At 62.5% G+C, this 57011-nt stretch carries 54 protein-coding genes and 1 riboswitch (1 of these 55 running past the window's edge); of the genes, 38 read left to right on the top strand and 16 right to left on the bottom strand.

What is annotated here, in order from left to right; translation table 11 throughout:
• Positions 1 to 118 precede the first annotated feature (118 nt).
• The 13 genes from HKX24_RS01440 (at position 119) to HKX24_RS01380 (ending at position 13452) form a co-directional block, all read left to right on the top strand.
• Positions 119 to 1606 carry an ABC transporter substrate-binding protein gene (locus HKX24_RS01440; protein WP_271692602.1) on the top strand — a complete coding sequence of 496 codons (1488 nt, stop codon included), beginning with the start codon at positions 119 to 121 and terminating at the stop codon, positions 1604 to 1606.
• A gap of 50 nt (positions 1607 to 1656) precedes the next feature.
• Positions 1657 to 2601: an ABC transporter permease gene (locus HKX24_RS01435; protein WP_271692601.1), complete on the top strand. Its 945-nt coding sequence runs from the start codon at positions 1657 to 1659 to the stop codon at positions 2599 to 2601.
• On the top strand, positions 2598 to 3416 hold the full coding sequence (locus HKX24_RS01430; protein WP_271692600.1) for an ABC transporter permease: 819 nt from the start codon (positions 2598 to 2600) through the stop codon (positions 3414 to 3416). The genes HKX24_RS01435 and HKX24_RS01430 overlap by 4 nt, the downstream gene beginning before the upstream one ends.
• Positions 3413 to 4387 carry an ABC transporter ATP-binding protein gene (locus tag HKX24_RS01425; RefSeq protein WP_271692599.1) on the top strand — a complete coding sequence of 325 codons (975 nt, stop codon included), beginning with the start codon at positions 3413 to 3415 and terminating at the stop codon, positions 4385 to 4387. The genes HKX24_RS01430 and HKX24_RS01425 overlap by 4 nt, the downstream gene beginning before the upstream one ends.
• A complete protein-coding gene (locus HKX24_RS01420) occupies positions 4380 to 5168 on the top strand; it encodes an ATP-binding cassette domain-containing protein (RefSeq protein ID WP_271692598.1) in 789 nt (262 codons plus the stop codon). Before HKX24_RS01425 ends, HKX24_RS01420 begins: the two co-directional genes overlap by 8 nt.
• Positions 5165 to 5971, top strand: a complete 807-nt coding sequence (locus HKX24_RS01415; RefSeq protein WP_271692597.1) for a metallophosphoesterase — start codon at positions 5165 to 5167, stop codon at positions 5969 to 5971. The genes HKX24_RS01420 and HKX24_RS01415 overlap by 4 nt, the downstream gene beginning before the upstream one ends.
• A gap of 151 nt (positions 5972 to 6122) precedes the next feature.
• Entirely contained in the window at positions 6123 to 6764 is a 642-nt protein-coding gene (locus tag HKX24_RS01410; RefSeq protein WP_346428972.1) for an XRE family transcriptional regulator, read from the top strand.
• Positions 6765 to 6828: 64 nt separating this feature from the next.
• The gene (locus tag HKX24_RS01405) at positions 6829 to 8421 is read left to right on the top strand and encodes an ABC transporter substrate-binding protein (protein ID WP_067262570.1); all 1593 of its coding nucleotides are present in this window, start codon (positions 6829 to 6831) and stop codon (positions 8419 to 8421) included.
• Positions 8422 to 8499: 78 nt separating this feature from the next.
• Positions 8500 to 9609, top strand: coding sequence for a Xaa-Pro peptidase family protein (locus HKX24_RS01400; RefSeq protein WP_168612860.1), 1110 nt, complete (start codon positions 8500 to 8502; stop codon positions 9607 to 9609).
• Positions 9603 to 10610: an ABC transporter permease subunit gene (locus tag HKX24_RS01395; protein ID WP_271692596.1), complete on the top strand. Its 1008-nt coding sequence runs from the start codon at positions 9603 to 9605 to the stop codon at positions 10608 to 10610. The genes HKX24_RS01400 and HKX24_RS01395 overlap by 7 nt, the downstream gene beginning before the upstream one ends.
• Complete coding sequence (locus HKX24_RS01390) at positions 10610 to 11515, top strand: ABC transporter permease subunit (protein WP_271692595.1); 906 nt, start codon at positions 10610 to 10612, stop codon at positions 11513 to 11515. The genes HKX24_RS01395 and HKX24_RS01390 overlap by 1 nt, the downstream gene beginning before the upstream one ends.
• Before the next feature lie 3 nt (positions 11516 to 11518).
• Positions 11519 to 12496: an ABC transporter ATP-binding protein gene (locus tag HKX24_RS01385; protein WP_067262560.1), complete on the top strand. Its 978-nt coding sequence runs from the start codon at positions 11519 to 11521 to the stop codon at positions 12494 to 12496.
• The gene (locus HKX24_RS01380; RefSeq protein ID WP_271692594.1) at positions 12493 to 13452 is read left to right on the top strand and encodes a dipeptide ABC transporter ATP-binding protein; all 960 of its coding nucleotides are present in this window, start codon (positions 12493 to 12495) and stop codon (positions 13450 to 13452) included. Before HKX24_RS01385 ends, HKX24_RS01380 begins: the two co-directional genes overlap by 4 nt.
• Before the next feature lie 16 nt (positions 13453 to 13468).
• On the opposite strand, the gene doeB is transcribed toward HKX24_RS01380, so the two are convergent.
• The 8 genes from doeB to HKX24_RS01340 all read right to left on the bottom strand — a co-directional run bounded on the left by doeB (position 13469) and on the right by HKX24_RS01340 (position 21530).
• Complete coding sequence (doeB, locus tag HKX24_RS01375; protein WP_271692593.1) at positions 13469 to 14458, bottom strand: N(2)-acetyl-L-2,4-diaminobutanoate deacetylase DoeB; 990 nt, start codon at positions 14456 to 14458, stop codon at positions 13469 to 13471.
• Positions 14455 to 15636, bottom strand: coding sequence for an ectoine hydrolase DoeA (gene doeA, locus HKX24_RS01370; protein WP_271692592.1), 1182 nt, complete (start codon positions 15634 to 15636; stop codon positions 14455 to 14457). Before doeA ends, doeB begins: the two co-directional genes overlap by 4 nt.
• Positions 15637 to 15696: 60 nt before the next feature.
• Positions 15697 to 16488, bottom strand: a complete 792-nt coding sequence (locus HKX24_RS01365; protein WP_276153762.1) for an aspartate/glutamate racemase family protein — start codon at positions 16486 to 16488, stop codon at positions 15697 to 15699.
• Positions 16489 to 16505: 17 nt separating this feature from the next.
• Positions 16506 to 16946: a universal stress protein gene (locus HKX24_RS01360; protein ID WP_067262549.1), complete on the bottom strand. Its 441-nt coding sequence runs from the start codon at positions 16944 to 16946 to the stop codon at positions 16506 to 16508.
• A 12-nt stretch (positions 16947 to 16958) separates the two neighbouring features.
• On the bottom strand, positions 16959 to 18245 hold the full coding sequence (locus HKX24_RS01355; protein ID WP_067262546.1) for a TRAP transporter large permease: 1287 nt from the start codon (positions 18243 to 18245) through the stop codon (positions 16959 to 16961).
• A 3-nt stretch (positions 18246 to 18248) separates the two neighbouring features.
• Complete coding sequence (locus HKX24_RS01350) at positions 18249 to 18887, bottom strand: TRAP transporter small permease (protein WP_271692590.1); 639 nt, start codon at positions 18885 to 18887, stop codon at positions 18249 to 18251.
• Positions 18888 to 18960: 73 nt separating this feature from the next.
• On the bottom strand, positions 18961 to 19971 hold the full coding sequence (gene dctP / locus HKX24_RS01345) for a TRAP transporter substrate-binding protein DctP (RefSeq protein ID WP_271692589.1): 1011 nt from the start codon (positions 19969 to 19971) through the stop codon (positions 18961 to 18963).
• 137 nt (positions 19972 to 20108) lie between these two features.
• A complete protein-coding gene (locus HKX24_RS01340) occupies positions 20109 to 21530 on the bottom strand; it encodes a PLP-dependent aminotransferase family protein (protein ID WP_276153761.1) in 1422 nt (473 codons plus the stop codon).
• 19 nt (positions 21531 to 21549) lie between these two features.
• Here HKX24_RS01340 and HKX24_RS01335 point away from each other — a divergent pair, with 19 nt between their 5' ends.
• The 5 genes from HKX24_RS01335 (at position 21550) to HKX24_RS01315 (ending at position 26690) form a co-directional block, all read left to right on the top strand.
• Positions 21550 to 22041 (top strand): Lrp/AsnC family transcriptional regulator, encoded by a 492-nt coding sequence (locus HKX24_RS01335; protein WP_067262584.1) that lies wholly within the window; start codon positions 21550 to 21552, stop codon positions 22039 to 22041.
• Between the two features lie 128 nt (positions 22042 to 22169).
• A complete protein-coding gene (locus HKX24_RS01330) occupies positions 22170 to 23654 on the top strand; it encodes an NAD-dependent succinate-semialdehyde dehydrogenase (protein WP_271692587.1) in 1485 nt (494 codons plus the stop codon).
• 48 nt (positions 23655 to 23702) lie between these two features.
• Entirely contained in the window at positions 23703 to 25073 is a 1371-nt protein-coding gene (locus HKX24_RS01325) for an aspartate aminotransferase family protein (protein WP_271692586.1), read from the top strand.
• A 289-nt stretch (positions 25074 to 25362) separates the two neighbouring features.
• Positions 25363 to 26334: a response regulator gene (locus HKX24_RS01320; RefSeq protein ID WP_168612990.1), complete on the top strand. Its 972-nt coding sequence runs from the start codon at positions 25363 to 25365 to the stop codon at positions 26332 to 26334.
• Positions 26331 to 26690 (top strand): Hpt domain-containing protein, encoded by a 360-nt coding sequence (locus HKX24_RS01315; protein WP_271692585.1) that lies wholly within the window; start codon positions 26331 to 26333, stop codon positions 26688 to 26690. Before HKX24_RS01320 ends, HKX24_RS01315 begins: the two co-directional genes overlap by 4 nt.
• 89 nt (positions 26691 to 26779) lie before the next feature.
• Here HKX24_RS01315 and HKX24_RS01310 read toward each other — a convergent pair whose 3' ends face one another.
• The 3 genes from HKX24_RS01310 to HKX24_RS01300 all read right to left on the bottom strand — a co-directional run bounded on the left by HKX24_RS01310 (position 26780) and on the right by HKX24_RS01300 (position 32170).
• The gene (locus tag HKX24_RS01310) at positions 26780 to 27151 is read right to left on the bottom strand and encodes a response regulator (protein ID WP_067261066.1); all 372 of its coding nucleotides are present in this window, start codon (positions 27149 to 27151) and stop codon (positions 26780 to 26782) included.
• 12 nt (positions 27152 to 27163) lie between these two features.
• Complete coding sequence (locus tag HKX24_RS01305) at positions 27164 to 28816, bottom strand: PAS domain-containing sensor histidine kinase (RefSeq protein WP_276153760.1); 1653 nt, start codon at positions 28814 to 28816, stop codon at positions 27164 to 27166.
• Positions 28817 to 28969: 153 nt separating this feature from the next.
• The gene (locus tag HKX24_RS01300) at positions 28970 to 32170 is read right to left on the bottom strand and encodes a CHASE domain-containing protein (protein WP_276153759.1); all 3201 of its coding nucleotides are present in this window, start codon (positions 32168 to 32170) and stop codon (positions 28970 to 28972) included.
• A gap of 280 nt (positions 32171 to 32450) precedes the next feature.
• On the opposite strand from HKX24_RS01300, the gene HKX24_RS01295 reads away from it, so the two are divergent.
• Both HKX24_RS01295 and HKX24_RS01290 read left to right on the top strand, forming a co-directional pair.
• Positions 32451 to 34064 (top strand): GMC family oxidoreductase N-terminal domain-containing protein, encoded by a 1614-nt coding sequence (locus HKX24_RS01295; protein ID WP_276153758.1) that lies wholly within the window; start codon positions 32451 to 32453, stop codon positions 34062 to 34064.
• A gap of 6 nt (positions 34065 to 34070) precedes the next feature.
• Positions 34071 to 35033, top strand: a complete 963-nt coding sequence (locus tag HKX24_RS01290) for a nitronate monooxygenase (protein WP_276153829.1) — start codon at positions 34071 to 34073, stop codon at positions 35031 to 35033.
• 24 nt (positions 35034 to 35057) lie between these two features.
• Here the strand turns inward: HKX24_RS01290 and HKX24_RS01285 are convergent, their stop codons facing one another.
• Positions 35058 to 35921 (bottom strand): LOG family protein, encoded by an 864-nt coding sequence (locus HKX24_RS01285; protein ID WP_271688521.1) that lies wholly within the window; start codon positions 35919 to 35921, stop codon positions 35058 to 35060.
• 173 nt (positions 35922 to 36094) lie between these two features.
• Between HKX24_RS01285 and dapD the strand changes: the two genes are divergently transcribed.
• The 7 genes from dapD to HKX24_RS01250 all read left to right on the top strand — a co-directional run bounded on the left by dapD (position 36095) and on the right by HKX24_RS01250 (position 43163).
• A complete protein-coding gene (dapD, locus tag HKX24_RS01280; RefSeq protein WP_067261075.1) occupies positions 36095 to 36922 on the top strand; it encodes a 2,3,4,5-tetrahydropyridine-2,6-dicarboxylate N-succinyltransferase in 828 nt (275 codons plus the stop codon).
• Positions 36923 to 36979: 57 nt separating this feature from the next.
• Positions 36980 to 37234 carry a GlsB/YeaQ/YmgE family stress response membrane protein gene (locus HKX24_RS01275; protein WP_067261077.1) on the top strand — a complete coding sequence of 85 codons (255 nt, stop codon included), beginning with the start codon at positions 36980 to 36982 and terminating at the stop codon, positions 37232 to 37234.
• Positions 37235 to 37308: 74 nt separating this feature from the next.
• The gene (locus HKX24_RS01270) at positions 37309 to 37647 is read left to right on the top strand and encodes a hypothetical protein (RefSeq protein WP_067261079.1); all 339 of its coding nucleotides are present in this window, start codon (positions 37309 to 37311) and stop codon (positions 37645 to 37647) included.
• Positions 37648 to 37748: 101 nt separating this feature from the next.
• Positions 37749 to 38894 (top strand): succinyl-diaminopimelate desuccinylase, encoded by a 1146-nt coding sequence (dapE, locus tag HKX24_RS01265; RefSeq protein ID WP_271692580.1) that lies wholly within the window; start codon positions 37749 to 37751, stop codon positions 38892 to 38894.
• A complete protein-coding gene (locus tag HKX24_RS01260; RefSeq protein WP_271692579.1) occupies positions 38891 to 39460 on the top strand; it encodes a TIGR04282 family arsenosugar biosynthesis glycosyltransferase in 570 nt (189 codons plus the stop codon). The genes dapE and HKX24_RS01260 overlap by 4 nt, the downstream gene beginning before the upstream one ends.
• A gap of 32 nt (positions 39461 to 39492) precedes the next feature.
• A complete protein-coding gene (rnr, locus tag HKX24_RS01255; protein ID WP_271692578.1) occupies positions 39493 to 41763 on the top strand; it encodes a ribonuclease R in 2271 nt (756 codons plus the stop codon).
• Between the two features lie 101 nt (positions 41764 to 41864).
• Positions 41865 to 43163, top strand: a complete 1299-nt coding sequence (locus HKX24_RS01250; protein WP_271692577.1) for a lytic murein transglycosylase — start codon at positions 41865 to 41867, stop codon at positions 43161 to 43163.
• A gap of 32 nt (positions 43164 to 43195) precedes the next feature.
• Here the strand turns inward: HKX24_RS01250 and HKX24_RS01245 are convergent, their stop codons facing one another.
• Positions 43196 to 44590: an aspartate aminotransferase family protein gene (locus tag HKX24_RS01245; protein ID WP_271692576.1), complete on the bottom strand. Its 1395-nt coding sequence runs from the start codon at positions 44588 to 44590 to the stop codon at positions 43196 to 43198.
• Between the two features lie 75 nt (positions 44591 to 44665).
• Positions 44666 to 45367 (bottom strand): GntR family transcriptional regulator, encoded by a 702-nt coding sequence (locus HKX24_RS01240; protein ID WP_209216764.1) that lies wholly within the window; start codon positions 45365 to 45367, stop codon positions 44666 to 44668.
• A gap of 145 nt (positions 45368 to 45512) precedes the next feature.
• On the opposite strand from HKX24_RS01240, the gene HKX24_RS01235 reads away from it, so the two are divergent.
• The 5 genes from HKX24_RS01235 to HKX24_RS01215 all read left to right on the top strand — a co-directional run bounded on the left by HKX24_RS01235 (position 45513) and on the right by HKX24_RS01215 (position 50847).
• Positions 45513 to 46598, top strand: coding sequence for a polyamine ABC transporter substrate-binding protein (locus HKX24_RS01235; protein ID WP_271692575.1), 1086 nt, complete (start codon positions 45513 to 45515; stop codon positions 46596 to 46598).
• Between the two features lie 100 nt (positions 46599 to 46698).
• Positions 46699 to 47826, top strand: a complete 1128-nt coding sequence (locus HKX24_RS01230; protein WP_271692574.1) for an ABC transporter ATP-binding protein — start codon at positions 46699 to 46701, stop codon at positions 47824 to 47826.
• 2 nt (positions 47827 to 47828) lie between these two features.
• Entirely contained in the window at positions 47829 to 48704 is an 876-nt protein-coding gene (locus HKX24_RS01225) for an ABC transporter permease subunit (RefSeq protein WP_067265718.1), read from the top strand.
• Positions 48701 to 49522, top strand: coding sequence for an ABC transporter permease subunit (locus HKX24_RS01220; RefSeq protein ID WP_271692573.1), 822 nt, complete (start codon positions 48701 to 48703; stop codon positions 49520 to 49522). Before HKX24_RS01225 ends, HKX24_RS01220 begins: the two co-directional genes overlap by 4 nt.
• The gene (locus tag HKX24_RS01215) at positions 49519 to 50847 is read left to right on the top strand and encodes an FAD-binding oxidoreductase (protein WP_271692572.1); all 1329 of its coding nucleotides are present in this window, start codon (positions 49519 to 49521) and stop codon (positions 50845 to 50847) included. The genes HKX24_RS01220 and HKX24_RS01215 overlap by 4 nt, the downstream gene beginning before the upstream one ends.
• Positions 50848 to 50856: 9 nt before the next feature.
• Here the strand turns inward: HKX24_RS01215 and HKX24_RS01210 are convergent, their stop codons facing one another.
• Positions 50857 to 51756: a rhodanese-related sulfurtransferase gene (locus HKX24_RS01210; RefSeq protein WP_271692571.1), complete on the bottom strand. Its 900-nt coding sequence runs from the start codon at positions 51754 to 51756 to the stop codon at positions 50857 to 50859.
• A 98-nt stretch (positions 51757 to 51854) separates the two neighbouring features.
• Between HKX24_RS01210 and pncA the strand changes: the two genes are divergently transcribed.
• Both pncA and pncB read left to right on the top strand, forming a co-directional pair.
• A complete protein-coding gene (pncA, locus tag HKX24_RS01205) occupies positions 51855 to 52451 on the top strand; it encodes a bifunctional nicotinamidase/pyrazinamidase (RefSeq protein ID WP_271692570.1) in 597 nt (198 codons plus the stop codon).
• A 69-nt stretch (positions 52452 to 52520) separates the two neighbouring features.
• Positions 52521 to 53813, top strand: coding sequence for a nicotinate phosphoribosyltransferase (gene pncB / locus HKX24_RS01200; protein WP_067265706.1), 1293 nt, complete (start codon positions 52521 to 52523; stop codon positions 53811 to 53813).
• Positions 53814 to 53816: 3 nt separating this feature from the next.
• On the opposite strand, the gene HKX24_RS01195 is transcribed toward pncB, so the two are convergent.
• Positions 53817 to 54827 carry a PAS domain-containing protein gene (locus HKX24_RS01195; protein WP_271692569.1) on the bottom strand — a complete coding sequence of 337 codons (1011 nt, stop codon included), beginning with the start codon at positions 54825 to 54827 and terminating at the stop codon, positions 53817 to 53819.
• Positions 54828 to 54992: 165 nt separating this feature from the next.
• A riboswitch (cobalamin riboswitch) is annotated at positions 54993 to 55210 on the top strand.
• Between the two features lie 33 nt (positions 55211 to 55243).
• Here HKX24_RS01195 and HKX24_RS01190 point away from each other — a divergent pair.
• The 4 genes from HKX24_RS01190 to HKX24_RS01175 form a co-directional block, all read left to right on the top strand.
• Positions 55244 to 55414, top strand: a complete 171-nt coding sequence (locus HKX24_RS01190; protein ID WP_082849519.1) for a CbtB-domain containing protein — start codon at positions 55244 to 55246, stop codon at positions 55412 to 55414.
• Between the two features lie 213 nt (positions 55415 to 55627).
• Positions 55628 to 56311, top strand: a complete 684-nt coding sequence (locus HKX24_RS01185; RefSeq protein ID WP_271692568.1) for a CbtA family protein — start codon at positions 55628 to 55630, stop codon at positions 56309 to 56311.
• An 11-nt stretch (positions 56312 to 56322) separates the two neighbouring features.
• Positions 56323 to 56835 carry a hypothetical protein gene (locus tag HKX24_RS01180; protein WP_271692567.1) on the top strand — a complete coding sequence of 171 codons (513 nt, stop codon included), beginning with the start codon at positions 56323 to 56325 and terminating at the stop codon, positions 56833 to 56835.
• A 72-nt stretch (positions 56836 to 56907) separates the two neighbouring features.
• A protein-coding gene (locus HKX24_RS01175; RefSeq protein ID WP_271692566.1) for a DUF1636 domain-containing protein crosses the window boundary here: on the top strand, positions 56908 to 57011 show its beginning. The gene runs 271 nt beyond the window's last position; only the first 104 of its 375 coding nucleotides appear in the window; the start codon lies at positions 56908 to 56910; its stop codon lies off the right edge, out of view.

The raw sequence follows: 57011 nt of genomic DNA, 5'->3' as shown, positions 1-57011 counted from the left end.
ATGAAATTTTCGCCCGGCGCGGCAAAGCCGTTGACCGAACGCCCCGCCCGGCGCAGTCTGTCACAAAGGGCGCATGCGGTGATGCCGAACGCGCCCCGACCCACAGGAGTGCTGCCCCATGTCCGAACCGACCCTTTCCAGAACCCTTCCCGCGCTGACGCTGGCCTTTGGCCTGATGGCCTCGGCTTCCGCCGCTGCCGAGCTTGTTCTCGGCATGCAGCAGGAGCCCACGTCGCTCGATCCCACGGCGGATGCCACCGCCTCCATCGACAGCATGATGACGCAGAACGTCTTCGAATCGCTGACCATCGTGGCCGAGAACGGGGAAGTGCAACCCAATCTCGCGACGTCTTGGGAGGTGTCGGAAGACGGGCTGACCTATACCTTCACACTGGCCGAAGGCGTGACCTTCCACGACGGCAGCACGCTCGACGCCGACGATGTAGTCTATTCCTTCGACCGCGCCATGGGTGAAGACAGCGTGAACCCGTCGAAGGACATTTTCGAGCCGATCGAAAGCGTCAAGGCCGTGGATCCCCAAACGGTCGAGATCACGCTCACGAACAAGGATGCCTTCTTCCTGTTCAACATGGGGCAGGGTGACAGCGCCATCGTGGCTTCGGAAAGCGTGGAGACCAACAACGCCAATCCGGTGGGCTCCGGCCCCTTCAAGTTCGACAGTTGGACTCGCGGCGACCGGCTGACGCTGGTCAAGAACCCCGATCACCGCGATGCGGATGACGTGGCGCTCGACAAGGTGGTCTTCCGCTTTATCTCCGACCCCGCAGCCGCCACTGCGGCGATGATGGCCGAAGAGCTCGACGCTTTCCCCGGCTTCCCCGCGCCGGAACTGCTGCCGCAGTTCGAGGCCGACCCGCGCTTCCGCGTCAACGTCGGCTCGACTGAGGGCGAAGTGATCCTCGCCATGAACAACGCCAAGCCGCCCTTTGACAACGTCGAGGTGCGCCGCGCCGTGGCCACCGCCATCGACCGTGACGAGATCATCGAGGGCGCGATGTATGGCCAGGCCGTGCCGATCGGTAGCTTCTACCCGCCGCATGGCACCGCCTATGTCGACCTGACGGACGCCTATCCGCATGACAGCGCCAAGGCCGAGGAGATGTTCGAGGCGGCGGGGGTCGCGGGGGCCACCATGACCCTGCGCGTGCCGCCGTTCCCTTACGCCACTCGCTCGGCCGAAATCATCCAGAACCAGCTGTCGGAGGCCGGGATCGACGCTAAGGTCGAGAATGTCGAATGGGGCTTCTGGATCGATGAGGTCTACAAGAAGAAGAACTACGACATGACCATCATCGCCCACACGAGCCCCAACGACATGGGCAACTTCGCCCGCGGCCCGGACTACTTCTACGGCTACGACAATGCCGAGATGACCGCGCTTTGGGAGAAGATCCAAACTGAGGTCGACGCCGAGGCGCGCAATGAACTGCTCAAGCAGGGCCAGCAGATGCTGTCCGACCAGTCGGTGCATGGCTTCCTGTTCCAGCTGCCTCTTTTGGGCGTCTTCCGTCAGGAGGTCGAAGGCTACTGGTCCTCCTCGCCCGTGCTCTACATGCCGCTGAAGAACGTGCGCATCGCCGACTGACCTGAAACGGCCGCGGTGCCCCCGGCACCGCGGCTCTTGGACCTGACTTCGTGGCCTATTTCCTCTTCCGCCGCACGCTCGGTTTCGTGCTGACCCTGCTCGCCGTCTCGCTCGTCGTCTTTGCCGTGATGAACGTGCTGCCGGGCGATCCGGCGCTGACCATCCTTGGCATGGACGCGAGCGAGGATGCCATCGCGGCACTGCGCGAACAGCTGGGGCTGAACGAGCCGCTGGTGACCCGCTATGTTTCGTGGGTCTGGAACGCGGTGCAGGGGGACTTTGGCCTCAGCCATTCCTTCCGCGTACCGGTCTCGGAGCTCATTGCCGAACGACTGCCGATGACGATCTCTCTCGCCGTGGCGGGGATGCTTGTAACGCTGGTGCTGGCGCTGGGCCTTGGCATCACGGCGGCGGCGCAGCATGGGCGCGCGGGCGACTGGGGGGTGATGTTTCTGAGCCAGCTCGGCATCGCGGTGCCCGCCTTCTGGCTGTCGATCCTGCTGGTGATGCTCTTTGCCGTGAAGCTGCGCTGGCTGCCGCCCGGGGGCTTTGCGGGCTGGGACGATCCGGGCGCGGCGCTGCGGTCGCTCATCCTGCCCACGGTGGCGCTGGCGCTGGTGCAATCGGCGGTGCTGGCGCGGGTCACGCGCTCCTCGGCGCTGGAGGTCATGCGGCAGGACTTCGTGCGCACCGCGCGGGCCAGTGGGTTGTCGCGGCGGCGGGTGCTTTGGCGGCATGTGCTGCCCAATGCGCTGGTGCCGATCGTGACCATCGTGGGCATGCAATTCGCCGCGTTGGTCACCGGCACCATCGTGATTGAGAACGTCTTTTACCTGCCGGGGCTGGGGCGGCTGATTTTTCAGTCCATCGCCAACCGTGACCTGCCCACGGTGCAGGCGCTGGTGATGCTTTTCGCCGCCATCGTGGTGACGGCGAATTTCGTGGTCGACCTGCTTTACGTGGTCATCGACCCCCGGCTGAAGGCGCGGGCATGAAGCGGCTTCCGGCGAATTTCCTGCTGGGGGCACTGCTGGTCAGCCTCGTCGTCGGGGTGGCGGCGCTGTCGCTCGTCTGGGCCCCGCATGACCCGCAGGCGATGTCGATCGGCACCAAGTTCGCCCCACCGTCTACGGAGCATTGGCTGGGCACCGATCAACTGGGCCGCGACGTGGTGGCGCAATTGATGGCGGCGGCGCGCAACTCAATGACCGTGGCGCTGGTGGCGGTGCTCTTGGGCGGCAGCATCGGCGTGGGGCTGGGGCTTCTGGCCTCCGCGCTTGGCGGCTGGGTCGAGGATGCGGTGATGCGGCTCGCCGACTTGGGCTTTGCCTTTCCGGCGCTGTTGTTCGCGATCATGCTGGCGGCAGTCTTCGGGCCGTCGCTGACCAATGCGGTGTTGGCGATCTCCTTCATCAACATTCCCATTTTCGCCCGCGTCACCCGCGCCTCGGCGAACCAGATATGGACGCGCGATTATGTCGCCGCTGCGCGGGCCGCCGGGCGCGGGCGCTTCGCGATCAGCCGCGACCACATCCTGCCCAACGTCGCCGCGGCGGTGATCGTGCAGGCCACCATCGAGTTCGCCGTGGCGATCCTCGCCGAAGCAGCGCTGAGCTATCTCGGCCTCGGGGCGCAGCCGCCCGCCTCGAGCTGGGGGCGGATGCTGTCGGAGGCTCAGACGCTGATGTACCTCGCCCCGCAACTGGCGATCTATCCGGGGCTGTGCATCGTCGTGGCCGTGCTGGGCTTTGGCCTGCTGGGCGACGGGCTGCGCGACATCACCGATCCCCGACTGGTGCGCGCGCGATGATAGAGCTTAGCAATCTTTCGATCCATTTCGGCACTGCCGTCGCCCTGCGCGACGCCAATCTGGTGATCGAGCGCGGCGACCGTTTGGGGGTCGTCGGCGAAAGCGGTTCGGGCAAGACGCTGCTGGCGCTCTGTCTGATGGGCATGGCCCCCGAAAGCGCGCGGTTGACCGGACAGCTACGCATCGACGGGCAGGACATGGCCGACGCATCTGAGCGCGATTGGCAGAGGCTGCGCAGCCGCCGCGTGGCGATGGTGTTTCAAGAACCGATGGCGGCGCTCAATCCGCTGCGTCGGGTGGGCGACACGGTGATGGAGCCGATGTTGCTGCATGACGGGCTGACACGCAGCGCTGCCCGTGCCCGCGCCCTGAGCCTGTTCGAAGAGGTGGGCATTCCCGATCCCGACCGTCGCCTGCGGCAGTTCCCGCATGAGATGTCCGGCGGCCAGCGCCAGCGGGTGCTGATTGCGCTGGCGCTGGCCTGCAACCCGATGCTGCTGATCGCGGATGAGCCGACAACCGCGCTCGACGCCAATGTGGCGCTGCGGATCACCGACCTGCTGCAACGGCTCGCGCGGGAGCGGCAGATGGCGCTGGTTTTCATCAGCCATGACCTCGCCGCTGTGGCGCGGGCGACCGAGGACATCGTGGTGATGTATGCGGGCGATATGGTCGAGCAGGGCCGCACGGCAGAGGTGCTGGGCACACCTGCGCATCCCTATGCCAAGGGGCTCTTGGGCGCGCGGCCCGATCCGGGCGTGGCGGGGCGGGATGCCCAAGGAAAACGGCGCAGGCTGCCGACCATTCCGGGCGCGGTCCCGCCGCTGCAGGGGCTGCCGCAGGGCTGCCGTTTTGCGGGGCGCTGCCCGGTGGAGCTGCCTCATTGCGCCGCGCAGCGCCCAGACTTTGTGCAGACCGACGCGGGGCGTGCCGCCGCCTGTCACCTGCTGACGGAGGGGCGCCATGACTGACGCGCCGCTTTTAGAGGTCCGCAACCTGACCCGCCGGTACAAACTGCCGCGCCAAAGTCTGCTGCGGGGCCCGCCGGTGCTGACGGCTTTGGAAAACGCCTCCTTCTTGCTGCACGCAGGTGAGACCTTGGGCGTGGTCGGGGAAAGCGGTTCGGGCAAATCCACATTGGCGCGGCTGATCATGGCGTTTGAGCGTCCGGACGCGGGCGCGGTGCTGTTTAGGGGGCGCGATCTGCATGGGCTCGGGGGGCAAGAACTACGCAGCCTGCGGCGCGATTTTCAGATGGTGTTCCAAGACCCTTTCGGCTCGCTCAACCCGCGCCGCCGTGTCGGCTGGTCCATCTCCGAGCCGCTGCGCGCCAATGGTGAGACCGAGGATATCCCTCGCCGCATCGCCGAAGCCTTGGAGCAGGTCGGGCTGCATGCCGCCGATGCGGGCAAATATCCGCATGAGTTCTCGGGCGGGCAGCGCCAGCGCATCGCCATCGCGCGGGCCATCGTCACCCGCCCCGCGCTTCTGGTCGCGGATGAGGCGGTCTCGGCCCTTGATGTCTCGGTTCAGGCGCAAATTCTCAACCTTCTGATGGACCTGCAGGATGATCTGGGCCTCGGCATGGTCTTTATCAGCCACGACCTTGCGGTGGTCGGATCGATCTGCGACCGGGTGCTGGTGCTGCAGCATGGCAAGACCTTGGAAAGCGGTGCGGCGGCAGATGTGTTGCGCAGCCCCGAGCACCCTTATACGAAAACCCTGCTGACAGCCGCAGGAGTACGCCCATGACCCGTTTCGTCCACCTGACCGACCTGCATATCTCGCATCCCGATCTGAACGACCCGCATCTGCACAGCGACACGCCCGCCACCCTGCGCCGCGCGGTGGATGTGATCAACGCGATGGAACCTCAGCCCGATTTCGTGGTGGCCAGTGGCGATCTGACCAACCATGGCGACCAGCAAAGCTATGAGCTTGTGCGCGAGATCATGGAACCGCTGAAAGCGCCGCTGGTCATGGCCCTCGGCAACCATGACAAACGCGATGGGTTCAACGCGGTCTTTGCGCCGGGGCTGGCCGATGCGCCCTATTTCCACGACGCGCCGCAGGGCGATCTGCATGTCATCACGTTGGACAGCAGCGTGCCGGGCAAGGTGGCCGGGGCGCTGGACGACGCGCAGTTCGAGTTTCTGGAAGCCGCGCTTGAGCGTCATGGCGATCTGGCGAAACTCTTGGTGATCCACCACCCGCCGCGCATTGATCCCGCGGCCCTCGCATGGGGCAGTCTGGACGCAGCGAGCAGTGCGCGTTTGGCCGAGGTGTTGAAGGGGCAGCGCGTGGCGGGCATCCTCTCGGGCCATGTGCATGTGAACCGGGTGAGCCATTGGCACGGCATTCCGGTGGTGATTTCCAACGGGCTGCACTCCACTGTCGATCTGACCGAAACCCGCGATCTGCGTATCATGGAGGGAACCGGATTCGGCATTTGCGAATGGCATCCCAGCGGGCTGAGTGTTTCCTTTGCCCCGCTTGACCCGACGGCGTCTGAACTGGCGCGGATCGACCGCGCGCAGCTAAAATCCTTTGAGTAGAATGACATCCACCCCCGCTGGCCGCAGCCTCGCGCCCTGCGCCGCGGTGCAGTAAAAAAATTATTGTTGACCCTCAACCTTTTTAATTTCACACAGCGAGACATGAAAAGGCTATACCCGGCATGAGATCGGGCCGCTGTTCACGGGGAGGGTGAATTTGCTGACTGCCAATGGCGACAGTGTATCGACGCTTGGCGCGCGTATGCGCAAGCAACGTCATCGTTTGTCCCTGACTTTACAGCAGTTGGGCGAAGCCTCTGGCGTGTCGGTCGGGTATCTGAGCCAGGTGGAGCGGGGCCGGGCCACGCCTTCGCTGGGCACCCTGTCGCAGATCGCGGTGGCGCTTCAGGTCGATGTCAGTTTTTTCATCCATACGCCCAAGACCCAAGACAGCCTGACCCGCGCGGCTGAGCGTCCGCGCTTTGCCGTTTCGGGCTCATCCATCGAATATGAAAAGATCGGTGCGGATTTCCCGGGCCATGAGCTGTCCTCCTACATCATGAACGTGCCGCCGGGCTATGCCTCGGAAGAGGTCGTACATGAGGGCGAAGAGGTGATCTATATCCTTGAGGGAGAGATCGCGCAGGTCGTCGATGGGGGGGAGCATATTATGCGGCCCGGCGACAGCCTGCATTACCTCGGCAGCAGCCCGCATTCGTGGTCCAACAAGACCGACAAGCCCGCCCGCGTGCTTTGGGTCGGGCGGATGCAATATGAACAGGCTACTGGCGCCAATAGAATACGTCCGAATGAAGGGGCAGTCGCCACCGCATTCGCGTCGTCTCGCCCGTAAGGGCGTATCACCTGCGGCGGATACCCCGTTGCCAAGAAACAAACCAACCAGGAGAGAGAATATTATGTCTTTTACAACGAAATTGGCCACCGGTGCCATGCTGGCGGCCCTTGGAGCCTCGGCGGTATCGGCCCAATCGCTGGTCTATTGCTCCGAAGGCTCGCCCGAGGGTTTTGACCCCGCGCTGTACACAGCCGGCACCACATTCGACGCCTCCAGCCACCCGATCTACAACCGTCTGGCTGAGTTCAAAGTCGGCACGACCGAAGTCGTGCCCGCGCTGGCCGAAAGCTGGGAAGTTAGCGAAGACGGCATGACCGTGACCTTCAAGCTGCGCAAAGGTGTGAAATTCCACTCCAACGACCAGTTCACGCCGACACGCGATTTCAACGCCGACGACGTGATCTTCAGCTTTGACCGTCAGGGCAACGAAGAAAACCCCTATCACACCGTCTCGGGCGGCACATGGGAATACTACGGCGGCATGTCCATGCCCGATCTGATCGAAAGCATCGAGAAGGTCGACGACTACACCGTGGCCTTCAACCTGACCCGTCCCGAAGCGCCCTTCATCGCGAATATGGCGATGGACTTCGCTTCGATCGTGTCCAAGGAATATGCTGACGCGATGATGGAAGCGGGCACACCTGAAATGGTGAACCAAGCGCCCATCGGCACTGGCCCGTTCAAATTCCAAGCTTATCAGAAAGACGCGGTCATCCGTTACCTGCGTAACGACGACTACTGGGGCGATGCGGCCAAGGTTGAAAGCCTGATCTTCGCGATCACGCCTGACGCCTCCGTGCGCTACCAGAAGGTGCAGGCGGGTGAGTGCCACGTGATGGCATATCCGAACCCGGCTGATGTTCAGGCGATGAAAGACGCCGAAGACATCGTCGTGATGGAGCAAGAAGGTCTGAACGTGGGCTATCTGGCCTATAACACGCAGGTCGCGCCCTTCGACAACGCCAAGGTCCGCAAGGCCCTGAACATGGCGATCGACAAGCAGGCGATCATCGACGTGGTGTTCCAAGGCTCCGGCGAAATCGCCAAGAACCCGCTGCCGCCGACCATGTGGTCCTACAACGACGCCATCGAAGACGACAACTATGACCCCGAGGCCGCCAAGGCGATGCTCGAGGAAGAGGGCGTCAGCGATCTGTCAATGAAGATCTGGGCGATGCCGGTTCAGCGTCCCTACAACCCCAATGCCCGCCGTATGGCCGAGCTGATGCAGGAAGACTTCTCCAAGGTTGGCGTCGATGTCGAAATCGTCTCCTACGAATGGGGTGAGTATCTGGAGCGTTCCAAGTCCAAGGACCGTGATGGCGCGGTGCTGCTGGGTTGGACCGGTGACAACGGCGACCCAGACAACTTCCTCGCGGTTCTGCTGGGCTGTGACGGTGTCGAGAAATCCAACCGCGCCCAGTGGTGCAACGAGGAATTCGACGCGCTGATCCAGAAAGCCAAGGTTCTGCCGACCCAAGAAGAGCGTGCGCCGCTTTACGAAGAAGCGCAGGAAATCTTCAAGGACCAAGCGCCTTGGGCCACCATCGCGCATTCGGTCGTCTACATGACCATGCGCCCTGAGGTTGAGAACTATGTCGTGCACCCGCTGGGTGGCCACATCTTCAACCAAGTTGGCCTGAAGCAGTAACACTGCCGCTTTGACCAAAGGGGGCGGCATCCTGTGCCGTCCCCATTTTATTAACCTCGCCAGCCCGAAAGCCAGCCCATGTCCCCTTCGCTGAATGATCGCCTGTCGGCCTATGCCGATATCGCCGCCGACCTATCGGTCGATGCCGTGGCGCTGGTGCCCGGCCCGAATTTCACCCGCGCCGTCGACCATGCCTTCATGAGCCACGAACGCCCCTTTGTTCTGGTGATCCCCGCCCGCGGCCCCGCCGCCGCCTTGGTGCCGAACCTTGAACTGGGCAGTTGGGAGTTGGTCGGTTTCGACGGGGCCGTTTTCGATTGGCGCGACCAGACGGGCTATGACGATGCCTTCGCCGCGCTGATGCAACATTTGAACATCACCTCGCTCGCCGTTGAAGGCCAAGTGATGCGCGTCTTCGTGCATCACGCGCTGAAGAAAGCGCAGCCCGATCTGCGGATCATCGACGCCGAGCGTGAGATCTCCGCCCCCCGCATGATCAAGACCGAGGCCGAGGTCGCAGCCCTGCAAAAAGCCATCGACATTTCCGAACGCGCCCTGCGCGCCACGCTGGATAGCGTGAAGCTCGGCCAGACCGAGAAAGAGATCGAGCAGAAACTGGTGCAGATGGTCTTTGCCGAAGGGGCCGACGATCTGTCCTTCGCCCCGATCGTCGCCGCCGGTGACGGCTCGGCCCGCCCGCATGCCAAGGCGCGTGAGGATTACCGCGTCAAAGCAGGCGATGCGCTGCTGATCGACTTCGGCGCGCGGAAGGACGGCTTTGCCGCCGACATCACCCGCACCGTTTTCCTTACCCATGTCAGCGACGAGGGGCGCGCCGTGTACGACACCGTGCTGCGCGCCAACCTTGCCGGGCTGGAGGCCACCCGCGCAGGCGTCACCGCGCATGAGATCGACGATGTGGTGACCGGGGTGCTCGAAGCCTCTCCTTTTGCCGACCGCATCCGCACCAAGACCGGCCACGGTCTGGGCCGCGATGTGCATGAAGCGCCTTATATCATGCGCGGCAACCACATGACTTTACCCGCCGGAACGGTGTACACCAACGAACCCGGTCTCTATGAGATCGGCAACTTTGGGGTGCGCATCGAAGATGACGTGCTGATTACCGAAGATGGCTACAAATCCCTGACCAACTTTCCGAAGGAACTGATGGTGCTCCCGTGCTGAAATATGTCTTGTCGCGCCTTGCGACCTTCATCCCCACCTTTATCGGCGTCACGCTGATATCATTCGCCTTCATCCGCTTGCTGCCCGGCGACCCGATCGTCGTCATGGCCGGTGAGCGCGGCATTTCCGAAGAACGCTATCTGGAGCTACAACAGCAGTTTGGCTTTGACCGGCCGATCTATGTGCAGTTCTGGGATTACTTCACCGGCGTGATACAGGGGGATTTGGGCACGTCCTTCGTGACCAAACGCCCGGTCTGGGATGAGTTCTTCTCGCTTTTCCCCGCCACGCTGGAGCTGTCGCTCTGCGCGATGATCTTCGCCGTGGCCTTGGGCCTGCCCGCAGGGGTGATCGCGGCGGTGAACCGGGGCAAGTTCTTTGACCGGGCGCTGATGTCGACCGCGCTGGTGGGCTATTCGATGCCGATTTTCTGGTGGGCGCTGCTGCTGATCATCGTCTTTTCCGGTAACTTGGGTTGGACGCCAGTCTCGGGTCGGATCGACCTGCTCTATTACTTCCCCAATGCCACCGGCTTCATGTTGATCGACAGTCTCGCCTCCGGGCAGGACGGGGCGTTCCTCTCGGCACTGCGGCACCTATTGCTGCCGACCATCGTGCTGGGCACCATCCCGCTGGCAGTGATCGCGCGGCAGACCCGCTCGGCCATGCTCGAAGTGCTGGGCGAAGACTACATCCGCACCGCACGGGCCAAGGGCATGTCCTCGGGCCGGATCAACGGCATCCACGCCCTGCGCAACGCGCTTATCCCCGTCATCACCGTGATCGGCCTCTCGGTCGGCACGCTTCTCGCGGGCGCCATCCTGACCGAGACGATCTTTAGCTGGCCGGGCATCGGCAAGTGGATGGTCGACAGCATTTTCCGCCGTGACTACCCGGTGGTTCAGGGTGGCCTTCTGCTCATCGCCGTCATGGTCATGGTCGTGAACCTTACCGTCGACATGCTTTACGGCATCATCAACCCCAAGATCAGGAAACGCTAATGGACGACGCACTCTCTGCCGAAGCCGAAATGGTGCACGCGCGCCCCGGTCGCCTGCGCGAATTCTGGTTCTATTTCCGTGAAAACCGCGGGGCCGTGATTGGCCTGTGGATCTTTGCCGTCTTCGCCTTTCTGGCGCTCTTCGGCCCATGGATCGCCCCGCATGACGCGACCGAGCAGTTCCGCTCGGCCACCCTGCAACCGCCCGCGTGGCAAGAGGGGGGGACGTGGAACCACATCCTCGGGACCGATCCTCTGGGCCGGGACATGCTCTCGCGGCTGATCGTCGGCGCGCGCTATTCCTTCTTCGTGGGCATCGTGGTGGTGACCATCGCCGCCTCGGGCGGGATCATCATCGGCCTCATTTCGGGCTTTGCGCCCAAGTGGGTCGACACGATCATCATGCGGATCATGGACATCATCTTGGCCTTCCCGTCGCTCTTGCTGGCTTTGGTGCTGGTGGCGATCCTCGGGCCATCGCTGACCAACGCGATGATCGCCATCGCCATCGTGCTTCAGCCGCATTACGTGCGCCTGACCCGGGCGAGCGTGATCTCTGAGCGCCAGAAGGACTACGTCACATCGGCCCGCGTCGTGGGGGCAGGCACGCTGCGGCTTATGGTCGTGACCGTGCTGCCGAACTGCCTTGCGCCGATCATCGTGCAGGCCGCGTTGTCGTTTTCGACCGCGATCCTCGATGCCGCCGCCTTGGGCTTTCTCGGCATGGGCGCACAGCCGCCGACCCCCGAATGGGGCACCATGCTGGCCGAAGCGCGCGAGTTCATCCTGCGCGCATGGTGGGTCGTGACCTTCCCGGGTCTTGCGATCCTCGTCACCGTGCTGGCGATCAACCTCATGGGCGACGGTCTGCGCGACGCCCTCGATCCGAAACTGAAGCGGAGCTGATTGATGTCTCTATTGCGTATCCGCAACCTCTCGGTCGATTTCGCCACCGCCTCGGGCAAGTTCCGCGCGGTCGACAGTGTCGATCAGGATGTCGACACGGGCGAGATCCTCGCCATCGTGGGCGAAAGTGGCTCGGGCAAGTCGGTCTCCATGCTGGCGCTGATGGGGCTTCTGCCCTGGACCGCCACCGTGACCGCCGATGAGCTGACCTTCGACGGCCACGACCTGCTGACAATGGACAAACGCGCCCGGCGCAAGATTGTTGGCAATGATCTGGCGATGATCTTTCAAGAGCCGATGTCCTCGCTCAACCCCTGTTTCCCGGTGGGCTGGCAGATCAAGGAATCGCTCCGCGTGCACCTTGGCCTGAACCGGGCCGAGCGGCACAAGCGGGCGATTGAACTGTTCGAACAGGTCGGCATTCCGGACCCGGAAAAGCGCCTCTCGGTCTTTCCGCACCAGATGTCGGGCGGGATGAACCAGCGCGTGATGATCGCCATGGCGATTGCCTGCAAACCGAAGCTTCTGATCGCGGACGAGCCGACGACCGCGCTCGACGTGACCATTCAGGCGCAGATCCTCGACCTGCTGACCTCGCTGCGCGACGAGACGGGTATGGGGCTGGTGCTGATCACCCATGACATGGGCGTGGTGGCCGAAACCGCCGAGCGCGTGAGCGTGCAATATGCCGGTCAGAAGATCGAAGAGCAGCAGGTGCTGCCGCTCTTCCGCGAACCGCACCATCCCTATACGGCGGCGCTGCTGGACGCGCTGCCAGAACGCGCCACGGAGAAACGTCTGCCGACGATCCCCGGCGTGGTGCCCGGTCAGTTCGACCGGCCCGCGGGGTGCCTCTTCTCTCCGCGCTGCAAGTTCGCCAACGACAAATGTCGCGCCGAGAACCCGCCGCCCTTGGGCGAAGACCTCGGAAAGGCGCGTTGCTTCTATCCGCTCAACACCAATGAAAGGGCCGCGTCATGACTGCCCCCGTAATGACCGCCGACGCGCTGCAGCGTCACTATCAGGTTGGTGGCGGCTTCCTGCGCAAGACCCAGACATTGAAGGCCGTCGCGGGTCTCGATTTCGAACTGCACCCCGGCAAGACGCTGGCCGTGGTGGGTGAAAGCGGCTGCGGCAAGTCGACGCTGGCGCGCATGGTCACGATGATCGAGGAGCCGACCGCAGGCTCGCTGACACTCGATGGCAAGCCGGTGCGCCCCGAGGATTGGGCCGACCTGCGCCAGCATGTGCAGATCGTGTTCCAAGACCCCTACGGCTCGCTCAACCCGCGCCAGCAGATCGGGACGATCCTGCAAGAGCCGTTGGTCATCAACCGCAAGGACATGTCCAAGAAGCAGCGCGAGGAGAAGGCACGCGAAATGCTGCGCCTCGTCGGTCTGCGGCCCGAGCATTACGACCGCTACCCGCATATGTTCTCGGGCGGTCAGCGACAGCGCATCGCGGTGGCCCGGGCGCTGATGCTCGACCCAAAGGTGCTGGTGCTGGACGAGCCTGTCTCCGCGCTCGACCTGTCGATCCAATCGGCGATCCTGAACCTGCTGGTGGATCTGCAGGAGAAGATGGATCTGGCCTATCTGTTCATCAGCCACGACCTGTCGGTCGTGCGTCACGTCGCTGATGACGTGATCGTCATGTACCTCGGCCGCGCGGTCGAGAAGGGGCCGAAGGACGAGGTTTTCGACAACCCGCGCCATCCCTATACAGCGGCGCTGCTCTCTGCCACACCGCGCGCGGACCCCGAAGGCGGCAAGGAGCGCATCAAGCTGCAGGGCGAATTGCCCTCGCCGCTGGCGATCCCCGACGGTTGCCCCTTCGCGCCGCGCTGTTGGAAAGTGCAGGATGTCTGCCGGAAAGAGCGCCCCCCGTTGGAGGGCGCACCGCATCCGGCGGCTTGCTACTTCCCCGTCGACGAATGAGGCGGGCGCGGGTGGCTCAGACCACCTGCGCCACCACCCCGATGCAATCGCCCATCTTGACCAGCCCCGGCACATGCCGGGCGGTCAGGATGCCGCTGAGTTGTGCATAGGCCATGATCGCTGGCTGACCGCTGCGGTCACTGGGCCAGAGCCGGGCGATGGGCTGACCCTCGGTCACCGCGTCACCCAGATCGACCAGCGGCTCCAACAGGGCCGTGGTCTCGCTAAAGGTGAAGCAGCGCCCGTCGGGCATGTCGAGCATCACGCTTTCGGCCACCTCCGGCTCCCCTTGCAGAATGCCCGCATGGATCAGCAGATTGCGCGCGCCTTTGCGCGCCACGGCGATGCTCTTGGCCGTCGATGTGCCCGCGCCCCCCAACTCGGTGGTGACAAAGACCTTGCCCTGCTCCTCGACCTCGGTGTCGAACATGCCGCGGCTGTCGATCTCTAGCATTTTCATGGAGTAGGGCGCGTTGAACGCCTCCATCGCGGCCATGCAAGCGGCCTCCTGCCGCTTGTCGGGCAGGATATGCGCAGCGGCGAAGGGCAGGAAATCCAGCGTCCGCCCGCCAGAGTGGTAATCCAGCACAATATCGGCCAGCGGCACCAGTTCGGTGGCGATGTAATGCGCGATCTTCTGGGTCACCGTGCCGCCCGGGCTGCCCGGAAAGCTGCGGTTCATATTGCCGCCGTCGATGGGCGAGCAGCGGCGGCCTGCGGCGAAGGCGGGTTGGTTCATCATCGGCAGGATGATGACGCGACCGGTGACCTGCGCCGGGTCCAGTGTGGCGGCCAGTTCCTGCAAGGCAATCGGGCCTTCGTATTCATCGCCGTGGTTGCCGCCGGTCAGCAGCGCCGTGGGGCCGTCGCCGCCATTGATGACGGTGATGGGGATCATCACAGACCCCCAAGCGCTGTCGTCGCGGCTGTAGGGCAGGCGCAGGAAACCGTGATGCGCGCCGGGTTGGTCAAGCGGGATGGTCGGGGTGATCGGATTGCTGGTCATGCGGAAACAAACAACTTTCGCGGTGTGGTGCAGAAACATTCGTGGCCGGTCTCGGTGATGCGGATCGGCTCGGTGATCTCAAGCCCGCCATCGTCAAGCCAAAGCGCGGGCATGAAATGGAAGGTCATGCCGGGCTCTAGGATCGTCTTGTCGCCACGGCGGAAAGAGATGGTGCGCTCCCCCCAGTCCGGCGGGTAGCTGATGCCGATGGCATAGCCGCAGCGGCTGTCCTTCTCGAATCCCGCCTTGTTCAGCGTGGCGTTAAAGGCATTGGCGATATCCTCGGCCCGGTTGCCGGGTTTGGCCTGTTCGAGACCTGCGTCAATCGCATCCAGCACGGCGCTTTCCGCGTCGCGGTATTTCTGCGGCACATCGCCAAAGAACAGCGTGCGCGACTGGGGGCATTGATAGCGCCGATGCGCGCCTGCGATCTCAAAGAACGTCGCCTCGTTGGGCTGCATGGGCCGGTCGTCCCATGTCAGATGCGGGGCTGTGGCGTCCATGCCCGAGGGGGCCATGGGCACGATAGCCGGGTAATCCCCCCAGAACCCCTGTGCGCCGCGAATGCCGGTGGCATAGATCTCGGCCACCAGATCGTTTTTGCGCATGCCGGGCACGGCCACTTCGAGAATGCGGACGTGCATTTCCTCTACGATGCGGGCGGCGCGTTCCATGTACTCGATCTCGCGCTCGGATTTCACGGCGCGTTCCCAGTTCACCAGCGCGGTGGCATCCATGAAGGTCACCTTGGGCAGCTTGGCCTTCAGCGTGTCATGGGCGCGGGCGGAGTAATAGTAATTGTCCATCTCGACGCCGATGCGGGCCTGCTCCAACCCCATTTCGCTCAAGAGAGCCGAGAGGTCTTCCATCGGGTGTTTCTCGGGGTTCTGGACGTAGCTGTCGTCATAGCCGCGAATGCAGTCGTCCTCCATGAAGACCGTTCGCCGGGCGCCAAGCGCATCCATGCCGCGGCCCCACCAGACCGGCTCCCCCTCATGGGTCAGGATCACCGCTTGGTAAACATAGAACGACCAACCGTCATAACCCGAGAGCCAAGACATGTTCGACGGATCGCTGACGACGATGGCATCGAGATTACGCGCGGCCATGGTCTTGCGCGTTCGGTCGACCCGGCGCTGGTACTCGCTGTTTGTAAAATTCGCCTCATAAGTGGTCATAGGCCAGCCCCTTTCATGTCTGGTTACCCGAATAATGCGATCCGGCCAGAGGGGCCGGGATCACGGAATGATGCCTTGTGCATGGGCGCTTGGCATGTCGCAGTCGAACAGACGGCCATAGCCATCGGGGCGGCCCGAAAGCCCGCCCATCCGTTGCAACGCCCAGCACAGCGCTTGGTTAGAGGTCACGACGGGCTTGCCCAGCCGTGCTTCGATCCGGTCGATCACGTCAACGCCGCGCAGGGAGGTGCAGGAGAGGAAAAATGCCTCTACTTCCGCGCCATCAAGCGCAGCGGCGCCGTTTATGATGCTTTCGTCGTCGATCCGCGCCATGTCGCGGTCGTCTTCCAATGCGAAGGCCCCGTTGCGCATGACCTCTAGCCCCTGATCGTTGAAATAGGTGGCCAGCGGCGCGGCGGTTTCGGGCAAATAGGGGGTCAGCATCGCCACCCGCGTCACGCCAAGCGCGGCAAAGCCCGCGATGGCGGCGGAGGCGGGGGTGATGACGGGCACGCCGGGCAGCCCCTCGCCAATCGCCTCGCGCACTGCCGGGTTGCCGATGGCGACCGAGGCCGAGGTGCAGCAAAAGGCGATGGCCGACAACTGGATGCCCGGCACCAAAAGCGCGGCGGTGCGGGCCATATCGGGGGTCATGGCGCGCAGCCGTTCGGGGGTGGTGGGGTTCTCAAAGGCGATCCGCGCCACATGCAGCGCCGCCTGCGCCGGGTCGATCAGCCGCGCGGCGTCGCGTTCAAAGGTCATGTCGGTCGACAGCAGCATCGCCCCCAGCCGCACGGGGTCATCATCACGCAAACGGCAACCAAGCGTCTCGCTTTGCACAGGGGGTGTCACCTGAATATTCCTTTGACCTAGACGACAAGCACGGGGCATTTCGCGAGCCCCGTAACCTTGTGAGAGACCGAGCCCAAGAGATAGCTGTCGCCCGTGGCCCCAAGGCCGCGCGAGCCAATGACGATCAGGTCAACCTCATGTTTCTTGGCAAATTCCGTTACCGCCCGCGCGGGGCGGCCAGAGCGAACGAAGGCGCGGACATTCTCGACGCCCGCGTCTTTCATCAGTTGCTTGCCGTGGGTGATAATCTCGGTCGCATGGGCCTGCATGGCATCGTCGATATTGCCCGGATCGTTCACCCGCACCATCGAGAGCGAGGCCTCCAGCATCGAATGATGCCGGTAGATCGTCAAAAGCGTCACTTTCGCCCCGGTCAGCTTGGCCATCTCTGCCGCCTTCATCAGCGCGCGGTCGGCATTCACCGAGCCGTCATAGGGGGCGAGGATATGGGTGAACATGACGCTCTCCTCTTATTTCGCAAAGGCCAGATCGCGCAGGAACAGGGCGATCTGCGGGAAAAAGATCAGGGCAACCGAGACGCTCAGCAGCATGATGATGAAGGGCGGGGTGCCGCGGATGACCTCCATATAGGGCCGTTTGAAGACCGCGATGGCGGTGAAGATGTCACAGCCAAAGGGCGGCGTGGCCGAGCCGATGGCGACTTGCAACGTGATGACCGTACCGACCAGCACCGGGTCGAGGCCAACCGAGTCCACGACCGGGGCGAAGATCGGCACGAAGACGAGGATCACGACGATGGGGTCCACGAACATACAGCCGATGAAGAAGGCCGCCGAGATCACGAAGAGCACGCCAATCGGCCCCATGCTGTCGATCCCGATGCCGGTTAGCACCGCTTGAGGAATTTGCGCGAAGGAGATCACCCAAGAGAATGCCGCACCCGCCGCGACGAGGATGAAAACCACGGCGGTAATCAGCCCGGTCGATTTCGCGGTTTCATAGATGCCGGCAAAGTCGATTTCCCGAAAGACGATCATCTCAAGGAAAATGGCATAGAGCACGCAGGCCGCCGCCGCCTCGGTTGGGGAGAAGACGCCGCCGTAGATGCCGCCGATGATGATCGCCGGGAAGCCCAGTGGCCAGAGCGCTTGGCGCACCGCGCGGAAACGCTCGCCCCATGTCGCTTTCTCTTCGGTGGGGACGTTATGGCGGTAGGCGTAGATCACGGAATAGACCGAGAAGAGCGCGAGGATCAGCAGCCCCGGCCCGATGCCCGCGATGAAGAGTTCGGCAATCGACGTGTTGGAGACGACGCCGTAGATGATCATCCCGATGGAGGGCGGGATCAGGAAGGCGATGTCGGAGGAGTTCACGATCAGCGCCAGCACGAAACTGTCTTTGTACCCGGCCTTGAGCATCCGGGGCCGCAGCGGCGAGCCAACGGCGACGACCGTCGCCTGTGTGGAGCCCGAGACCGCGCCGAACATGGTGCAAGCCGCAGCGGTGGCGACCGCGAGACCGCCCTTCATATGGCCGACGAAGGACATCACCATATCGATCAGCCGCCCGGCGGATTGGCCGCGCGTCATGATGTCGGCGGCAAAGATAAACATCGGCACGGCAATCAGTGAGGCGGGTCTGACCCCTGCCATCATCTGCTGCACCATCGTCTCAAGCTGGCCGAAACCGCCGAAGAGCGAATAGAAACCGACGAAAGCCCCCACGATCAGCGGGATCATCATGGGAAAGCCGAGCAGCAGCAGAACGACCATGACAGAGAAAATGGTGACGGCCATGGCTCAGACCTCCCGCTCGTTGTCGTCGTAGCCTTCAAGAACGCTGGTCGACAGGTAAATATCTGGTTCAATGATGTTTTTGATCGCGGTCAGCAGGTATTGCAGCCCGGTCATGAAAAAGCCGAAAGGCACCCAGACCAGCGTCCACCAGACCGGCACTTGCAGCGCGGGCAGCAGGCGACCGCGTCCGGCTTGGGTCATGATGTATTGCAGCGCGTACCACGCGAGGCCGAACATGAAGACGGCGGTGACAAAGGCGATGAAGATCATCAGCATTTTGCGCGGGCGCGGGGGGAGGGCGTCGAAAATCGCCGACATGCGGATATGCCGCCCATGCCGCGCGGCATAGGAGATGCCCGCGAAAGTGATGAGAATGATCAGAACGCTGTTCAGCTCTTCGGAAAAGAAGATCGAGCTTTGAAAGACGAAACGGCCCACCACGTTGGCAATCGTATTGGCGGCCATCAGCAACACCCCAGCGGCGAGCATTACGGACTCAAGCCAGCTGATTGCGTTGTCGATCGTGCCCAGAGGGCCGGGGAGGGTGGATTTATAGGTGCCCACGGGGGCGTCATCGGTGCCGGTGGTATCTGTCTGAGATTGCAGTTGCGAACTGTGGTTGTCTTCCGTCACCGGCGTCATCCCGTAGATGGTTCAAATGGATCGCGTCAAAATAAGGTCACCCCCCGGCGATGCCGGAGGGTGAGAAAGTCGTTTACTTGACGGCTTCGAGGTCGGCCTTGAATTGGTCAAGGATTTCCTTGCCGCTGTCGCCAGTCATTTCGATGAAGGCTTCTTCGACCGATGCGGCCTTGTCTTTGAAGGGCTGACGCTCTTCTTCGGACAGGATGTTGATCTGCATGTCGGGCTTCGCCTTGGCGATGTTATCCAGCGACTTTTCCTGCAGGCCGGACTGGTATTCGAGGATGTATTCGAATGCCGCGTCAGAAGCGTTCTGCACAATCTCTTTGTCCTCATCGGACAGGCCATCATAGAAATCCTTGTTGGCCATCACAGCGGTGGTGAAGTTGTTGTGGCCGATGCAGGTGATGACCTCGGTCACCTCATACATCTTGGTGGATTCCAGATAGAAGCCCGGGTTTTCCTGACCTTGGATGATGCCGGTCTGCATCGCGCCATAGACTTCGCCCCATGGCAGCGGTGTCGGGGTCGCGCCGAAGGCTTTGTAGCTTTCGACCAAGAGCGGGTTGGTCATGACGCGGAACTTGACCTCGTTGAGGTCTTCGGGCGTTTTGACCGGCTCTTGTGTGGTCATGCAAACGTCACCCTCGGGGAACATCTTGAGCAGTTCCAGACCTTGCTCTGCATAAAGCTCGGGGAACATTTCGTTGATGGCCTTGGAGGTGCGGAAGAACTCGAACAGTTCCTCGTCGTCCTGCGGCAGCAGGTAGGGCACGAAGAAGACCTGCGCCTCGGGGATCAGCGCGCCAGTGAAGCCGGGGGATTGGTCCACGAACTGAAGGATACCGGCCTGCGCCTGTTCCATCGTGTCAACGGATTCACCCAAGGTGCCATAGGGGAAAAGCTGCACTTCGTGGTCGGAGTTCGCTTCGACTTCTTCCTTGAATTTCTGGGCGTATTTGCCCTGCACCTCGTCCAGTGCCTCTTCAAATGCATAGCGCCATGTGTCGGCGGAGGCCGCGCCTGCGACGCTTGTCACGGCTGCGAGGATACCCCCGGTGATAACGGTCTTGAAATTAGCCATCTGTCTCCCTTTCATTTATTGCCCGCGCAGCACAAAGGCCGCAGCGAAACTAATGTCCTGACTGCTAGATCATTTAAACCGATCCCAATCATGTCAATGTGAATATTGATCCATGACAATTTGAGACGCTCTCACAGTCATTCCGCCCCACCCCTGTTGCGTAATCTTGCATCGATCATGCGAATCCCCCGGGCGAATTCGGGAAAGGATTGCCCCCCGATCGAGACGCGAAGCCCCGGGTGGCGGTCTGGTGGGCCGATGGCGAAACTGGCCCCATTGGCCACGGCGACCCCGCTTTCGCGGATGGATTTGACCAGTTCGGCCTCTTCGTAAATATCATGACAAGGCAGCCAGAGGTGCAGCCCGTTCGAACTGGTCCGCATGTCGAGGCCGCGAAACACATTGGCGGCGAAATCGGCGCGGTCGCGCAGGGCCAATTGCTGACGGTTGAGCAGGGTTTCGGCGGTGCCTTCTTCGATCCAGCGGCCGGCGATCTCGGTCATCATATTGGTGGCCATCCAACTGGTCACCATATGCCGGTTGGCCGCCGAGGCTCCAAGGTGATCCGGCACCACCAGATAGCCGACCCGCAGCCCCGGCAGCAGGCATTTCGTGAGGCTGGTGAAATAGAGCACCCGTTCCGGGGCCAAGGCCGCCATCGGTGGCGGCGGCGCGTCTTGCAACGGCCCCCATGACTGGTTTTCGATGATCAGCAGGTCATGGCGTCGTGCCACCTCGATCACCGCGGCGCGGCGGCTTTCCGTCATGGTAAAGGCCAGCGGATTGGCGCCATTGGGGATCAGATAGACGGCCTTCACCGGCTCTTTCGCGCAGATCCGCTCCAGCGCTTCTGGGCAGATGCCGCCCGCGTCGACGGTCACCCCTTGCAGGCGGATGCCCAAAAAACGGGCGAGGGGGCGCAGGGTGTGGTGGCCGATGTCTTCGCTGACGATCAGATCGCCCGGTTGGGCCGCCGTCATCATCGCCACGGTCATGGCGCTGGTGCTGCCGTTGGTGGGGATCACCGCCATCCCCTCCAGATCCAGACCGCAGAGTGAAAGCCAGCGCCGCACCGCGCTGCTGCTGTCACCGGCGCGGAGGTCTTGGCGAAACCCGCCCATCATCGCGCGGGGCAGGGAGCGGGCCATGGCGCGGAGCGTCTTTTGCATCGCCTCTTCATGGGCGTGATCCAGCACAGGTTTCAGGATCGACATATCCAACAGCCGCCCGGCGGCCTTGCGGCTGACGAAGGGCATGGAGATCTCATCGCTCGCCGCGCGCACGAAAGTGCCGCGCCCCACCTCACCGACGATCTTGCCCGCCTCAACCAGCTTGTCATAGGCGCGGCTGACGGTCTGCACGCTGAGCGACAGGTCAAAGGCCATCTGGCGCTGCGTCGGCAGGCGGTCTCCGGGTTTGAGCACGCCGTTCTGTATCGCCGTTTCAATCGCCTGAACGAGTGAACGATAGGCAGGGCGGGTCAGGGATCCGGGGTCTGGGCGCCATTTTGTCATGATCTGGATGATCACCACAATCATGACAATTGACAAGTCCGGCATGCGCTCGCATGAAGCGGATATGAGCTTTGTCAAACTCGATAAGCGCGATATCGCGGTGCTGTCGATCCTCTCTCGCGAGGGGCGCATCGCCAAATCCGCGCTTGCCGACAAAGTCAACCTGAGCGCCACCGCCTGCGGCGAACGGCTCTCGCGGCTGGAGGCTGCGGGCATCATCACCGGCTATCAGGCCCATGTCGCCCTGCGCCGCATCGCGCCGCATGTCACCGTCTTTGTGCAGGCCGAATTGGGCAATCACCGGGCCGAGGCATTCCAGCGGTTCGAGGCCGTGATCGCGCAGCATGATGAGATCGTCCAGTGCTGGGCCTTGGGCGGCGGTTTTGACTATCTGCTACAGGTCGTCACCCGCGATATCGACAGCTATCAACGTCTGATGGACGCGCTGTTGGATCAGCAGGCCGGGCTGAGCCGCTACTTTACCTATGTCGTCACCAAATCGGTTAAATCGGCACCGTTGCCGCTGTCGCTGCTGCTGCCCGAGGGCGAAAGCTGAGCCGCCGTAGTTTTTCCGGCGGGCCGGGGGCTGCGCCGCAAAACCTCCTGCCGATCGGCTGATATTCGGACAAACCCGCGCCGCATCCTGCCTTACCTTCGGGGCAATTCATCCCAAGGAGGTGCCCAATGACCAAGATGATCCCAACCCCCACCGATGGTCTGCCCGCGTTGACGCGGGGCGCGCTGGCCCGCCACTTTGCCTATGTCGATGGCGCATGGGTCGCGGGGGCGCAGAGCGATGATTTCAACGTGGCCGATCCGGCCAGCGGCGCGGTGCTGGGCGCGGTGGCCAAGCTTAGCGCCGAGGACAGCCGCGGCGCGGTGGATGCCGCCCATGCTGCCTTTCCCCATTGGTCGGGCCTTCTGCCGCAAGAGCGCGGCGCGATCCTGCGGCGCTGGCGCGACCTGATGCTGGAGAACCGCGAGGATCTGGCGCGGATCATGACCGCCGAACAGGGCAAACCCATCTCCGAGTCGCGCGGCGAGATCGACTATGCCGCCTCTTTCTTTGAGTTCTATTCCGAAGAGGCCCGCCGCCCGAACATCGAAGGCGTCACCTCGCATTTGCCGGATGCCGAGGTGGAAATCTGGCGCGAGCCGGTGGGCGTGGCCGCGCTGATCACGCCGTGGAACTTCCCATCTGCCATGCTGACCCGCAAGGCGGGCGCGGCGCTTGCTGCAGGCTGCACCGTGGTGGCGCATCCTTCGGCAGAGACGCCCTTCTCGGCGCTGGCGCTGGCCGAATTGGGCGAACAGGCAGGGCTGCCCAAGGGGGTGTTCAACGTCGTCACCGGGGAGGCGCCCGAGATCGTGAAACCGTGGATGGAAGACACCCGCGTGCGGGCCATCTCTTTCACCGGCTCCACCGAGATCGGCAAGCTCCTGTACCGTCAGGCATCGGACAGCGTGAAACGTCTAGTGCTGGAGCTCGGCGGCCATGCACCTTTCATCATGTTCGATGATGCCGATATGGACCGCGCCGTCGAAGAGGCGATCAAGGCTAAGTTCGCCACCTCCGGTCAGGACTGCCTCGGCGCGAACCGCTTCTTCATTGCCCGCGACAGCTATGCCACCTTCTGCGCGCGGTTCACCGCCGCGACCGAAGCGCTCACCGTGGGCAACGGCGCGGATGACCCCGACATCGGCCCGTTGATGAACGAAAAGGCCGTGGCCAAACAGGAGGAACACGTCAAAGATGCGCTTGACCGTGGGGCGCGGCTGCTTTGTGGTGGCAAGCGTCACGCGGCGGGGCCGCTGTTCTTCGAGCCGACGGTGCTGGCGGATGTGCCTGCGGACGCGCTGATCATGCGCGAGGAAACCTTTGGCCCCGTGGCCGCCATTGCGGCCTTCGACAGCGAGGATGAGGCGATCCAGCGGGCCAATGACACGGAGTATGGCTTGGTGGCCTATGTCCACAGCCAAGACCCCCGCCGTATCTACCGCGCCAGCCGAGCGCTATGTTTCGGCATGGTGGCGGTGAACCGCACCAAGGTGACCGGCGCGCCGATCCCCTTTGGCGGCACGAAACAATCGGGGATCGGGCGCGAGGGATCGCGGCTGGGGCTCGAAGCCTTTACGGAAGTCAAATACGTCTGCCGTGACTGGGCCTAAGATTTGAAAGATACGGCGCAAAGCCGCGCCGGAAGAAAGGAAAGACCAATGCTGAAGAACGATATGCTCGAACAATGGGACCGTGAGAATTTCTTTCACCCCTCCACCCATCTGGCCCAGCACGCCCGCGGCGAAAGCCCGACCCGTGTGATCAAGACCGCCAAGGGCAGCCATATCACTGACCGCGACGGCAACGAATTGCTCGACGCTTTCGCGGGCCTCTACTGCGTGAACGTCGGCTATGGCCGCACCGAGATCGCCGAGGCGATTGCCGAGCAGGCGCATGAACTGGCCTATTACCACTCCTACGTCGGCCATGGCACTGAGGCGAGCATCACCCTGTCCAAGATGATCCTCGACCGCGCGCCCGAAGGCATGAGCAAGGTCTATTTCGGCCTCGGCGGGTCGGACGCGAATGAGACGAACGTCAAGCTGATCTGGTATTACAACAACATCCTTGGCCGCCCCGAGAAGAAAAAGATCATCTCGCGCTGGCGTGGCTATCACGGCTCGGGTCTGGTGACCGGCTCGCTCACCGGATTGGAGCTGTTCCACAAGAAATTCGACCTGCCGCTGGCGCAGGTGGTTCACACCGACGCGCCCTATTACTACCGCCGCCCTGACGCCAACATGAGCGAGGCAGAGTTCACCGCCCATCTGGTGGGCGAGTTGGAAGCGCTGATCGAACGCGAAGGGGCCGACACCATCGCCGCCTTCATCGGGGAGCCGGTTCTGGGCACCGGGGGCATCGTGCCGCCGCCCGAGGGCTATTGGGCCGCCGTGCAAGAGGTGCTGAACAAGCATGACATCCTGCTGGTCGCGGATGAGGTCGTCACCGGCTTTGGCCGTCTGGGGTCGATGTTCGGCTCGGATCACTACGGGATGAAGCCTGACCTGATCACCATCGCCAAGGGGCTGACCTCGGCCTATGCGCCGCTGTCGGGCTCCATCGTAGGCGACAAGATGTGGAAGGTGCTGGAGCAGGGCACCGATGAAAACGGCCCAATCGGCCACGGCTGGACCTATTCGGCCCACCCCATCGGCGCGGCTGCGGGGATCGCGAACCTCAAGCTGATCGACGATCTGAAGCTGATCGAGAATGCCTCGGACGTGGGCGGCTATCTGAACGCGCAGATGAAGGCCGCATTGGGCGATCACCCCAAGGTGGGCGACATCCGGGGCGAAGGCATGCTCTGCGCCGTGGAGCTGGTCGAAGACCGCGATGGCCGCACGCCCTTCGATCCGGCGCGCAAAGTGGTGCCGACCATCGTCGGCGATATGGTCAAGGCCGGTGTCATCGCCCGCGCCATGCCCCAAGGCGACATCATCGGTTTCGCGCCGCCCTTCTGCCTGACCCGCGAAGAAGCGGATAAGGTCGTAGGGGTCACCGCCGACGCGATCAAGGCGACCTTGGGCTAAGGCTTAAAGCTACGAGACACTTGAGCGGCCCGGCGGAAACGTCGGGCCGTTTGCATTGTAGGGAATCACACCCCGCGAGAGGTGCCGCAGCTAGACCGATCAGAAATGAAAAAACGGTAAACAGGGCCGTTTATCGGGCCAGATTCCCCCGATATGGAAACAGTGCCCCGGTTTGTCGCCTATTTACTAAGAATTCGCCAAAATTAGGCCACAGTTCCCAGAGAAATTAGAAGAAAGCAGCGGTCCGTCCAGTTTGGGGCCCAAAGATTTTTATCTGTGGAGAGATGTAATGAGAATTCTGGCGGTGGATGACGATCCGATTATCCTCGAATTGCTTGGGCAATTTGTAGAGATCATCGGCGCGCATGACCTGACGACCGCCCCATCGGCTCTGCATGCGGTTGATATGTTGGGCGATCCCAATCTCGGGCCGATTGATTGCTTCATGCTTGATATTCAGATGCCGGGCATGGATGGGATCGAACTGGCGCAGCACATCCGCAATTCGGCGCGCCATGCCGATACGCCGATCTTGATGCTCACCGCGATGTCCGACAAGCGCTATATCGACGCGGCCTTTGCAGCCGGGGCGACCGACTATGTGACCAAGCCTTTCGAGATTGCCGAACTCAAGGCCCGCATCGGGCTGGTCGAAGGCATGGTGAAAGAACGTCAGCAGCGGACCAAAAAGATCTTTGCCGCCAAGACCATCGCCGATCAGGCGACGCATATGGAGCTGTTCGAGCCGGTCCCGATCTATGACGTGGACAATGTGATCGACTATACCGCGATGGAGAACTACGTCGCCCAACTGTCGCGCAGCGCGCTTTTCGGCTCCACCGCCTTCGCCTTCACTATCCGCGAGGTCGATGCTTTCCACGCGACGATGACCTCTTTCGAGTTCTATAGCCTTGTCTCCGATGTGGCCGAAATCCTGTCCGATACGCTCGTCGATCATCAGGTGCTGATGTCCTACGCGGGCAATGGCACTTTCGTATGTGTCACGGAGAGCGGCTGGCGCCCGAATATGGGCGGTTTGATGGATGCGGTTAACTTTGAGTTGTCTCAAACCGAATTGTTCGACAATAATGGCGAGCGTGTTCACCCGCGTGTCAGCGCGGGAGAGGCCGTGCGGCTGATCTGGAAAAGTGGCAATTCCGTCATGGATGCGCTGGCGCAGGCCCATGCAAGTGCAGAAGCCGCCAGTGAGGCGCATACGAGATCGCTCAATGATTTTTGGCAGAATGATCAACAAGCATGACTAAAATGTTAGCGGAACTTCCCGGCATAGAGCGCATCAGGCAGCGCTTTGTCGAAATGCTGGACGAGCGTCAGACGCTGATCGCAACCCATGGGTTGGCCGCCTGGGACGGGACCACCGTAGACGAAATCAAAAGCAATCTGGCCAGCGCGCAGGCCATTCTGCACCAGATCGCGGGCAGCGCCGGGTCGCTCGGCTTCGAAGAGCTGGGCCGTCTGGCACGCAAATGCGAAACGCAGATTGTCGAGCATCTGGCCGGGCCGCGCGCCAACCACGCCGATTGCCCGATCGAGATCATCTCGGAACTGGATGGGTTCGTCGCCTATTGCCGGCAGGAAATCGACGCCCACGCCTAAGGGCGCGGCCACCGGTATTGAGCCGGTCCAAAACTTACTGACAATTTACCGCAAACCCGCCCGCAAGGGCAGGTCAAAGGCAAGTCGGCTCAGCCTGCTTGCATTGCCGCCTTGACCTGATCCGCCAGCGAGATCGGATCGAAGGGTTTGCTGATCACGTCAGCCGCCCCCAGATCACGAAGCTCTTCGATCTCATTATGCTGGGCGCGGGCGGTCATGAAGATCGCGGGCACGTCGCGCAGGCTCTCCATCTCGCGCATCTTCTCAAGCGTCTGGCGACCGGTCATGCCGGGCATCATCATATCGAGCAGGATCACATCGGGCGTGTAGGACTGAACCTGATTCAGCGCCGCTTCCCCGGTCTCGCATTGGACGACGTCGAAATCGCCGCTCAGCTCAAGCGCCATCAGCGCGATTTCACGAATATCGGCGTCATCCTCGACGTGCAGCAGTTTGATCATTCCATACTCTCTCTAGGAGGCTTCGCGCAGCAACGCAGCCGGTTCCTCTGCCGCTACCTGAGAATTTTTCTTCGGCAGGGTAAAGTAAAATGTCGTACCAAATCCCTCACGGCTGTCAAAACCTATTTTACCGCCGAGATTCTCGACGATGGCTTTGCAAACGCTAAGGCCCAGCCCGGTGCCGCCTTTATCGGCCCGGTTGGAATTGGACAGATCGGCAAACCGCTGGAACACCTTGTGCTGCTCGGAAGCCGGAATGCCGGGGCCACGGTCCGCCACGGAGATGCGCAATTCGTCGTCATTCTCTTCGGCGCGGATGGTCACACGCTCCCCAGGTTTGGAAAATTTGGCCGCGTTCGACAGGAAGTTCGTCAGCACCTGAATGACCCGGTTCGGGTCCGTGGTGACCTTGTTCAAGTCCTCCGTCCCTTCGACCTGAATGCGCACGCCATGGCGCTGCTCCAGTGAGGCATTGGCGGCGCTGGTCTCGTGCAGAAGTTCCGCGATGTCGACTTCCTCAAGATTGAATTCCAGCCGCCCGTTGGCAATTTTCTCAAGATCGAGGATGTCGTTGATAATCAGCACAAGCCGGTCGGCGTTGCGGTGAGAGATCTCCAGCAAGGCACGCGCCTTGCTGGGCAATTCGCCCGCCGCCCGCGACAAAAGCAGCCCCATGGAGCCTTTGATCGAGGTCAGGGGCGAGCGTAGCTCGTGACTGACCATCGAGATGAACTCTGACTTCATCCGCTCTTCGTTGATGATATCCGAAATGTCATGCAGCATGATCAGGAACCGCCCCGTCGCCCCACCGGTGGGCAGCAGCTTGATCGTAACTTGGAAATGGTTGCCAAACAGTTGCGTGTCGAACTGCGTCATCGCTTTGCCCGACTTTTTCAGCGCGCGGCAGGCGTCCAACAGGGCCGGGCTGTCGCTTTCCTCGGTCAGGGTTTCGAGCGTTTGCGTGCGGTAGCTGTCCTTGCTCCAGCCAGTGCGGCTCATGGCGACGCGGTTCATATAGCTGAACCGCTCTGTATCAGCGTCGACGATCCAGATGTCATCGCGCAACTCATAAAGCGTTTCCGCCGTGTCGCGTTCGGCCAAAAGTTCGTTGGCATGGGTCACATCGGTACGGGCCGAGATCGACCCGGCCCAAGCGCCCTTTTTGTCGAAAAGTGGCATCACGGTGCACTGCGTCTGGATCACCCGACCATCGGCGCAGCGCAGCGGGGTTTCGCCCTGCCACGTCTTGCCTGCCATCAGGGTGGCGCGGATCTCTTCGGCAAGTTCGCGAAACTCTTCTTGGTAAAGCATCGACACAGGCTGGCCGATCAATTGATCGCGGGTGTAGCCTGTCAGTTCGATGAAACGGTCGTTGACCTGTTCCAGCATCCCGCCTGTATCCACGATATTCACAATGGCATGGCTGTCGAACGCCTTAAGCCTTTGTTCCATATCTGAATTATCGGCCGGAGTCTGCGGGTTTGCTTGCAATGCGGTCGCGGCAAAGGGCGTGAGCCCCGCCAGAATGATCGCACCGACGACGGGGATAACCTCCCCCATTTGGCCCGCGAAAATTGCGGATGTTGCGGTGTACCAGCTGCTGGAAATGGCAGTGCCCAGAAAAAATGTGGCGGCGGTACGCTTGGTAAATGGCTTTGACGACACTTGGAATTCCTCGCCCCGAAGCGGACATGCTTAAAACTATAGCATGACTTGTGCATTGTAATTTAATCAAAATGCCAGAGCATATTGGCAATAATATGGCATGTCGCACTTTAGCGTCACTCCGCTGAAATGCCACGGTTTATAGTGCGCCGGTTAAGAGGCGCGGGCGGTTGTCCCCGTAATTGAGTTGACCACTGAGCTGATCCCGCTCCGTGATTTGACAAGGTTGATCCCCACGCGGGGGTCGGGTTCGCGGTTGTTGTCCGCGGAAAGGCTGATGATCTTGGCCGCGGGATGCAGGCGGGTGATATCTTCCAGCAAAGAGCGTGCATCGCCGTCGGGCAGGGACCAATCAAGGATCACGACGTCGAGTTCATCCTGGCCGATCAACTTCCGCGCTTGGGCAAGGTTGGTGACATTGGTCACCTCTGCCACGCTGTCCAACCCGGTGCGGATCACCTCGGCAAAGTCGATGTCGTCTTCGATATGCAACACGCGCAGCTTAGTGTCCCGCTCCTCCGCTTCCGCGTCGGGTGTGGCGGGCGTTTGCGCGGTCTGCGCCTCGGCGATGGGGCAGGTGAACCAAAAGACGGTGACGCCGTTGGGGATGCTTTCAAACCCGATGGTGCCGCCTTGGCGTTTGATGATCTGCCGCGTGATGTTGAGCCCCAGCCCGGTGCCGCCCTTGGCGCGGGTGTCGGAGCCATCAGCCTGCGAGAAAGCCTGAAAGATGCGCGGGCGGAAGTTTTCCGGCACGCCGGGGCCGGTGTTCTGGATAAAGACGATGGCCCGGTCCCCCAGCCGCTCGGCGCGGATTTGCACCTCGCTCTCGGCATCGGAGTATTTGCAGGCGTTCGAAATCAGATTGGCCAGCACCTGCCGGGTGCGGCTTTCATCCACCCGAACTGTCAGCGGCTTGTCGGGCAGTTGCAGGCCCAAGGTGTTGTTATGGGTGATCGCAAAGGGCGACATTTCGTTGACCGAGTCGGTGATCACCTTGTTCAGGTCGACATCATGGAAGTCGAACTGCACTTCGCCCGATGAAATCTTCTCAAGGTCGAGAATGTCGTTCACAATATGCGACAACCGGTCGGCATTGCTGCGGGCGATGTCGATCAGCCGGATATGCGCGGGGAGGAAGCGGCTGTTGTCCGTGGTGTCGATCAGCCCCAAAGCGCCTTTGATCGAGGTCAGCGGCGTGCGCAGCTCATGGCTGACGGTCGAGACGAACTCGCTCTTGATATGTTCCAGCTTCTTTTGGTCGGTGATGTCGTTGATCTGCACGATAAAGACATAGCCGCGGGCGTTCTTGTCATAGGTCCAAGAGACGTTGAACAGGCCCCAGCGTTCATAGCCCAGCTTGTGGGTGATGCGGTATTCGGCCTGATAGGTCTGCGAACTGCGGGAATCGACCAGCCCGCGCACCTCACCGTAGAGCTTTTGCAGATCGCCCTCGGGCATCAGATCGCCCAGTTTGGTGTTCGACAAAAGCTCTTCTTCGCTATAGCCGCAAAGGGTGCAAAGCGCGCTGTTGACGCTGTTGAACACGCCGCCTTCGCCCAAGATCGCCATGCCCACCGGGGCCGCGGCCAGCACTTGGCGAAACCGCCGCTCGCTGGTTTCAAGCGCGTTGCGGGCGTGGACGATGTCGGTCACATCGGTTTGGGTGCCGACCATCCGCAGGGCGGTGCCGTTCTCATCGCGTTCGGTCACCACCGCGTCAGAGCGCATCCAGCGCCACTCACCGGTGCCGATCTTCAGCCGGTATTCGGTAACGGAACGTTGTTGCTGCCCCGAGATGCAGGCCTGATCAGTCTGGGTCAGCAGGGGCAGGTCATCCGGGTGGACACGTTTGAGGAATTCCCCCTGCGGGTCGGGCAGCCGCTCGAAATCCGCCATTCCCAGAATGCGCCGCCATGTGTCGGACACCTCGGATTTGCCGGTGCGCAGGTCGATGTCGAAAACCCCGATCTGCGCGCCTTCGAGGGCGAGGTCATAAAGCGCCTTGTTCCGCGCCAGCTCATCCTGCACCGCCAGTTCCGAGGTCAGGTCACGCACGATTGCGGTCACCCGCCGTTCGCCGGTGTGGGTGGTCCAATTGTTGCGTTGCAGATCAAGTTTGAGGTCTTGGCCAAAGCAGGTCTTGCCCGCCGCGTTGACCTGTTCGTGGTCGTGATCCTCAACCAGATCGGTGACGAGTTCGCCGAACTCCATCCCCTTGAGCGCTTCATGCCCATAGCCAAAGCAGACCAGCGCCGCTTGGTTGGCAAAGAGCACCCGGTCATTGCTGTCGAGCAAGAAGATGGGCGTCACCGCGTTCTCGATAACGGCGCGGTTTTCCTCTTCATGGGCGTCGATCTGGCGTTCGCGCAGCACGGCAAGCTCGCTCAGTGCGGCGCTGCGCTGGCGCAGGCTGCGGAAGGCCACGAAGAACAGGATCGCCAGAAGGATGCCAGAGACCAGCAGGATTTCCGGCACCGCGCTATGGGTGGCGCGGTCAAAGCTGGCGGTGCTGACATGGACAACGGTCCAAGGGCGGCCAAAGCGTTCGATGGTCTGGGTGATGCTGTGGTGGCCGGTGGCGATGCCTTCGGGCGTGCTGTCAAAAATCCGGTTTTCGGGGGCCGTGGTCAGCCCATCGTAGACTTGAATGTCATAGGACTCTCCCTGAGCTGGGGTCAGCCCGGACAGCAGGTTCGCCCCGACAAATGGCGCATAGACCCAACCGATGAAACCGGCGGTCTCCTGCGCCGGGCTGTTGTCGGCGGCAAAGACCGGGCGCAGCAGCAGGAAACCGGGCTGGCGCGTCTTGTCCTGCACCAGCAGGATGCGCGGCGTCAGCTTCGGCTCTCGCGTCTCACGGGCGCGCAGGGCGGCGCGGCGGCGGTCTTCGTTAAAGCTGATATCAAGGCCCACGGCCTCTGCATTCGGCCCTTGGGGGTAGATATACTGGATCACCATCTTCTCGGCATTGCCGGTGTCGGGGTGAATGCGGAAATCCTCGATCCCCAGGGCGGTGACCTTTTCGATGAACGCCTCTTCGGTGCCTCTGGCGACTGGGGCAACAAAGCCGATGCCGTTGATGCCGGGCAGGAAGCTGTCGATCTCCAGCGTATCGACGTAATGCGCGAAATCGCTGGCCGTCACCTCGTCCGAGGCGTTCATGAAGGCGGCGATGCCATTGAGGCTTTGCAGGTAGGTATGCATCCGCGCATCAAGGCTTTTCAGGCTTTCCTCGGCGATGCGATCAAAGGCCCGGTCGGCGGCGACATCATTGCTGCGACTGCTGTAGAGGAACACCCCAAAGGTGATGGCAAGGCATCCGAGAAAGAGTATGAATTCGGGTCGCCGCACCAGTTCAAGCCTTTGTTTCTGGCCACCAATTGGCGGCAAAATCTTTCCCCGAAATGAACGTCGCGCATCGCGGGAGGGGTATGTCCAATCCGGTCATATTCACCCATGGGTCGAAAAAATCAACAAACGGATTCGCCGCGCATGCAAAGCACGGGGAATGTGGCTTTGCGGCAAAAGCCGCGGGAGGCCGCGCGATTTACGGCAGGGATTGTGACCCGTCACCGCGCGCTCTACCAATGGCGGGCCGGGGAGGCGGGACAGAATATCGGGAGAGAGCACCATGAACGACGAAACGCAGCTAGAGGGCCGCTATGACTATATCATTGTCGGTGCGGGCACCGCGGGCTGTGTCTTGGCCAACCGTCTCAGCGCCGATCCGGCCAATCGGGTTCTGCTGCTCGAAGCCGGGGGGGATGACAACTATCACTGGGTAAAGGTTCCGGTGGGGTATCTTTACTGTATCGGCAATCCGCGCACGGATTGGATGATGAAAACCGCGCCTGAGGCGGGGTTGAACGGGCGCTCTCTGGCCTATCCGCGGGGCAAGGTGCTGGGCGGCTGCTCGTCGGTGAACGGCATGATCTACATGCGCGGGCAGGCGGCGGACTATGACCATTGGCGGCAACTGGGCAATGCCGGGTGGAGCTGGGACGACGTGCTGCCCTATTTCCTGAAATCCGAGGATCACCATGCGGGCGGCAGCGAGATGCACCGCGCGGGGGGCGAGTGGAAGGTCAGCAAGCAGCGCCTGCGGTGGGACATTCTGGAGGCCGTGCAAGACGGCGCGCGGGAGTTCGGGATCGAGCCGCGGGCCGATTTCAACGATGGCGACAACGAAGGTTCGGGCTTTTTCGAGGTGAACCAGAAGGGCGGCATGCGCTGGAACACGGCGCGCGGTTTCCTGCGCCCGGCGATGAAGCGCCCCAACCTGCGGGTGATCACCCATGCGCATACCGATGGGTTGGTCTTGGACGGCAAGCGTGTGACTGGCGTGCGTTTCACCCATAAAGGCCGCGCGATGCGCGCCGAGGCCGAGGGCGAAGTGTTGCTTTCGGCGGGGGCGATCAATTCGCCCAAGATCCTTGAGCTGTCGGGGATCGGGCAGGGTGACCTTTTGAGCGGCATGGGGATCAACACGCTGCACGATCTGCCCGGCGTTGGGGAGAACCTTCAGGACCATTTGCAAATCCGCACTGTCTACAAGGTGCAGAACACCAAAACGCTCAACACGATGACCCATTCGATCTGGGACAAGGGCCGGATGGGGCTGGAATACCTCCTGCGCCGCAGTGGTCCCTTGGCGATGGCGCCCAGCCAGTTCGGCATGTTCACCAAGTCCGACCCCGCGCTTGAGACGCCGGATCTGGAGTATCACGTGCAACCCCTGTCGACCGACAAGCTGGGGGATCCGCTGCACCCTTTCCCCGCGATCACCGTCTCGGTCTGTAACCTGCGGCCCGAAAGCATCGGCAGTTGCCATCTCACCAGCCGCGACAGCGCGGTGCAGCCCGATATCCGGCTGAACTATCTTTCTGCCGAGAATGACAAACGCGTGGCGGTCACGGCGATGAAGCAGGCGCGTCACATCATGACGGCCAAGGCGCTGCACCCCTATGCGCCCGAGGAAATCCTGCCCGGCCCCGCCGTGCAGAGCGATGAAGACCTGCTCGACAAGGCGCGCGACATCGCCACGACGATTTTCCACCCCGTCGGCACCTGCAAGATGGGCAGCGATCCGATGGCGGTGGTCGATAGCGATCTGCGGGTGCATGGCTTAGGCGGTCTGCGGGTGGTGGACGCGTCGATCATGCCCAAGATCGTCTCGGGCAACACGGCGTCGCCGACGGTGATGATCGCCGAAAAGGCCGCTGATGCCATTCTGGCGGGGCGGTAGGCGGTGCTGATCACGCGGCTGACCAAACGGCTGGGGATCGACCACCCGATTATCCAAGCGCCGATGGCCTTCGCCGCAGGCGGGCGGCTCGCGGCGGCGGTCTCAGGCGCGGGTGGTTTGGGGATGATCGGCGGGGCTTATGATGCCGGCGATTGGATCGCCGAGCAGATGGATGTGGCGGGCAACCAATCGGTCGGCTGCGGTTTCATCACTTGGAAGCTGCGCGAGCATCCGCAGGCGCTGGAACGAGCGCTCGACCGTGATCCGGCGGCGATCTTTCTTTCCTTCGGCGACCCGGCAGAGTTTCTCCCCGCGATCCGCGCGGCAAAGGTGCCGTTGATCTGTCAGGTGCAAACCCTGCGCGACGCCGCTCATGCGATTGATCTGGGGGCCGAGATCATCGTCGCCCAAGGGGCCGAGGCTGGCGGCCACGGCGAGAAACGCGCGACCTTTACCCTCGTCCCCGAAGTCGCGGATCACATCGCCTGCCATGCGCCCGAGGTGCTGCTTTGCGCCGCAGGCGGCGTGGCGGATGGGCGTGGATTGGCGGCGGCGCTGATGCTGGGGGCCGACGGTGTGGTCGTCGGCTCGCGCTTCTGGGCCTCGGAAGAGGCGCTGGTGCATCCCGCGATGCGAGAGGCCGCGCTCAAGGCCAGCGGCGATGACACACTGCGCAGCACCGTGACGGACATCATGCGCGGCTATGATTGGCCCAAACGCTACACGGGCCGTGTCTTGCGCAACGATTTCACCGACCGCTGGCATGACAACCCCGACGGGCTGCGCGCCGCGCTGGCGCAGGAGCTGCCGCGCTGGCAGGCGGCGGTGGCAGCGGGGGATGCCCGCACTGCCAACGCCTTTGTCGGAGAGGTGGCAGGGCTGATCGGTGCGGTCAGCCCCGCCGCTGATATCCTGCGCGATATCGTCCAAGGGGCCGAAGCGGCCTTGGGCCAGACCTTCACCCGGTAACGGGGCGGGGGCGGCCAAGGCGGCTTAGCCGTGATCTTCGACCTCTTCGCGGCCCGGCACATGTTCGCGGGCGGGGGCGGTCTCCCAATTCTCGATCACCTCCATCGCTTCATCCGCGCTTTCGACAAAGCGGAACAGGTCGAGGTCTTCGGCTGAGATCGTGCCCGCATCGGCCAGCGCGTCCCAGTTGATGATCTTTTCCCAGAACTCACGGCCAAACAGCAAGAAGGGCACGCGGTTCATGCGGCCTGTTTGGATCAGCGTCAGCGCCTCAAAGAGTTCGTCCATCGTGCCGAAACCACCGGGGAAGACGCAGATCGCGCGGGCGCGCATTAGGAAGTGCATCTTGCGGATCGCGAAGTAGTGGAAGTTGAAGCATAGCTCCGGCGTGACATATTCGTTGGGCGCCTGCTCGAACGGCAGCACGATGTTGAGGCCGATGGAATGGCCGCCCGCGTCGAGCGCGCCGCGGTTGCCCGCCTCCATCACACCCGGCCCGCCGCCGGTCACGATGACGTTCTCGGTGCCGCCGCTTTCCATCGACTTTTCGGTCATCAGCCGGGCAAAGGTGCGCGTCTCGTCATAAAAACGCGACAGATCGGCCAGCGTCTTGGTCCGGGCGGTGTGTTTTTCGGCCGGTTCGGGAATGCGCGCCCCGCCAAAGAGCACGATGGTCGATTGGATGCCATGGGCGTCTAGCAGCAGTTCGGGCTTGAGCAGTTCCAGTTGCAGACGCACCGGGCGCAGCTCATCGCGGCACATGAAGTCATCGTCGGTAAAGGCCAGACGATAGGCAGGCGCGCGGGTTTGCGGCGTGTCGGGGGCGTCTTGGGCTTTGGCGCGGTCCACATTGGCACGGCGCAGGGGGTGGCGGTGTTCGTCGGTCATCCTCGGGTCTTTCCTTGGTCTGGGGCTTGGCTCAGGTGGCGCGATGGCCGCTTAGGTCAAGATGCCCTGTTGTTCGGCGAATGACCACGCCCCTCATCGCCCGGCAATTGCACCCTAGGCAGTGCAAGGCTATAGCCCTCAAAAGGCCTTTTCATCATTCGGAGACTTGCCCCATGTCCAACGCCCAACTTGAAACCGCCATCGAAGCCGCTTGGGATACCCGCGATCAGATCACATCCGCCACCACTGGCGAAGTGCGCGACGCCATCGAAGAGACGCTGAACGCGCTCGACAGCGGCAAGCTGCGCGTGGCGGAAAAGCAGGACGACGGTCAGTGGCACGTCAATCAGTGGGCCAAGAAGGCCGTGCTGCTGGGCTTCCGCATCAAGGACATGGAACATCAAGAAGGCGGCCCGCAGGGCGCTGGCTGGTGGGATAAGGTCGACAGCAAGTTCAAAGGCTGGGGCGATGCTGAGTGGAAAGAGGCGGGCTTCCGCGCCGTGCCGAACTGCGTCGTGCGCCGCTCGGCCTATATCGCGCCGGGCGTGGTGCTGATGCCGTCTTTCGTCAACATCGGCGCCTATGTCGACTCCGGCACCATGGTTGATACATGGGCCACCGTCGGCTCCTGCGCGCAGATCGGCAAGAACGTGCACCTCTCGGGCGGCGTCGGTATTGGCGGCGTGTTGGAGCCGATGCAGGCGGGGCCGACCATCATCGAAGACAATTGCTTTATCGGCGCACGGTCAGAAGTCGTCGAAGGCTGCATCGTGCGCGAAGGCTCGGTGCTGGGCATGGGCGTCTTCATCGGCCAGTCGACCAAGATCGTCGACCGCGAGACCGGCGAGATCATGTATGGCGAAGTGCCCGCAGGCTCGGTCGTCGTGGCGGGCACCATGCCGTCGAAGAACAACGTGAACCTCTACTGCGCCGTGATCGTGAAACGGGTGGACGCCAAGACCCGCTCCAAAACCTCGATCAACGAGCTGCTGCGCGACTGAACGGAACCAAATACCCCTTCATGGCGTTGAGACCTGAATTTAAAGGAGATTGACGACATGACGGGTATCGGTTGGTTTGCCGCAATCATCGTGGGTGGCCTTGCGGGCTGGATCGCGGAAAAGATCATGAAATCGGACATGGGTCTGATCATGAACATCATCCTCGGCATTCTGGGTGCCTTGGTCGCGAACTGGCTCTTGATGCTGATCGTCGGCAGCACGCTGGGCGGTTGGTTCGGTCAGTTGGTGGTGGGCGTCATCGGTGCCTGCCTGCTGATCTGGGTCACACGGATGGTCCGCGGCAAGACTTAAGGGCAGGGGCGCGGCCCCTTTCCAAATCCAAGTGAAACGGTTAGGGCTGCCCAAAGCAATCGGCGGCCCTTATCATGTCTGAACCCAAGAAAACCAAGAAACCCTCGCGCCAGCAGGTCTTTACCCTTTTGGTTCAGATTGGCCGCAAGGACGGCGACGGTCTGCCCGACAAGGCCACCGGTGCTGCGCTGATGTGTTTCGCCTCTGGTATCGACGAGGCCGAAGCCGTGCGCGAGACGGTGGCGATCCTCAAACAGGCAGATACCAACCCGCTTGATGTGACGGGTTACGGCACGCTGGAAGAGCGCGAAGCCGAAGGTCAGGAGATCGACGCCGAGGAACGCGCCCTGATGCAGCGCGCTTTGGAAGAAAACTCGGTCATCGTCGCGCAAATGACCCCCTTTTACGACTGACCCGCGCCCCACACGGGGAATTGCAATGCGCCCCCTTGGCATCGGCGCGATTTGCCCACACAAGTTACCGGACAAGCGATAACCCCTGAAAAGGAGCCGATATGTCCGGTCTCGACCCTGTTGATCTCACTGCAAAACTGGTGCGCTGCGCCTCTGTTACCCCCGCGAACGATGGGGCGCTGGAAGTGCTCGAAGAGGTGTTGGGCGCGGCGGGTTTCGACTGTACGCGCGTCGACCGGGGCGGCATCTGCAACCTCTTTGCCCGCTGGGGAAACAAGGGCAACACCAAGTCTTTCGGCTTCAACGGTCATACCGACGTCGTGCCCATCGGGGATGAGGCGGATTGGTCGATGCCCCCCTTCGGGGCCGAGATCAAGGACGGCATCATGTATGGCCGCGGCACCACGGATATGAAATCGGGCGTGGCGGCTTTCGTCGCAGCGGCGGTGGATTTCGTAAAGGACACGCCGCCCGACGGCTCCATCGTGCTGGCGATCACCGGGGATGAAGAGGGCGATGCCCTCGACGGGACCACGGCGCTCTTGGACTACATGACCGAGAACGGCGAGCGGATGGATGTCTGCCTTGTGGGGGAGCCGACTTGCCCCGAGACCATGGGCGATATGATCAAGATCGGGCGGCGCGGCTCGATGAACGCGCATTTCAAGGTGACGGGCAAACAGGGCCATGCGGCCTATCCGCACCGCGCGAACAACCCGCTGCCCGCGATGGTGCGGCTGATGGATCGTCTGGCCAGCCATGAGTTGGATCAGGGCAGCGATCACTTCGACCCTTCGACGCTGGCCGTGGTCACCGTGGATACTGGCAACAAGGCAACCAATGTGATCCCGGCGCAATGCCGCGGCGCGGTCAACATCCGGTTTAATGACCACCATTCGGGCGCGAGCCTCAGCGACTGGCTGCGGGGCGAGGCGGATAAGATCGCCGAGGAATTCGGCCTGCAAGTGGATGTAGAGATCAAGATCTCCGGCGAGAGTTTCATCACCCCGCCGGGCGCCCTGTCCGATCTGGTCGCGGGCGCGGTTGAGGCTGAGACGGGCGTGCAGCCCGAGCTTTCCACCACCGGCGGCACCTCGGACGCGCGTTTCGTCAAGGCGCATTGCCCGGTGGTGGAGTTCGGTCTGGTGGGCCAGTCCATGCACCAAGTCGATGAGCATGTGCGGGTCGAACATATCGAACAGCTCAAATCCATCTACGCGCGCGTGCTGCGGAATTATTTCACGTGAAACCAACGCTCATTGTCATGGTGAAAGAGCCGCGTCCCGGCCGGGTGAAAACCCGTCTGGGCCGCGACATCGGCATGGTCGGCGCGGCTTGGTGGTTTCGCCATCAGACCCGCCGCCTGTTGCGTCGGATCGAAGATCCGCGTTGGCAGGTGGTGCTGGCCGTGGCCCCGGACGTGGAAGGGCTGGAAAGCCGCGTCTGGCCCGCGCATCTGCCGCGCTGGCCGCAAGGGCGCGGCAACCTCGGTGACCGTATGGCGCGGATGCTGCGCAGCGCGCCGGGGCCGGCCTGTGTGATCGGGGCGGATATTCCGGGCATCAACCGCAAGGAACTGGCGCGGGCATTCGATGCGCTTGGCAGCCATGACGCGGTGTTTGGCCCGGCGCCCGATGGCGGCTATTGGCTCGTGGGGCTGAAACACCCCCGCCGCGCGCCGCTCAGCCTGTTTGACGGGGTGCGCTGGTCCGGCCCGCATGCGCTGGCTGACAGCCGCGCGACCCTGCCGGGCTACCGCATTGCCGAGGTCGCTACCCTGCGCGACGTGGACGAAATTCACGATTTGCCATGACGACAGGGGGGCTGCGTGCTACCTGCTGAGGTATGAGCAAGATACCCAGCAAATCCGAGATCCTCGACTGGATCGAACAGAACCCCACGCTGACCGCCAAGCGCGACATCGCCAAAGCCTTTGGCATCAAAGGCGCGGCGCGGATCGACCTGAAGCGCGTGCTGAAAGAGCTGGAGGCCGAGGGCCATCTGGAAAAGCGCAAGCGCAGCTATCAGGATCCCGACCGCCTGCCGCCGGTCTCGGTGCTGTTGGTCACGGGGCCGGACAGCGACGGCGATCTTTTTGCCAAACCGATGGAGTGGCATGGCGAGGGAAAAGAACCCATCGTGCTGCTGATCCCGCGCGACAGCGACCCGGCGCTTGGCGAAGGTGACCGCATTCTGGCGCGGCTGACGCTGGTGAAAGGCGAAGATCACCACTATGAGGCCCGGCTCATTCGCCGCATCGGCTCCAACCCGCGCAAGGTGCTGGGCATTTTCCGCAAAGCGGCCGAAGGCGGGCGGATCGTCCCGATCGACAAGGGTACGGATCGCGAATGGCGCGTCGGTGCCGACCATACTCATGGCGCGAAAGACGGTGAACTGGTCGAGGCCGAGCAGGCCGGACCGAAGGCGCGCATGGGATCGCCCCGCGCCCGCATCGTCGAACGGCTGGGCGACCCGTCCGAGCCGCGCGCCGTCTCGCTCATCGCGATCCACCAGCACGGCATCCCCGACGACTTCCCCGACGATGTGATCGCACAGGCCGATGCCGCTAAGCCGCAAGGGCTGAAAGGCCGCGAGGATCTGCGCGACCTGCCGCTGGTCACCATCGACCCGTCCGATGCGCGCGACCATGACGACGCCTGCTATGCCCATGCCGACGATGACCCGAAGAACGAAGGCGGCCATGTGCTCTGGGTCGCTATCGCCGACGTCGCCGCCTATGTGACCCCCGGCTCCGCGCTGGACCGCGAGGCGCGCAAGCGCGGCAACTCCACCTATTTCCCTGACCGCGTGGTGCCGATGCTGCCGGATCGGCTTTCGGGTGACCTCTGCTCTCTGCACGAGGGCGTGCCGCGCGCCTGTATCGCCGTGCGCATGGTGCTGGATGCGAAGGGCAACAAGATCGGCCATACGTTCCACCGTGGTCTCATGCGCTCCCCCGCGTCGTTGCATTACGAGGAAGTGCAGGACGCCATCGACGGCAACCCGAACGACCGCACTGGCCCGCTGTTGGAGCCGGTGTTGAAGCCGCTTTACGCCGCCTATGGTGCATTGAAGACCGCCCGGGCCGAGCGCCAACCGCTGGAGTTGGACCTGCCCGAACGCCGCATCGAATTGGGCGAGGATGGCAAGGTGAAGTCGGTGAACTTCCGCGAGCGGCTCGACGCGCATCGGCTGATCGAAGAGTTCATGGTCTTGGCCAATGTCGCCGCCGCCGAGACGCTGATCAAAAAGAAAACCCCGCTGCTGTTCCGTATCCACGAGGAACCCTCGCCGGAGAAGCTCGAATCCCTGCGTGAAACCGCACAGGCGGCGGGTTTCACGCTGGCCAAGGGGCAGGTGCTGCAAACCGCGCATCTCAACCGGCTGCTGGATCAGGCGGCGGGGACCAATGACGCGGAGCTGATCAATCTCAGCACCCTACGCTCGATGGCGCAGGCCTATTACGGGCCGGCGCATATTGGGCACTTCGGCCTTGCCCTGCGTTCCTACGCGCATTTCACCTCACCCATTCGCCGCTATGCCGACCTTATCGTGCACCGCGCGCTGATCACGGCGCATGGCTGGGGCAAGGACGGGCTGACGCCCGAAGAGATTGAGGGGCTGGAGCAGACCGGCGCGCATATCTCCGACACCGAGCGCCGCTCGATGGTGGCCGAGCGTGACACGACCGACCGCTACCTTGCCGCCTTCCTGTCGGAGCGCGTGGGCAACGAGTTCACCGGACGGATCAGCGGCATCGCGCGTTTTGGTGCCTTTGTGAAGTTGGACGAGACTGGCGCGGACGGTCTGGTGCCGATGCGCTCGCTCGGGCGGGAGTATTTCCACCACGACGCCGAGGCGCAGACGCTGATGGGCTCGGACACCGGGATGACCATCGGCCTTGGCCAACGTGTCACCGTGCGGTTGGCCGAGGCGGTCCCCGTGACCGGGGGCATCGCGCTGGAACTGCTTGAGATCGAAGACCAAAAGGTCAAACAGGGCGGAGGTGGGGGGCGCCGCAGCCCGGCGGGCCGTAGCAAGCCGCGCGGCAAGGCCGTGAAGGCCAAGCGCAAGAAGGACAAGATCAAACGCAAAGTGACCCGCACCCGCCGCTGAGGCGGCAAACCGGCGGAGCTTCGCGGATGGCCGCCCCCCTCCCTTTCCACCGGGGCGGGGCGGGCATAGGATTTGCCGTAACTCTATGAGGTGAGGCGATTATGATCCGGCACTACGCGATGATTTCAGGCATTCTAGCGACCGCTGGCATGGGGGCTCCGGCCTTTGCGTCGGGTCCGGCTGAATCCTTGCGCCCCGCGCCGCGCGCGCCGCAGGCCGTGCTGGCCGCCGTGGCGCCAACGGCGCAGGAACCCGCGGCAGAGGCCAGCGGCGACGATGCCGGGCTGCGCGCTTGGGTGAAAGACTTCCGCCCCCGCGCCTTGCAGCAGGGCATCGACCCGGATGTCTTTGACCGCGCGCTGGATACGGTCAGCTATGATCCGGAGGTGATCCGCCGCGACCGCAACCAATCGGAATTCACCAAAACGATTTGGGATTACCTCGACACCGCTACCTCGGACCTGCGGGTGCAGAATGGGCAGAAGGCGCTGGCCCAATGGCAACGCACGCTGGAAGAGATCGAAGCGGAATACGGTGTCGAGAAAGAGATCGTCACCGCGATCTGGGGGCTTGAGAGCGCCTATGGCAGCTTCCGGGGCGGGGATCGGGTGTTGGATTCACTGGCCACCCTTGCCTATGACGCGCGGCGGGCGGAATTTTTCGAAGGCGAATTGATTGACGCCCTGCGCATCCTTCAGGCGGGCGATACCGATGCCGATCAATTGCGCGGCTCTTGGGCCGGCGCGATGGGGCATACGCAGTTCATGCCCTCGTCCTTCCACGCCCATGCGGTCGATTGGGATGGCGACGGGCGGCGCGACATCTGGGGCGATGACCCCAGCGATGCGCTGGCCTCTACCGCCGCCTATCTCAAGCATTTCGGCTGGACCGAAGGGCAGCCTTGGGGTGTCGAAGTGGCTTTGCCGGAGGGGTTCGACTATCTGCTGGCCGACCGCGCGGTGACCAAGACCTCGGCGGAATGGGCCGATCTTGGCGTCACCGCGCTCGATGGCGGGGCGGTGGCGGATCATGGCCCGGCGTCGATCTTGCTGCCCGCGGGCGCAGAGGGGGCCGCCTTCATGATCTTCCCCAATTTCGCGGTGATCGAGCGCTATAATACGGCGGATGCCTATGTCATCGGTGTGGGCCATCTGGCCGACCGCATCGGCGGCGCGGGCGAGATAGAGCAGGACTGGCCCCGCGAAGACCGCGCGCTGAGCTTTGATGAGCGGATCGAATTGCAGACCCTGCTGACCGAAGCGGGTTTTGACACGCAAAAGATCGACGCCAAGATCGGGCCGCTGACCGTCAATGCCGTGCGCAGCTATCAAAAGGCCGAAGGCATCGCGCCGGACGGCTATGCCTCGCCTCGTCTGCTGGCCCGACTGCGCGCAGAGTGAGGGCCGCCCCCGATTGGAGGCAGCCCAGTGCTTTAGGACGCGGCCTTGAGCATGTCCTTGTCTTTCAGATCGGCATAGGTCGCATCCAGTGCCTTGGTCGCCCGTTCGGCGAAGATCTTGATCTCTTCCGGGGTGATGATCAGCGGCGGAGAGATGATCATCCGGTCGCCGACATGGCGCATCACCAGATTGTTGGCAAAGCAATGTTCGCGGCAAATGTATCCGGCGGTGCCGCTATCGGCGAATTTCGCGCGACTTTCCTTATGCGGCGTCAGCGGGAGGGAGGCCATCAGGCCCGATACGTTCACCCCGCCTACCAGCGGATGCTCTCCCAGCTTGTCCAACGCCTCTTTTAGCGCGGGGGCGGCGACGTTTTGCACATGGGCGACGATGTTCTCTTCCTGCATGATCCGCAGATTTTCCAGCGCCACGGCAGCGCAAACCGTATGGCCGGAGTAGGTGTAGCCGTGGTTGAACTCACAGGCGTTGATGACCTCGGCGACCTCGTCACAAACGATTGACCCGCCGATAGGCGCGTAGCCCGAGCTCAGCCCCTTGGCGATGGTCATGATATGCGGCTTGATGCCCATGGTCTGCGAGCCAAACCAATTGCCCGTCCGACCAAAGCCGCAGATCACCTCGTCAGCGATCAGCAGAATGTCGTGTTTGTCGCAGATGCGCTGAATCTCGGGCCAATAGGTGCTGGGCGGCACGACGACCCCGCCCGCGCCCTGAACCGGTTCGGCGATGAAGGCGGCGACCTTGTCCGCGCCCAGCTCGACAATCTTCGCTTCCAACTCCTGCGCGCGTTTCAGACCGAAGTCTTCGGGCGACATATCCCCGCCTTCGGCATACCAGTCGGGCTGGCCGATGTGATGGATGCCGGGGATCGGCAGGCCGCCTTGCTCATGCATATAGGTCATGCCGCCGAGACTGGCCGAGCCGACCGAAGAGCCGTGATAGGCGTTCTTGCGGCTGATGATATGGCTCTTCTCAGGCTTGCCCTTTTGCGCCCAATAGGTGCGGACCATGCGCAGGTTGGTGTCATTCGCCTCTGACCCCGACCCGGCGAAGAAGACGTGGTTCAGATCACCGGGGGCTAGATCGGCCAGTTCCTTGGCCAGCGCGATGGCGGGCACATGGGTCGTTTGGAAAAAGGTGTTGTAATAGGGCAGTTCATTCATCTGTCGCGCGGCGACATTGCCCATCTCTTCGCGGCCATAGCCAAGGTTCACGCACCAAAGCCCGGCCATCGCATCGAGAATCTCATTCCCCTCGCTGTCGGTCAGGTAGATGCCCTTGGCCCTTGTGATGATGCGCGCGCCCTTGTCGCCCAATTCATCATTGGTGGTGAAAGGATGCATGTGATGCGCCGCATCCAGCGCCTGAAGGTCCGCGGTGGGGAGGTGATTCGTGATGGGCGGCATGGGTGTGCACCTTCTATTTGCATGAAAAATGAGCTTAGCCGAAGAATATGATCAAATTATAGCATGTCAATCGAATCAACGCGGAACGGGAAGACCATCGAGGGCTGCGCGAATTTGGGTCATTCCTTGGGCAACATCGCCCGCCATAACCTCACCCGCCAACGCGGCATTGCCCTCGGCAAAGGCTGCCAAAAGCTCAGCATGTTTATCGGGCAGATTACTGGTGCCATAGCGCCCGCAAACCACCCGAAGCGAGGGGCCGAAACGCAGCCACAGACGGTCCACCGTCGCGGCCATGATCGGCGCTTCGGCAAGGTCGTAGATCATCCGGTGAAAGCTGTAGTTCTGCATCAAATAGCCGCCGACATCGCCCCGGTCGATGGCATGGTTCAGCGCGTTGTCACAGGCTTTCAAAGCGTTCAAACGCTCATCCGTCATGCGGTTTGCGGCGCGTTTGGTCAGTTCCGGCTCTAGCGTTTCCCGCATGAATCCCAGCTCTTCCAGCCCCGCATGGGTCAGTTCCGGCACGGTGACCCGGCGGTTGCCCAAATGGGTCAGCGCCCCTTCCGAGATCAGGCGGCGGATGGCCTCGCGCACCGGCGTCATGCCCGCATCCAAAGCGGCGGTCAGACCTTGGATCGTGACCCCCTGTCCGGGAGCCAAATCGCCGAAGAGAATCATCTTGCGCAGGCGTTCGTAAACGTGCTGATGGATCGGTGTCTTGACCGCCGCATCGGCGGCGGGAAGCAATCTCGGATCGGTTTTTTCTGAACCCATAGGAGCGGTCTTTCCGTCTTGTTTCGCCGTGTCTTGCAGCATTTCATTCTGCATGAAAGCATAAACCATCTTGCCCGAAGAGGCAAAACTTGATCAAATTGACGAAAGGTGGGGATCAACCCGACCTGTCTAACGGGAGTATGAAATGAAACATGTGCTACTAAGCAGCGTCGCCGTTGCCACCTTGATGGCAGGTGCCGCCACTGCCGAAACGGTCCGGGTCTACAACTGGTCCGACTATATCGACGAATCCTTGCTGGATAAATTCGAAGAAGAGACCGGCATCGAATTGGTCTATGACGTGTTCGACAGCAACGAGGTGCTGGAGACCAAAATGCTCGCCGGTGGGTCCGGCTATGACGTGGTCGTCCCCTCGGGCACCTTCCTGCAGCGCCAGATCACAGCCGGTGCATTCCAGCCGCTGGACACCTCAAAGCTGCCCAACCTTGAGAACATGTGGGACGTGGTTTCCTCGCGGACCGAACAATATGATCCCGATAACGCCCATTCGATCAACTATATGTGGGGCACCACTGGCATCGGCGTGAATGTCGGCAAGGTGAAAGAGATCCTGGGCGAAGATGCCCCGATCGACTCCTGGGACTTGGTTTTCGATCCGGCCAATATGGAAAAACTGGCCGACTGCGGCGTGCATTTCCTTGATGCCCCGGCAGAGATGATCCCCGCCGCGCTGAACTATATCGGCGAAGACCCCAACAGCCATGACCCCGATGTGATCGCCAAGGCCGAAGAGGTCTTCATGCCGGTCCGCCCCTATATCCAGAAGTTCCACTCCTCGGAGTATATCAACGCTTTGGCGAACGGTGACGTCTGCGTCGCAGTCGGTTGGTCCGGGGATATTTTGCAGGCCCGTGACCGCGCGGATGAAGCCGACAACGGTGTCGAAATCGCCTATAACGCCCCCTCCGAAGGCGCGCAGATGTGGTTTGACCAGATGGCCATCCCGGTTGACGCGCCGAACCCTGAGGGCGCGCATAAGTTCCTGAACTTCATCATGGACGCCGAGAATATGGCCGCCGCGTCGAACTATGTGTACTATGCGAACGGCAACAAAGCCTCGCAGGAGCATCTGATCGAGGATGTGATCGGCGACCCGGCGATCTACCCCTCTGAGGCGGCGCTGAACAACCTGTTCACCACCACACCCTACCCGCCGAAAGTGCAGCGCGTGGTGACCCGGCTCTGGACCAAGATCAAGTCCGGTACCTGATCTGAGACAGGGGGCGCGGCCAGTCTGGTCGCGCCCCTTTTTCTTGCCCCGCGACCCCGATCAAAGCCCGAGCAAAGCCCGATCAAAGGATGTCTCAACCGTGAGCCCAACCGTCTTCGCCCCCTGGAACGACCCCGACGAAAAGCCGCTCATTCGCTTTAAGAATGTGACCAAGAAATTTGGTGAGTTCGTCGCCATCGACGATCTGTCTTTGGATATCTACGCACAGGAATTCTTTGCCCTGCTTGGGCCTTCGGGCTGTGGCAAGACGACGATGATGCGCATGTTGGCCGGGTTCGAAAGCCCCACCACCGGGCGCATTGAATTGACCGGGCAGGATATCGCCCCGGTGCCCCCGAACAAACGCGCGGTGAACATGATGTTCCAATCCTACGCGCTGTTTCCGCATCTCAGCATCTGGGACAACATCGCCTTCGGCCTGCGCCGCGACAAGATGGGGAAGGACGCCATCGCCGCCCGCGTGGCCGAGATGCTGAAGCTTACCCGGCTAGAGAAATTCGCCCGCCGCAAACCGCATCAGATTTCCGGCGGCCAACGGCAGCGTGTGGCGCTGGCGCGCTCGCTAGCCAAAGCGCCGAAGCTTCTGCTGCTTGATGAACCCTTGGGCGCGCTGGACAAGAAGCTGCGGCAAGACACCCAGTTCGAGCTGATGGACATCCAAGAATCCACCGGCACCACCTTCGTCATCGTGACCCACGACCAAGAAGAGGCGATGACCGTCGCCTCTCGCGTGGCGGTGATGGACGAGGGGCGTGTGATTCAGGTGGCCACCCCAGCCGAGATCTATGAGGCGCCGAATTCCGTCTATGTCGCTGACTTCATCGGTGACGTGAACATCATCGAAGCCAGCACCAAGGCCATTGGCCAAGATCAATATCATCTGAACTGGATCGACGGGCAGCCGCCGCTGACCGCCACCTCTGCCGCGCCGTTCAGCGAGGGACAGCAGGCCCATCTGGCGATCCGGCCCGAGAAAATCCGCATCTCGACCGAGCGGCCCGAGGATGCGCCCAATGCGCTACAGGGCAAAGTGCTCGACATCGCCTATCTGGGGAACCTCTCCACCTATCACGTCGAACTGCCCGGCGGCCAGGTGATCAAGGCGCAGACGGCCAACACTCGCCGCATCGCGCGCCGTGACATCACATGGGAAGACCCGGTCTGGATTTCATGGAGCGCCACCGCAGGCGTTTTGTTGGCGCAATGAACATGCGTCGTTTCGCCCTGATCGCGGTTCCGTACCTCTGGCTGTTGGCGCTGTTTCTGGTGCCTTTCCTTATCGTTTTCAAAATCTCCCTCTCCGATACGGCACTGGCGATCCCGCCCTATACGCCGACGATCAAGGACGGCATCAGCGCCCTGATCGCCCAGTTGGATTTCGAGAATTTTACCTTCCTCGCCTCCGACGATCTTTATTGGAAAGCCTACCTGAGCTCCCTGCGCATCGCCGTTGTATCGACCGCGCTGACGCTCTTGGTCGGCTATCCCATCGCCTACGGCATGGCCCGCGCCCCCGAAGAGTGGCGCGCCACATTGATGATGTTGGTGATCCTGCCGTTCTGGACCTCCTTCCTGATCCGCGTCTATGCGTGGATGGGCATTCTCAGCAACGAAGGGCTGCTGAACCAACTTTTGATGGGGTTGGGTCTAACGGCAGAGCCTTTACAGATCCTTAATACCAACACGGCAGTCTACATCGGCATCGTCTATACCTACCTGCCGTTCATGATCCTGCCCATCTACGCCGCGCTGGACCGCTTGGATGAATCCCTGAACGAGGCGGCGGAGGATCTCGGCTGCTCGCGTTTGCAAGCCTTCTGGCTGGTGACGATCCCGCTGTCGCGCAACGGCATTGTGGCGGGCAGCTTCCTTGTCTTCATCCCGGCCCTGGGTGAATTCGTGATCCCCTCGCTTTTGGGCGGGTCGGGCACGCTGATGATCGGCAAGGTGCTGTGGGAGGAGTTCTTTAACAACCGCGACTGGCCGGTGGCGAGCGCGGTGGCGGTGATCCTGCTGCTGATCCTGATCATCCCGATCATCCTCTTCCAGCGCAACCAGCAGAAACAGGCGGAGGCCGAACAATGAAGCGGATGACATGGTTCAACGTGACCTCGCTCACCTTGGGCTTCGCCTTTCTCTACCTGCCGATGATCATTCTGGTGATCTACAGTTTCAACGCCTCGAAACTGGTGACGGTCTGGGCCGGATTCTCGACCCGCTGGTATGGCGAGCTGTTGCAAAACGAAGCCTTCCTGAACGCCGCTTGGGTCACGCTGAAGGTCGCGGTGATCTCCTCCTCCATCGCCACGGTGCTGGGCACGATGGCGGCCTATGTGCTGGTGCGCAGCGGGCGGTTCATGGGGCGGACATTGTTCTCCGGCATGATCTACGCGCCGCTGGTGATGCCAGAGGTGATTACCGGTCTGTCGCTCCTCTTGCTCTTCATCGGCATCGGGCTGGACCGGGGCGTGCTGACCATCGTGCTGGCGCATACGACTTTTTCGATGTGCTATGTCTCGGTCGTCGTCTCCTCGCGGCTAGTGTCCTTCGACCGTTCGTTGGAGGAGGCCGCGCTCGACCTCGGTTCGTCCCCTTGGGAGGCCTTCCGCCTCGTGACCCTGCCGATCATCGCGCCTGCGGTGATCTCGGGCTGGCTTCTGGCCTTCACGCTCAGCCTCGATGATCTGGTCATCGCCTCCTTCACCGCCGGGCCATCGGCGACGACGCTGCCGATCAAGATCTTCAGCGCCGTGCGTTTGGGCGTCTCGCCCGAGATCAACGCGCTCTCGACGATCATGATCGCCATCGTGACCGTAGGGGTTATCACTGCATCGCTGGTCAGCAAACGCTCAAGCCTGCGCGCGCAGGAGGAGGCCCGCGCGGCGGAACGGCCCGCCGCATGAAGCGTATCTACGCGAATTTCGCCTATTCCGAAGCGCCGCGTGCGGGCTGCTGGTGGGACCAGACCCATGGCGCGCCGGAGCGTCCGGCGCTGCAAGGCGACGCGCAGGCCGATGTGGTGATCATCGGCGGCGGTTTTACCGGCCTCAATGCCGCGCTGCATCTGGCGCGGGCCGGGGTCGGGGCCACGGTGCTGGAGGCCGAGCGGGTGGGCTTTGGCGCTTCGGGCCGCAACGGGGGCTTTTGCTGCTTGGGCGGCGGGATGCTGGACGACGCGGCGCTTGACCGGAAATTCGGGCGGGCAGAGCGGCTTGGCTGGCGGCAGGCCGAGGTGGCGGCGATCCGACAGGTGGAGGATTTCATCGCCGCCCGCGGCATCAATGTTGATCGGCATTCTCGAGGGGAAACCCAGCTGGCCCACCGCCCGCGCGATTTCGAAGAGATGCGCGGCAGGCTGGAGTACTACGCGGAGAATTACGGCGTCACGGCCCGGTTGACCGAAAAGGCCGATCTGGCCGCCGAGGGGCTGAACGCAGGCTTCGAGGGCGCGATCACGGTGCCGATTGGCTTTGGCCTCAACCCCCGCAAATATGTGACCGACCTCGCACAGGCCGCGGAAGAGGCGGGGGCCGCGATCTATCACAACAGCCCGGCCACCGGGGTGACGGGGCGCGAGGGCGCGTTCGAGGTCACGACGCCGCAGGGCTGCATTCGGGCCGAGCGGGTGATCATTGCCACCAACGGCTATTCCTCCGAAGACCTGCCGCGATGGCTGGCCGCGCGCTACATGCCGACGCAATCCAGCGTGATCGTGACCCGCCCGATGACCGAGGCAGAGCTTTCCGCCCAAGGTTGGACCAGCCAACAGGCCTGCTATGACAGCCGCCATCTGCTGCATTACTTCCGGCTGATGCCTGACAATCGTATGTTGTTCGGCGTGCGCGGCGGGCTGATGTCCAACCCCAATTCCGAGCGGCGGGCGCTGGCCCGGGCCCGGGCGGATTTCGAGGCGATGTTCCCCGCGTGGCGTCATGTCGAAACGCCGCATGGCTGGTCGGGCATGGTCTGTATCGCGCGCAATCGCATGCCATTCGTGGGGCAGGTGCCGGATCAGCCGGGGATCTTCGCAGGGCTGTGCTACCACGGCAATGGGGTGGCGATGGGCAGCTATTCCGGTGCGCTCTTGGCTGATCTGGTTCGCGGCATAACGCCCGAGCGGCCCTATCCCGCCCCCATGCGCGCCCCGCTTGCACGGTTCGAACTGGGCCGTTTTCGCCGGGCGGTCATGCCCTTTGCCTATGCAGGCTTCGCGCTGTCGGATCGCTGAGGCGGGCGGTCAGCCCTCTTCCCGCGCCGCGCGTGCCTTGGCCAGCGTGATCTGGCGCTGCCGTTCGCGGAACCGTTCCTTATCCTCTGCCGAGGTCTCATCCACACATTGATGACAGGACACCCCGGCCTCATAGGCGGGGTGCTGCGTATCCTCGGGCAGGATCGGGCGGCGGCAGCCGTGGCAAAGCATATGCGGCCCCTCGCGCAGCCCATGGCCGACGCTGACGCGGTTATCGAAGACGAAACAGTCGCCTTCCCATGTGCTTTCCTGCTCAGGCACCTCTTCAAGGTATTTTAGGATGCCGCCTTTGAGGTGGAAGACATCCTCGACCCCCTGACCGATCAGATAGTTGGTCGATTTCTCGCAACGGATGCCGCCGGTGCAGAACATCGCGATCTTCTTGTTGTGGAAGCGGTCTTTGTTCGCCTCCCACCACGCGGGGAATTCACCAAAGCTCTCGGTCTCGGGGTCGACCGCGCCTTCGAAGGTGCCAATAGCCACTTCGTAGCTGTTGCGCGTGTCGATCACCGCCACATCGGGGGAGCGGATTAATTCGTTCCAGTCTTTGGGGTCGACGTAATGGCCCACCTTGGCGCGGGGATCGACATCGGGCTGGCCCATCGTCACGATCTCGCGCTTGATGCGCACCTTCATCTTGCCGAAGGGCGGCTTGTCGCTGGGGGCCTCTTTCCACTCCAGATCCGCGCAGCCGGGCAGGGCGCGCAGATGGGCGATCACCGCGTCGATCCCGGCGCGCGGCCCGGCGATGGTGCCGTTCACCCCTTCGGGGGCCAGCAGCAGCGTGCCCATGACCGATTGCGCCTCGCAAAGCGCCAAAAGCGCGGGTTTGAGCGCGGCGGGATCGTCGAAGCGGGTGAAGTGATATAGGGCGGCGATGGTATACATGAGCGTCAAATAAGCGCTTCGGCGGCAAAGCTCAATCCGGCGCGTGCCATTGACCTACCCCATCCGCAGCCCTACCCCTTTTGGTAAGGAGAATGCCCATGACCCATGCCCTGATCGTGATCGACGTTCAAAATGATTTCTGCCCCGGCGGCGCGCTGGAAGTGCCGCAGGGCGATGAGATTCTGCGCGGCATCAACGCGCTGATGCCCGAGTTCGACGCCGTGGTGCTGACGCAGGACTGGCACCCGGCGGCGCATTCGTCTTTTGCCTCATCGCATAAGAACAACGGGCCTTACGAGGTCATCACCATGCCCTACGGCCCGCAGGTGCTTTGGCCCGATCACTGCATCCAGGGCAGCATTGGCGCGCAGTTCCACCCCGAGTTGCAAACCGACCGCGCCGATCTGATCATCCGCAAGGGCTACAACCCCGACATCGACAGCTATTCGGCGTTTTTCGAGAATGACCACCGTACGCCCACGGGGCTCGAAGGCTATTTGCGCACGCGCGGGATCGAGCGGCTGACCATGGTGGGGCTGGCGCTGGATTTCTGCGTAAACTTCTCGGCTGTGGACGCGGCAAAACTTGGGTTCAAGGTCGATGTGCGCGAAGACCTGTGCCGCGCGATTGATCTGGACGGATCGCTTGCCAAAGCCCGCGAAGGCATGCGCGCGGCGGGGGTGACGCTGGCCTGATCCGCCGCTTTCCCCTTGCCCATCTGTCCGCCCCCTTGGCATGAAGGGGCACGCAATAAGGAACCTCCCATGGTCGACATCGCCACCCGCGTCTATAACCACAAGTGGAAAATCGACCCCATCGTGCGGTCGCTTATCGACACGGATTTCTACAAGCTCTTGATGTGCCAGTCGGTTTTTCGCAACAAGCCGGACACGCAGGTCACCTTTAGCCTGATCAACCGCTCCACCCATATCCCGCTGGCCAAGCTGATCGACGAGGGGGAGTTGCGCGAGCAACTCGATCACATCCGCTCGCTCAGCCTCAGCCGGGGGGAGAGCACGTGGCTGCGCGGCAATACCTTCTACGGCAAACGCCAGATGTTCCGCCCCGATTTCATGGAGTGGTTCGAAGGCATGCGCCTGCCGCCCTATCATCTGGAGCGGAAGGGCGATCAATATGAGCTGACCTTCGAGGGCAAGTGGCATGAGGTCATGCTTTGGGAGATTCCCGCGCTGGCGGTGCTGATGGAGCTGCGCAGCCGCGCCGCGCTCGACCCGATGGGTAAGTTCGAGCTTCAGGTGCTTTACGCCCGTGCCATGACCCGCGTCTGGGAAAAGATCGAAGCGCTGCGCGAGGTCGACAACCTTTCAATCGCGGATTTTGGCACCCGGCGGCGGCATTCCTACCTCTGGCAGGATTGGTGCGTGCAGGCGATGCATGAGGGGCTGGGCGATGCCTTTACCGGCACCTCCAACTGTCGCATCGCCATGATGCGCGAGCTTGAGGCGATTGGCACCAATGCCCATGAATTGCCCATGGTCTATGCCGCTTTGGCCGAGGATGACGCCGCCCTTGCCCGCGCGCCCTATGATGTGCTGTCGGATTGGCATGACGAACACGAAGGCAACCTGCGGATTATTCTGCCCGATACCTACGGCACCAAGGGCTTTCTCGATCACGCGCCGGATTGGCTGGCGGGCTGGACCGGCATCCGCGTCGACAGCGGCGATCCGGCCACGGCGGCGCAGACGGCCATTGACTGGTGGCGCGCCCGTGGCGAGGACCCGACGACCAAGCGGGTGATCTTCAGCGATGGGCTGGATGTGGACAAGATCAAGGAGCTGCACGCCCAGTTTGCGGGCAAGGCCAAGGTCTCTTTCGGTTGGGGGACGTTGCTGACCAATGACTTCCGCGGGCTGGTGCCGAATGATGCGCTGGCGCCCTTTAGTTTGGTCTGCAAAGCGGTCAGCGCCAATGGGCGGCCCACGGTCAAACTCTCGGACAACCCGAACAAGGCGATGGGGCCGGCGGATGAAATCGCGCGTTACAAGCGTGTTTTCGGGGTCGGAGAGCAGGCCGCGCAGCAGGTGATCGTTTGACGGTCAGCCTTCGCCAAGGGCGGCCACGGGGAACTCCGCCGTGGCAATCAACCCTTCGGGCTGCCAATCGTAGTGCAGGGTGCCACCGACTGCGCGGGTCAAGGACTGGATGATCCGCGAGCCGCTGTTGCGCGGAGATTTGATGACCTCTGGCCCACCTGTTTCGCGCCAGACAAACCGCATGCGCGCAGGCTCCTGAAGGATGGTGATATCCAGCGATACCCGCCCGGTATCGGAACTGAGCGAGCCGTGTTTCACCGCATTCGTCGCCAGCTCGTGCAAGGCCAGCGTCAGGGGGGAAACGAGGCGGTGCGAGATCAGCGGATTCGCCCCGGTGAGGTTGATCTGATCCTCGGTGGCCGAGGTATAGGCCCGCATGATCGGCCCCATCAGCGTCTCGAAATCCACCTCATGCTGGTCGCTACGGCCAATCGTGTCGAAATGCGCCGCGCCCAAGGCGGCCAGCCGCTCGATCACCTTGTCGGCAAAGGCCGCCGGGGACGGCTCCTCACGAGCGGTCAGGCGGACCATGGCGGTCATGACGTTGACGATATTGCGTAGCCGGTGCAGCAATTCGTCATCGGCCAGTTGCCGGTGCTCCCGCTCCACCCGGCGGCGTTCGGAAACGTCGAGTTGCGAGCCGAAGAAATAGATCAGATTGCCGTCTTCGTCATTAATCGGCCCCAGTTGTAGGGCGTTCAGGAAGCGGCTGCCATCCTTGCGGTAGTTCACGATCTCAACCGTGTCGACCCGGCGCGCTAGTAGGATTTCGCGCACCGCATCGACGCTTTCGCGCGTGGTTTCCGGACCTTGCAGGAAACGGCAGTTCTGGCCCACGATCTCATCCAAGCCATAGCCGGTGAGATCGGTGAAAGCGTCATTCACATAGACGATGGGATTGTCCGGCAGGGTCGGGTCGGTGATGCACAGCGGCAGGCGGGCATAGCGCACGACCTTGCCTAGAACGTCTTCGGTCAGGGTCTGCCGAGCGGCGGAGACCGTGTTGTCGTTCATGAATTCCCGCCCCTTGATCGAAACTGGCCGTCAATGTGCCCTGCACGTGGCTTTTGGGTCAACCCGCATACTGGGGGTTGGGCCATATTTATCTACTAAATGCTGTATGCGCCATACGGTTCCGCGAGGTTCGATAAATGCGGCTTGTCAGGAAGGGCCTAAAATGCGTAATTGAGGGCGCTTGGTGTCCCGAAAAGCGCCTTTGAGTGTGGGACCGAAAAGGGAATTCAGTAAGGGGTCGCCCGACCCTGAAGCCGAAGCCGCCCCCGCGACTGTAAGCGGAAAGCCAATGCCCCTCGTGCCACTTGTCCTTTCGGACGGGGAAGGCGGGCAAAGGCCACGACCCGCGAGCCAGGAGACCTGCCAGGCAAATGAAACGCTAGATGCCGTCGGGTGTGACGGTAAGGAGATTGAAGATGACGACGATGATTAAGACCGCCGGTGCCACGCGCAGCAAACTCGTACCGGCGCTGTTTGCCGCCGTATTGGGTGTGGCTCTGATGGCGCTGACCGGCCATGTGCAGGCCGCAGCCCTGCATGATGCCGCCCATGACGTGCGCCACGCGACAGGCTTTCCCTGCCACTAAGCGCCGCGTTCGGTATCACTGGGGTCCGGGCTGCCATGCCGCAGTCCGGCAGTCTGTGATTCTGGCTTTCTTTCCATGCCCGCCTCTTGCCGTTTTGCCTGCCTCCGCCCTTGACCGTGTGGGCAGGGCTTTGGCGCATCTTGAGGCTGGCTGATGGCTCGGCCCGCGTTTCACGCGGCGCTGAGTATCATTTCGCATCCAAGGATCATTGCGATGTTTTCACGTTTTCTGACTTCCGCCCTGTTCGCCGGGGCCTCTGCCGGCTTGTTGACCGGTTTGCTGCAACTTTATTTCGTGCAGCCCGTGCTGCTTCATGCCGAGCTTTATGAGACCGGTGCGCTGGTGCATTTCGGGGCCGACCCCGTCAGCGCGCACCCCGATTTGCCCGGTTTCGATGCCGTCCGCGATGGGTTGAGCCTGATCTTCACCATGTTGACCTATACTGCCTATGCGCTGATCCTTCTGGCCGCGATGAGCCTTGGCGAAGAGCGCGGCGCGGTAATCGATGGCCGCTGGGGCATCCTTTGGGGTGTCGCCGGTTTCGTGGCCTTCCACCTCGCGCCGGGGTTCAGCCTTGCGCCCGAGGTGCCCGGTGTGGCCGCAGCGGACATCACCGCGCGGCAAATCTGGTGGTTTGCCACCGCAGCGGCAGCGCTGGTGGCGATGTGGCTACTCGCCTTCGGCAAAGGTTGGGGCGCATGGATCGGCGCGGCGGTACTGCTGATGGCCCCCCATGTCATCGGCGCACCCGAACCCGAAAGCTTCAGCGGTCCGGTACCGACAGAGATCGGCGCGCTCTTCGCCGCGCGTGCGCTTGGCATCGGCCTTGCAGCCTGGGTTCTGCTGGGCAGTTTCGCCGGGTTCTTTTGGCAACGTGAAGGCGCGCAGAGCGCCTGAGGGAGGTCGAGATGGACAGATCACTGGCGCTTTTCGCCATTGGATTGGTCTTTGGCGGTGGCATCGGTTTTGCCATCGCCGCGAGCAATGGTGTCACCTTCGACGGCCATGACCACGGCGACCCTGCCGCCCATGGCGGCGGCGGGCATGCGGCCATGGATCACGGCGGTGCGGATCACGCGCGGATGCACGGCCAGCCCATCGCGCTGGCCGCCGAAGAGGCCCCCAGCCTTGCGATCCGCGTGACGCCCGACCCGATGGCGGGCTACAACCTTTATGTGGAAACCGAAGGTTTCGCCTTTGCGCCGCAAAACGCCAGCGGCGACAACCAGCCGGGCGAGGGCCATGCCCATGTCTATGTCAACGGTGCCAAGATCGGGCGGCTTTACGGCCCATGGCTGCATCTGGCTGACCTGCCCAAGGGCGAGGTCACGGTGGAGGTCACGCTCAACGCCAATGACCACCGCCCCTTGGCGGTGAACGGTGCGCCGATTACGGCCCGCGAGGTGCTGACGGTTGAATAATCGCCCCGCCTCCCCTTTTCATAGCGCGCCGGAGCGCATACCCGGCACGCATAACCCGATGGGACAAGATCAATGAGCGCAACCCTACATGTCTGCATGACCTGCCGCGCCGGTGAGGTGCTGGAGGAAGACGCCCCGCGCCCCGGCGCGCAGCTTCATGCCGCCCTCGACGCCGC

Origin of the sequence: Sulfitobacter sp. M85 (assembly GCF_029285915.1) — a bacterium.
GTDB classification, from domain to species: Bacteria; Pseudomonadota; Alphaproteobacteria; order Rhodobacterales; family Rhodobacteraceae; genus Sulfitobacter; species Sulfitobacter faviae.
This window is presented reverse-complemented; position numbering and strand designations above follow the sequence as displayed.

Bases quoted from the DNA above. Each gene is read 5' to 3' on its own strand.
- HKX24_RS01440 (WP_271692602.1), top strand. From the start codon at position 119: ATGTCCGAACCGACCCTTTCCAGAACCCTTCCCGCGCTGACGCTGGCC.
- HKX24_RS01430 (WP_271692600.1), top strand. From the start codon at position 2,598: ATGAAGCGGCTTCCGGCGAATTTCCTGCTGGGGGCACTGCTGGTCAGC.
- HKX24_RS01425 (WP_271692599.1), top strand. From the start codon at position 3,413: ATGATAGAGCTTAGCAATCTTTCGATCCATTTCGGCACTGCCGTCGCC.
- HKX24_RS01420 (WP_271692598.1), top strand. From the start codon at position 4,380: ATGACTGACGCGCCGCTTTTAGAGGTCCGCAACCTGACCCGCCGGTAC.
- HKX24_RS01415 (WP_271692597.1), top strand. From the start codon at position 5,165: ATGACCCGTTTCGTCCACCTGACCGACCTGCATATCTCGCATCCCGAT.
- HKX24_RS01405 (WP_067262570.1), top strand. From the start codon at position 6,829: ATGTCTTTTACAACGAAATTGGCCACCGGTGCCATGCTGGCGGCCCTT.
- HKX24_RS01400 (WP_168612860.1), top strand. From the start codon at position 8,500: ATGTCCCCTTCGCTGAATGATCGCCTGTCGGCCTATGCCGATATCGCC.
- HKX24_RS01390 (WP_271692595.1), top strand. From the start codon at position 10,610: ATGGACGACGCACTCTCTGCCGAAGCCGAAATGGTGCACGCGCGCCCC.
- HKX24_RS01385 (WP_067262560.1), top strand. From the start codon at position 11,519: ATGTCTCTATTGCGTATCCGCAACCTCTCGGTCGATTTCGCCACCGCC.
- HKX24_RS01380 (WP_271692594.1), top strand. From the start codon at position 12,493: ATGACTGCCCCCGTAATGACCGCCGACGCGCTGCAGCGTCACTATCAG.
- doeB (WP_271692593.1), bottom strand. From the start codon at position 14,458: ATGACCAGCAATCCGATCACCCCGACCATCCCGCTTGACCAACCCGGC.
- doeA (WP_271692592.1), bottom strand. From the start codon at position 15,636: ATGACCACTTATGAGGCGAATTTTACAAACAGCGAGTACCAGCGCCGG.
- HKX24_RS01360 (WP_067262549.1), bottom strand. From the start codon at position 16,946: ATGTTCACCCATATCCTCGCCCCCTATGACGGCTCGGTGAATGCCGAC.
- HKX24_RS01355 (WP_067262546.1), bottom strand. From the start codon at position 18,245: ATGGCCGTCACCATTTTCTCTGTCATGGTCGTTCTGCTGCTGCTCGGC.
- HKX24_RS01350 (WP_271692590.1), bottom strand. From the start codon at position 18,887: ATGACGCCGGTGACGGAAGACAACCACAGTTCGCAACTGCAATCTCAG.
- dctP (WP_271692589.1), bottom strand. From the start codon at position 19,971: ATGGCTAATTTCAAGACCGTTATCACCGGGGGTATCCTCGCAGCCGTG.
- HKX24_RS01340 (WP_276153761.1), bottom strand. From the start codon at position 21,530: ATGCCGGACTTGTCAATTGTCATGATTGTGGTGATCATCCAGATCATG.
- HKX24_RS01335 (WP_067262584.1), top strand. From the start codon at position 21,550: ATGAGCTTTGTCAAACTCGATAAGCGCGATATCGCGGTGCTGTCGATC.
- HKX24_RS01330 (WP_271692587.1), top strand. From the start codon at position 22,170: ATGACCAAGATGATCCCAACCCCCACCGATGGTCTGCCCGCGTTGACG.
- HKX24_RS01325 (WP_271692586.1), top strand. From the start codon at position 23,703: ATGCTGAAGAACGATATGCTCGAACAATGGGACCGTGAGAATTTCTTT.
- HKX24_RS01320 (WP_168612990.1), top strand. From the start codon at position 25,363: ATGAGAATTCTGGCGGTGGATGACGATCCGATTATCCTCGAATTGCTT.
- HKX24_RS01315 (WP_271692585.1), top strand. From the start codon at position 26,331: ATGACTAAAATGTTAGCGGAACTTCCCGGCATAGAGCGCATCAGGCAG.
- HKX24_RS01310 (WP_067261066.1), bottom strand. From the start codon at position 27,151: ATGATCAAACTGCTGCACGTCGAGGATGACGCCGATATTCGTGAAATC.
- HKX24_RS01295 (WP_276153758.1), top strand. From the start codon at position 32,451: ATGAACGACGAAACGCAGCTAGAGGGCCGCTATGACTATATCATTGTC.
- HKX24_RS01285 (WP_271688521.1), bottom strand. From the start codon at position 35,921: ATGACCGACGAACACCGCCACCCCCTGCGCCGTGCCAATGTGGACCGC.
- dapD (WP_067261075.1), top strand. From the start codon at position 36,095: ATGTCCAACGCCCAACTTGAAACCGCCATCGAAGCCGCTTGGGATACC.
- HKX24_RS01275 (WP_067261077.1), top strand. From the start codon at position 36,980: ATGACGGGTATCGGTTGGTTTGCCGCAATCATCGTGGGTGGCCTTGCG.
- HKX24_RS01270 (WP_067261079.1), top strand. From the start codon at position 37,309: ATGTCTGAACCCAAGAAAACCAAGAAACCCTCGCGCCAGCAGGTCTTT.
- dapE (WP_271692580.1), top strand. From the start codon at position 37,749: ATGTCCGGTCTCGACCCTGTTGATCTCACTGCAAAACTGGTGCGCTGC.
- rnr (WP_271692578.1), top strand. From the start codon at position 39,493: ATGAGCAAGATACCCAGCAAATCCGAGATCCTCGACTGGATCGAACAG.
- HKX24_RS01250 (WP_271692577.1), top strand. From the start codon at position 41,865: ATGATCCGGCACTACGCGATGATTTCAGGCATTCTAGCGACCGCTGGC.
- HKX24_RS01245 (WP_271692576.1), bottom strand. From the start codon at position 44,590: ATGCCGCCCATCACGAATCACCTCCCCACCGCGGACCTTCAGGCGCTG.
- HKX24_RS01240 (WP_209216764.1), bottom strand. From the start codon at position 45,367: ATGGGTTCAGAAAAAACCGATCCGAGATTGCTTCCCGCCGCCGATGCG.
- HKX24_RS01235 (WP_271692575.1), top strand. From the start codon at position 45,513: ATGAAACATGTGCTACTAAGCAGCGTCGCCGTTGCCACCTTGATGGCA.
- HKX24_RS01225 (WP_067265718.1), top strand. From the start codon at position 47,829: ATGCGTCGTTTCGCCCTGATCGCGGTTCCGTACCTCTGGCTGTTGGCG.
- HKX24_RS01220 (WP_271692573.1), top strand. From the start codon at position 48,701: ATGAAGCGGATGACATGGTTCAACGTGACCTCGCTCACCTTGGGCTTC.
- HKX24_RS01215 (WP_271692572.1), top strand. From the start codon at position 49,519: ATGAAGCGTATCTACGCGAATTTCGCCTATTCCGAAGCGCCGCGTGCG.
- HKX24_RS01210 (WP_271692571.1), bottom strand. From the start codon at position 51,756: ATGTATACCATCGCCGCCCTATATCACTTCACCCGCTTCGACGATCCC.
- pncA (WP_271692570.1), top strand. From the start codon at position 51,855: ATGACCCATGCCCTGATCGTGATCGACGTTCAAAATGATTTCTGCCCC.
- pncB (WP_067265706.1), top strand. From the start codon at position 52,521: ATGGTCGACATCGCCACCCGCGTCTATAACCACAAGTGGAAAATCGAC.
- HKX24_RS01195 (WP_271692569.1), bottom strand. From the start codon at position 54,827: ATGAACGACAACACGGTCTCCGCCGCTCGGCAGACCCTGACCGAAGAC.
- HKX24_RS01190 (WP_082849519.1), top strand. From the start codon at position 55,244: ATGACGACGATGATTAAGACCGCCGGTGCCACGCGCAGCAAACTCGTA.
- HKX24_RS01185 (WP_271692568.1), top strand. From the start codon at position 55,628: ATGTTTTCACGTTTTCTGACTTCCGCCCTGTTCGCCGGGGCCTCTGCC.
- HKX24_RS01180 (WP_271692567.1), top strand. From the start codon at position 56,323: ATGGACAGATCACTGGCGCTTTTCGCCATTGGATTGGTCTTTGGCGGT.